Below are 55,439 nucleotides of genomic sequence, written 5' to 3'. Positions count from 1 at the left end.
GGAGCCCCCTGTCCCGCGGCTGCGCCGGACCCGCGCCTCACAGGTCCGCGTCCGCCGGCAGCGGTGGGTGTGGGCGCACCGCATCATCCTCGGCGGGCTCACCCTGCTGGCCGGCCGCGAGGGGCTCGGCAAGAGCACCATCGCCTGCTATCTCGTCGCGCAGGTCACCCGCGGCACCCTCGAGGGCGAGTTCTACGGCACCCCGCGCAGCGTCATCTACCTGCACAGCGAGGACGCCCGCGACGCGACGATCGTGCCCCGCCTGCGCGCGGCCGGCGCCGACCTCGACCGCGTCATCTTCCTCGACGCCATCATCCCCATGGACGACGGCACCGACCTCGAATCGCAGGTCGTGTTCCCGTCGAACGTCGCCGAGGTGGCCGAGGCGGTCACCGAGGAGGATGCCGCCCTCGTCGTGCTCGACGCCGCCACCTCGCTGATCGACTCGAAGCTCGACGGCGACAAGGACCGCCAGATGCGGCAGGGCCTCGAGAAGATCGCCCGCGGCATCGCCGAGAAGGCGCAGTGCGGTGTGCTCGGGCTCGTCCACTTCGGCAAGCGCGACTCGGGCGACACGGGGAAGCTCATCCTCGGTTCGATCGCCTGGTCGCAGGTGGCGCGGTCCGTCCTCGCGGTCGCCAAGGACGAGGACGACGGCACGATCGTCCTGTCCGCGACGAAGGCCAACCTCGCCCCGGGCGACACCGCCTCGCTCCGCGTCCGCCTGGTCGACACCGAGGTGTACATCGAGGAGGACGACGAGGTCACGCACGTCGGCAAGGCCGAGATCATCGGCGAGACCGACACCGACGCCCGCGACCTGCTGAACGCCGCCCCCGCCAGCCCGGACGAGCAGACGGAGATCGGCGAGGCGACCGCCTGGCTCGAGGACTACCTGATCCAGGAGGGCCGCACCCTCTCCACTGAGTGCAAGGCGGCCGCCCGCAAGGCGGGGCTCGCCGAGCGCACCCTGCAGCGCGCCCGCAAGGCGCTCGACGTCCGGATCAGCAGCGAGGGGTTCCCGCGCCGCTCGTACTGGTCTCTCCCCGAGCCCGCCAGTGATGCCAGTGGTGCCGACCAGTCACCACGTGCACGAGACGGTGGCACCACTGGCACGACTGGGCCCGACCTGCGGTTTTGCAATGGCGCCGATGGCACCACTGCACCAGTCGTGCCAGTGGTGCCAACCCCCGCGCACGGCACCACTGCGGGCACCACTGACCCCGCCACGGATTCGGAGGTCTCCGCGTGACCACCACCGACGCCCTCGTCGGCCGCACCGTCCTCGCCCTCGACGACCTGCTCGCCGATGACGAGCTGCTCGCCGACGCGCTGGCCGACCGGCCGGCCCTGCTCGGCACCGCGGCCGTCGACCAGGCCGACGCCGCCGCACGGGAGGCGCGGGAGCTGCTCGACCGGGCCGCCGACCTTCTCGGCGCGGCCGCCGGCCAGTGCCGCACCAGCGATGCCCCCGGGTGGGCCCGGCTCGCGATCCTCGACACGTTCGTGCGGTGGACGCTCGGCCGGGCGACGACGTGCCTGCACGCGCCCGACGCCCGCCGGCCCCGCCCGGTGCTCGCCGCCGCATGGAAGCCCGGACTCATCGCCTGCCCGTCGTGCGTGCACCTCGTCACGCTGCCCCACGGCTCGCGGGCTGACCGCACCTGCGACGCCTGCGGACACGTCACGACCGGGCCCGAGCACGGGGACGGCATCCGACCGGGCGCCGTCACGTACGGGCCGATGACGTGGCTGCACGGCGTGTGTGAGCGGTGCGCGCACGAGCTGCCGGGAGACGCGCAGTGAAGCCGGCGCCGGCCCGCCCGCGCCACCTCGCCGAGGTGGAGGAACGCCGCGCGCGCGTGCCTGTCGATCATGAAATGGGGCGTGAGATAGGCGTGAGAGACGTCGAGTCTGCGCACGTCAGCGCGTCGGCATCTGATCGAGGATCAGACGGAATCGACGTCGAGACGGCCGTCGGCGAGCTGGTCGAGCGGTGGGGGCTCGGCGGCGCGCTCGTCGAGCTGCAGCAGCTCGGCCCCCTGCCGGCCGAGGCGGCCGAGCTGGTCGCCCCGCTCGCGATGGTGTGCAGCGCCTACGCCCCGCCCGCCTCGGTCCGCGCGGGATGGGCCTGGCGCTCGGCGCCGTGCCCGCTCTGCGACGTCGACGAGGGAGGGCCGGCGCGTGGCTGAACTCGCACCCTGGCAGCGCCCGCCGTTCGAGGACGGCAACGAGGTCGCCCTGCGGCACGGCGCGTACAGCCCGCGCAAGGTGAACCCGCTGGCCGCCGAGCTGGTCGAGCACGTGCTGCACGACCCGGACCTCGGGTATCTGGCCGCGCCGAGCTACCGGCCGGCGGTGTGGGCGTGGGCCGCAGCCGAGGCGCAGTGCCAGCTCCTCGACGAGCACCTCGCGCAGTTCGGCCCCGATCCGGACTTCGGCGACCGGCGCGTGTCCGCGGCGTACACCGCCCACCACAAGGCCGCGACGCGCGCGGACAACGCGCGACGCCGGCTCGGGCTCGACCCGCTGTCCCGGGCTCGGCTCGGGCGCGACGTCACCGCAGGCCGGGCGAACGCGGACCTGGTGCAGCTCCTCACGGCCGAGCGGGAGCGCCGCGAGGCCGAGGAAGGGAAGGGGTGCTCGTGAGCGCAGAGACGACCTCAGGGCCGGACCTGCTGGACGTCGAGACGTTCAGCGCTCGTGTCCTCGGCCGCCCGCTGTGGCGGCATCAGCTCGACGTCGCCCGGAGCTCGGCCCGGTATCGGGTGATCTGCGCGGGCCGGCAGGTCGGCAAGTCGGTGTTGCTCGCAGCCTGCGCGCTACACACCGCGGCCACCCGGCGGAATGCCACGGTGCTCATCATCAGCGCGGGCGAGGACGCCGCGAAGCGCCTCCTGGCCGACGTCGCCGACCTGGCCACCTCGAGCGCGGCCCTGCGCGGATCAGTGCTCGACGAGACCCGCTCGTCGGTGACCTTGTCGAACGGCAGCGTGATCCGGTCGGTGCCGGCGTCGCAGCGGCAGGTGCGTGGGTGGGCGGTCGACTTGCTGATCGTCGACGAGGCCGGGTTCATCGACCAGGACCTGTGGCGCGCAGCCGAACCGGCGATCATCGCCCGCCCGGGCTCGCGGGTGATCCTGGCGTCGTCGCCGTGGGGCACGCCCGAGCACTTCTTCCGCGCTCTGTGGAACCGGGGCCGGTCCTCGCCGGACGAGCAGGTGCGGTCGTGGCACTGGCCCAGCTCGGTCAGCCCGCTGGTCGACGACGCGCTGCTCGCGCAGATCCGGGAGCGGGAGGCGCCGGACTACTTCGCCCGCGAGTTCCTCGCCGAGTGGCCGGATGCGAGCGGCAGCTACTTCAGCGAGCGCGAGCTCATGGCCGCGGTCGCCGATACCGACATGGTCGCTCCGGAGTCGATCCACCTGGACCGGCGATGCGACTGGCTGGCTGTCGGCGGACTCGACTGGGGTGTCGCGCGGGATGCGAACGCGCTCGTCCTCGCCACGGTGACCGATCCCGACCAGGCGCCGGACGCGCGGTGGCGGGTCGCGCTGCCGTGGATCGAGGCGCATCACCACATGCCGTGGGCGACGTGGATCGAGCGACTCGTCGAGGTGTGCGGCCGGTACCGCGTCGAGGTGCTCGCGAGCGAGACCAACGGCGTCGGCGCCTATCCGACCGAGGACCTGCAGGGGCGAGCGTGGCGCCAGCACCGGGCCCGGGTGCTGCCGGTCTGGACCGACGTGCGCCGCAAGATGAGCGGGTTCGGCAAGATCAAGGCGCTGTTGCAGGCCGACCGGCTGGTGCTGCCTCGGCATCCCGATCTGCTCCGGCAGCTCGCGGCGCTGCAGTTCGAGCAGCTCGCCGGCGGGAACCTGCGCATCGCGGTCCCGGAGGCGGCCGGGCACGACGACCTCGCGATGGCCGCGATGCAGGCGCTGTCGTGCGTCGAGGTGCGCCTGCTGCGCGACACCGCGGGCCACCAGCGGCGGCACCGGATCGATGCCGACCTTGTGACCACCGGCGCGGGGGTGCAGGTGCCGCGCCGGCCGACGCCGTGGCAGCGCCGCGGCTGGATCAACCGACCCAAGGGACAGGAGACCGGCGATGGCTGGTGAGACCGAGCCGTGCACCTGCCGCTGCGAGCGGCACGGCCCGTTCTGGTCGGAGCAGGGCGACCGGTCGATTGCGCGGGCGCACACCCGGCTGCAGCGGGCGGTGTACCAGCTGCGCCGGTGCCTCGACCCGGCCGTCGAGGCCAAGGCCAACGCGCTCGCCGACCAGGCGGCCGACCTGCTCGACCTGCTCGAGCTGCAGGTCCGCCGGGCTCGACCGCGACCCGCTCGCCGCCCGCGTGTCGTGCGGCGCCTGAACCCCGCCGACACCGTGCCGGCGGCCGAACGAACGGAGACCACATGAGCGACGACGAGCAGCTCGACGAGCAGCCCGGCCCCGACGAGGGGGTCGAGCATTTCCGCCGGGTCCGCCGGGCCCGACGCACGCACGAGCCGATCGGGACCGACCCGGTCGACGACTACCGCCGCCGGATGCGCGGCGAGGATGAGGAGACCCGATGACCAGCAATGTGGACGAGCAGCCCCCCGCCGTGGACGTCGACGAGCTGTCCGCCGACCCGGAGGTCGCCGCGCTCGAGCAGCGCATCCTCGACGGGGACGAGACGATCACCGCCGACCAGCTCGCCGACGCCCGGGTCGCCGCGGCCGGCCGGTCGATGTTCGGGCGGCTGCGCGCCCGGCTCGCCGAGCGCCAGGCCCGCGCCGCCGCCGACCAGCTCGCCGCCGAGCAGGCCGCCGCGGCCGAGGAGCACGCGCGGGCCGCTCTGGCGCCGTACGCGCCCGCCGAGCTGGTCGGGCTGTACGACCGGGCGGTCGAGGCCCTGCGCGCCTACAGCGCCGCCGTGGAGGGCTACAACGCCACGCTGCACGAGTTGGTGGGGCTGTCCGCCGAGCAGCGGCACGCCGGCGCCTCCCGCGACCGGCACGGGCCGTGGGGTGACCGGGTGGAGCTCGACGGGCGCACGTTCCGCCGCGAGCAGCACGAGCACCACCTGCGCCGGCTGCTCGGCGCCGCGGGCATCGGGCACGACCTGCGCGCCGTGGACCGTCAGCGGTTCGCCCTCGACGACCGCGACCCGGACGTCATCGCCGAGGGCCGCGCGCAGCTCGCCGCGAAGGGCAACCGCAAGCGCGGCGCCTGACTCTCTAACGAACGAACCGGCCCCGGTGAGGCGTGTCCCGCCGGGGCCGGCGTGCGTCTGTGTAGCGGGGAGTGAGCGCCCGATTCCCATCAGCCGGCGCGGCAGCTAGGCGCCAAGGCTGTGCCGGAGTCGCTCGGTGATCTCCGGGATGCGCTGAGTGGACGGGGTTCGGAGGAGCCCGACACGCCGGTCATGGGACGCGAATGGCGTTCCGGAAAGAAAGTTGTCCACACAGCCACTCCTGCCGCTGACCCGCGGAACCGGTCCATCAGCAGCGACTGTCACAGCCGTGTCCACAGCGCAGGGGCCAGTCCGCCTGCCTTGTCCCGGGTCCGTCCCCAGAGTTGTCCACACTCCGCTTTGGGTCCCGGCGCGGTTCGTGCTGAGGTGTGCTCGACCAGGGACGACGCATGAAATTCGCGGTCGCTGTTGGTCGGGGAGTTCGCTTCCCGGGACGACCCCCGTCGGAGCTTGCCGGCGTCGCGGGGGTCGTCCGCAGAACCGCCCATCGACAGATAGGAGGCAGACGTGAGCGTAGAACGTCGTCGCAGGGACGGCCGAGTGCGCACGAGTGATCAGTTCGGTAACCACCCGACCGAGAGCGCCGCGGCGTGGCTCGCGAAGATCGCCCTCGGGCTGCTGTTCCGCTACGTGCTCCCCGAGTGGCTCGGCGACCTGATCGACCAACCCTTCGGGGGCGACGGCCCGTCCTGGCTCATCGAGCTGCTGCACCGAGGTCGGTGACGCTCGGCGGCACCCCCACCGCCGCGGGTGCCGCCGTACGCTCCGCTCTCCCACCCAACACGGGCCGTCGCAAATGAATAGTTGATCATGGCTTGTTACCGCCGTCGGTTACGAGCGGGCGCACGGTTCGTCGCTACCCTGCAGTGGTGGCAGACCTTGGTGGCCTTCGGGGGACTGCGATCGCGCTTGTGCAGCACTACCACTCGACACCGCACCTCTTCGCGGCGGAACACTTCGCTCGGCTGGCCAAAGATTTCGAGGACACCCACGCCGATAAGGCGCAGCGCATCTATCTGCAGCATCGCGCATACGTGATGGGTTCAATCATGGAGGCAGTCGCCTTCCTTGAGTCATACATCAACGAGATTTATCAATGCGCTCAGGACGGCAAGGGCAGCGCGATCTCCGGACTCAGTGAATCGGTGGTTACCCGCCTTGGCTTGTTGTGGCCCCAACTTGAAAGGTCGCCGATACTCGACAAGTATGCTGCGGCCCGAGCGATCGGAGACCTCGCTCCTGTAGACCGGGGCCGCCGCCCGCATGACGATGTGACGTACCTCCTCAAGCTGCGCAACTGGCTCGTGCACAACAAGCCACGAGCCGTGGGCGAGGGCTCGCCGCACAAGATCATTGACCACGTGCGCGGCCGATTCGCAGAAAATCCACTACTGCCGGAAATGGGTAAGGATTCCTGGTTCCCGGATAAGGCATTGTCCGCCGGATGCGCCGAATGGGCTGTAGAATCGGCACGGTCGTTCGTCGAAAAATTCATAGACGATTTAGGGGGAACTCGCTCCCACCATCGTCTTATCCATGATGAGCAGGCATGAGGCACGCGCTGTAAGCCTCACGCCTCGATCGGTTCGAGGCGGAACGGGTTCCCGGCCGAGAAGCCCTTCGCCCACATGACTGCGAGCACCCGCTCGACTGCGGTCTCGGCGTCGCCGCGCCACGGGTTGCGCCGCGGCTCCCTCGCCTGCGCGGTCGCCTCGCCGTCGCGGTGAGCGGCCGACATGCGCGCGGGCAGGGCGGCGCCGTCGCGCAGCGCGTCGGTGCGGGCAGTGCTCATCGGGTCGAAGCCTTCCACTCGGGTCAAGGAACGGTGCCGCCCCGCCGAGGCGTATCTCGGCGGGGCGGCGCGGAGGGGGAACCCTGAGGAGTGAGTCCTATATAGACGGTCCTCCGAGCTGCTCGATTCGTTACCGGTCGGCGCGGAACAGCTCGAACATCCGGCGGCCGATCCGGACTCGCCGGCCGGCGCCCGAGCAGCGGGGGCAGGGGCGCCATGCCCGGCGGCTCGGTGAGCGCCGCCTTCCGGTGCCCGAGCACCTCGGGCACGCCGCGTAGGGCCACCAGGCGCACGCGGCGACGTAGACCAGCGCGGCGCCTAGCGCTAGCAGAACGAGGGTCGTCACGGCGTCCTCCCGGGGCGTCGAGGCGAGGCAGGGGTGAGGACCCGCTAGGCGCTAGCGCGCTGGTCAGCGGCCTGTGGGACCGCTAGCGCGGGTGCTAGACCTAGCGGGTCCTCCTGCTAGGCGGCGAGCTCGCGGCTGTGCGCGTCGAGCGCGGCCTGCACGTCGGCGCGGCTGATCCCGCGCCGGTTCGCGCCGGCCCCGTCGGGCAGCCGGCCCCACACCTGCCCCGTGGTGATCCCGAGCGGGCGCAGCGCCGCGGTCAGCCCGTCGGGGGTGAGGTCGCCGTACCGGTCGGGCCACCGCTCGGTGAGCGCGGCGACGACGTCCTCGCGCCACACCTTCTCGACGGTGATCGTCGCGAACACGACGGCCAGGTCGTCGAGCAGCGACGCCGCCGCGGTGCGCGGGCTCTCCTCGCCGAGCGCGTGCCCGGACAGCGTGCCGGCCGCCTCACGGGCCGTTCTGGCGCGCTCTGCGACCTTCTCGGCCTCGACCGTGTCGACGTAGAAGGTCCGCACGACAGCCGGCTCGTCCCCGACCCCGACGAGGTAGCCGATGCCCTTGTCGCGCGGCGTGAACGTCGTGGCCCTGATCCCGTTCTTGTAGCTCGAGGTGCCGAGCACCATGTCGTTCGCGGTCTGGTCCATGACCCGCAGGCAGAACCGCACGCCGACGTTCGTGCTCACCCCGGTCGGCAGGCTCTTGGAGTCCGGCCGCTGCGTGGCGAACACGGCGATGACCGCGAGGGCCCGGCCGCGCTTGATGATCGCCTCGGCGAGCTTGCCGGCCTCGTCGCCGTACTCGCCGTGGCTGAACGCCTCCTGTGCCTCGTCGACGATCAGCACGAGCGGGCGCAGCGCCTTGTTGGTGCGGGCCAGCTCGGGCGTGACCTTGTTGTCGGGCACGACCGCCTTGGGCAGCTTGCCGAGCACCTCGGCCCGCCGGGCGAGCTCGGCGTGCACCTCGCGCATCGACGCGAGGGTCTCGGCGATGTGCTGATCCGACACGCCCGAGACGTAGCGGTGTGCGACCCGCTCCAACGCGGCCAGGTCGCCCGAGCCCTTGTGCTCGTGAATCCGCAGCTCGGCGTGCGGGTCGAGCGCCGCGGCCAGCGCGAGCACCCGCACCGCGGCGGTCTTGCCGCCGCCGGGCAGGGACCCGACGAGCGCGTTCGTCTCGGCGAGACCGATGTGCACGAGCCGCTGCCGCTGGTCGGTGCCGAACGGGAACGTGCCGCCGAGCAGGTCGACCGCGCCGGCCTTCGCCAGCGGCCACGGCTTCGGCTTCACCGCGTTGAGCGGCTGGTCGCCCACCCACAGGATGAGCCGGCCGGCGTGCTGCTCGATCGACGGCTCGGGCCACACCGACGACAGGGGCCGGCGCAGCCCGGACGCGAGCCGGTCGCGCCGCTCGGCCACGTCGGCGACGGTGACCCCGAACGGCAGGTCGACGTCGGCGCGCCACCCGGGCCCGTCGCGGGTGATCGGGCTCGGGTAGGCGATCGTCGCCCCCTTCGCCGACATGGCCGCGATGCCGAGGCTCTGCAGCGCCCGGGTCACGACGTCGGCGGTCAGCCGCGGCGGGGCCGAGGCGCTCACCGTGGCGACGTCGGTCACCCGGCGGTCGGCCGGCGTGCCGAGCTTGCCGAGCACGACGACCAGGGCGGCGACGACGAGCGCCTGCGCCCAGCCCGGCGCCAGGGTGGCGAGCAGGACCGCGGCGACCGTGGCCGCGACGGTGCCGGCGGCCAGCGCGGCGCCGCGCCGCTTCACCCGCTGGTTGCGCTGGCGGGACAGTGACAGGTAGCCGGCGGCGTCGCCGCGCTGGACCGCACCGGCCCGCAGCGGGGCGGCCTCCCGGTCGAACAGCCACCAAACGATCGCCACCGCGACGGCGAGCACCCCGGCGGGCACCCGCAGGGCCAGCCTCGCCGCGTACTTCGGCAGCCGGGTGGTGTGGTAGCCGGTCGAGTGCAGCCCGTACCGGGCCAGCCACCCGGCGAGCTGCCGCGCCTCGTCCCGGTTGCGCAGGTACGCGGGCACGATCGGGCGCCGGTCCGCGTCGCGCGTAGACAACGCGGTGGCGTAGATGGTGCGCGGCTGCTCGGGCGGGTCCACCGGCACCAGCTCGGCCGCCTCGTGCTGCTCGGTGCTCACGCCGCCACCCCCGCCCGGTGCGCCTCGATCAGCCGGCGCGCCTCGTGCTCCCGGATGCCCAGCTCGGCGGCGAGCCGGCGCCGCCCGAGCCCGGACCGGATCAACTCGGCCGCCCGGTCCTCGCCCACCTCGACGCCCGGCTCGCCCGCCTGGTCGCCCGCGGGCGGGGCGTCCGCCCACCAGCGGGCGGGGTCGGGCTCGCCGAGGTCGTCGGCGGGCATGTCCTCACCCGAGGCGACGAGCGCCAGGGGCTCTACGGCGATCTCAGCGCCCGCTGTGTGGCCCTCTGCCGTCCCGCCCTCGCCCGGGCGGGCGGTGCGGTGGGCGACCAGGGCGACCAGCTCCAACGTGATCGCCAGGCACACCGGCGGCCACAGCGCGACCACGTACCCGGTCACGGTCGGCTCGGCCGCCGCCAGGTTGGCGGCGATCGTGGCGACCATGCCCGCCCAGAACGCCGCCCACGGGCCACGCCCGGCCGCCTCGCCGCGGTGCCGGCGGTGCCAGATCACGACGAGCGCGGCGACGAGCATCCCGTCGGTGGTCAGCGCGAGCCACGGCGCCATGACCGGGTCGCCGGCCCGGGCGATGACGTCGCGGGCGTGCCGGTAGGAGGCGACCGCGGCCGGGCCGCCCACGGCGGACACGGTGGACACGGCGAGCAGGACGGGCCAGGTGCGGGCCCAGCGCTCCCGGGCGCTCACTGCTCGCCCCCGCAGCGAACGACCTCGACGGTGCGGTCGGGCAGGACGCGCACGACGTCCTCGCCGCCGGCCGCCTCGCACGTCTGCGCCGCGGTCGGGAGGGCGGGCAGCTCGTCGGGCAGCAGGTCCGACGGGCTCGGCCAGGCGTCGGCGAGCCGGACGAACAGCAGGACGACGAGCACGGCGGCCGCGAGTCCGAGGATGAACTTCACTGCGACCGCCTCCTCAGCGCGAAGCCGCGGACCACATCGGCGATGGCCAGCCCGACCAGCACACCGGCGAGCAGGAACGCCACGCCGGCCAGCACGAGCACGAGCGGCGCGACAAGCCCGCACCCGGCGGGCAGGACGGAGACGACGAGCTGCTCGGCGCCGTCGCCCGGGTCGCCCCGATAGCCGAGGCGCAGCAGGGCGTCGAGCAGGGCAGCGGGCACGTCGTCGGTGGGCACCGGCACCTGCGCGGGGTTGCACGTCGTCATCGCGCACCCCCCGCCCAGCGGCCGGCGTCCAGCGCGGCGGCCATCTCGTCGAGGTCGATCCCGAGGTGCTCGCAGTGCTCGCCGACGCGGCGGGCCGCCTCGGGCCACGAGCCGAACACCGGCAGCCGGCCGGCGGCCGCGCACGCGGGGCACAGGGTCAGGCACGTGACGCCGATCGAGGCGAACGCGGTCACCGCGGCCAGGTCGTCGGCCGGCAGCCGGCAGGCCTCGCACTCGGGGCGGATGCGGCACCTCGACGTGTCGTCGAGGTCGATACGGATACGGTCTTGCACGGGTCGGATACCTCCATCCGATCAAGGCCCCGGCCGGTGTTCCTGCACCGCGATTCCGGGGCCGTCCCGTCTCACCGATCTCTCACGGACTGGTGTGACGGGCCGGTCTGTTGGAGGACCTGACCTGTACGTTTCCGGTGTTCCCGGACTGATCTAGACCGCCTGGACGCGTGCCAGGCAGCTACGGATCAGAAGGTTAGGGGTTCGAATCCCTTCGGGCGCACAGCACAGAGTCGGGCCCTGACCAGCGAGTGTGGTCAGGGCCCGACTCGTTCGAGGTCATCGAGGTGGATCATCATCCACGGTCTGATCCACGAGCGTCGCCGGCTTCCGGCCTGCGACCGCAGCCATCCGCCTGCACACGATCCCGGACTCGCCTGCTCGAACGGGCCGCGGCCCGCCCGAGCAGGCGTCCCGAGTGGCCGCCCTCGACTAGTCGCGACGGCGGTTGACCCGGCGAGCGGTGCGGCGGGCCGTGCGGCGAGCCACCCTGCGCGATCCGAACATCTCTACCTCCGTGTGATGAGCCTGCGATTCACGAGGCGCCGGTCGACGCCTTCTCGAGTTCGTGCATCTCCCTGGCCTCCGCCTCGGAGACCAGTCCGATCTTGATCAGGTCGAGCGGACTGATGAACCCGTCCGCGACGCGGAACCCGCCCGCTTTCGCGATGGCATCGCGGAGCGGCACCGCCCAGTGGTGTTCGATCAGGAGCAGCGCGGCCGCCGAGTTGTCGGGGATCTCCGCCAGCACGTCCCAGGCGTCCTCGTCGGAGAACATGTGGATCCCGTCGGCCATGGCCTCGGCGCCGGCTATCGCGCCCTCGTCGAACCCCTCCTCACCCTCGATGCCCAGCCCGATCAGTGCGCCGACCTTGCTGCCGAGCTCGACGGCCTCCTGTTGGGTCAGGTTGCTGAGGTGCTCGACCTCGACCTCTCCCTGGGCGTCCTTGTACACCGCCAGCGAGTCGATGACACGCACGGTGTCGCTTTCCCGCAGCCGCTCCAGCTCGCCGATGATCTCGCCGTGGAAGTCGGGGTTCTGGAAGCCCAGTACGATCAACTGAACCGGTCCGATTGCCATTTGTCTCCCTCTCGGACGTCGTGACCGCGGGCCGCGGCGGCCCCCGGACTGAGTGCTCACCGTCGTCGCCGGTCTTCCGCTCCGCCTCCTCCGCCCGGGGTGACACGGGACACCGGCAGGGGTCGACTCCTCGTGTCGGCGTGGTTCCTCGTGCCTGTGCCCGGCCCATCTCTTCGGCACGGCTACGCCCTGGCAGCCGATCCCCTGGTGGCGTGACCACGAACGTCCACGGTCCTCACGGGCCCGGGCGGCCCCTCGCCCTCCTCCTCGTGGATCACGTCGAGCGTGCCGAGGGCGTCCACGGCGTGCTCGTCGACACCGGCCGACCCCCACCCAGTTCTCCGACCGATCGGTGGAAACAGTCCGACGGGAAGGAACGTCCGTGCCCCTGCACCGGCCCCTGGGGCAGCGACGTCCGGGAGGGCCGGGCCCCCTGGCCGACCACCGGCACGGGTCCGTGCCGTCGGCGGGGGATACGCCGGCTCACCCGTACGGCGGCCGGCGGTCTTCGCTACCTGACCCGGTTCAGCGTCAGCGTCGTCGCGCAGGAACCCTCGACCACCGTCTCCGCGGCCCGCGCGCCGAGGCGGCGGGGTTCGACCTGCTCTACACCGGGGACATCCGGTCCACCCACCGTGAGGCCTGGTCCACGCTGACCGTGATGGCCACGGTGACCTCCCGGATCACGCTGGGACCCGGCGTCACGAACCCGGTCACCCGCCACCCGGCCGTCACCGCCGCCACCGCCTCGTCCCCGCGCCGCGCGCCTGCTCGGCGAGGGCCCGGGTGACCAGCACGGCGAGCACGCTGCCCGTCCGGCCGCCCTCCTCGGTCCGCCGCCGCAGGCGTTGCAGCAGCTCGACGGCACCGGTGAAGGCCTCGTCGTCGCCGTCGGCGGCGTGCCGGGCCACCAGGGCGCGAGCCGGCACGAGGTGCTCGACCTCACGCAGGTAGGACGGCTCGTCGGCGGTCGAGAGGTCCAGCCCGGCGGCCCAGTCCGGCGCGTCGGTCCAGCGGCCGCGGCGGGCCTGCACCCGCGCCCGCAGCGCCGGGATCGGCTGGACCTCGGGGAAGTAGTCGGCGACGTAGTGGCGCTCGGCCTCCTCGAGGAGGCCGAGCGCGCCCTCGGGGTCGCCCTCGATCTCGCGGAGCCGGGCCGCCAGCACGCGCCGCCGGTACGGGTTCTGCGGGAGCCCGAGGTGGTCCCCCAGGTCCTCGGCGGTGCCGAGGTGCCGCCGGGCACCGGCGAGGTCGCCGCGCTCGAGCAGGACCGTGGCCGTGCCGACGTGCAGGTCCACCGCTCCGCGCAGCGGTGTCCCGCCCTCGGGGCCCACCAGCCGCATCACCCGCTCGACGACCGTCGTCGCGTCGTCGAGACGGCCCTGCGCCAGCCGGATGTCGGCCAGGGCGAGGGCGCACCCGGCCACATCGGAGCGGTGCCCGGCCGTCTCCAGGGCCGTCGCGGCCTCGGCGTACCAGCGGTACCCCTCGTCCAGGTCCCCGCCGGTCCAGTGGGCCAGGCCGAGGATGCCGGCGGCGCTGCCGCGTCCGACGGTGTCGTCGGGAGCGGCGAGGTCGCGCGCGGTGCGGGCCTGGGCCTCGGCCCCGGCCAGGTCGCCGCGGAGCAGGGCCAGCCCGGCGCGGTAGAGGGCGATCGCGCCGGGCACCCTGCCGAACGCGTTCTCGTCGACGACCACCACCTCCTGCGCCGAGGGGCCGGACCCGACCTCGGCGAGGCAGCGTTCGGCGTCCCGCAGCCGCGCCTCGACCCCGCGGGTCTCGCCGCCGACCATGAGGGCCCCGGCGTAGCCGACCCCGAGGACCGGCCGTGCCCGGACCACCTCGTCCGGGAGCGCCTCCAGCACGCTCCGGCCGTCGCGCCGACCGGTGACCGCGTCGCACAGCTCGGCGGTCATCCGGTTCAGGACCGAGGTCTGCAGCAGGACGGTGCGGACCTCGTCCGGCTGGTGCCGCAGCACCTCCTCGACCAGGTAGTCGACGATGTGGCGACCTCGTCGGCGGACAACGCCAGCCCCATGACCTCGCCGAGGTACTCGGTCGACTCGTCATCCCCTCCTGCACCGCCGCGGAGCCGACCAGGTGGTGGTCGTCCAGCACCAGCACGATGTCGCCGGCCGGGCCGGTGAGGTCGGCGAGGTCGTTGACGAGCGTCGCGAGGATCGTGTCGACGGGCATCTGCGCCGACAGCAGCAGGGCCCAGGCGCCGCGTCAGCCGGGGCCGGGCCACCTGGCCGCGGCGCCGTCGGGGGACGTGCAGCTTGGTGGAGACGAGGGGCCCACCAGGACCACCTCCCTCGTGACCCGCGGACCGCCGCCGACGAATCGTGGCAGGAGGGCGGCGCGGTGTCGACGACTCGGAGTCCGGCGCCTCCCCCGGGGGTCTCACACGGGGTCGGTCAGGGCGCGGCAGAGGGCGACGAGCAGGTCGGTCTGGGTCACCATCCCGCACGGCCGCCCGGCCGCGTCCACGATCACGGCGGCGTGGGCCCGCCCGTCGGTCAGGGCGCGGCTCAGCGCCAGCGCGGGCAGGTCCGCGGTGGCCGTCAGGGGCGGCGAGGCCAGCTCCCCGACGCGGGCGGCGGGTCGCACGAGCTCGCGGAGCCCGACCGTACCGACGACGGTCCCGCCCGGGCCGAGCACCGGTAGCGTCCGGACGTCGTGCGCCAGCAGGAGGGCCCGGGCCGTCTCCGGGGTGTCGTGCACCTCCACCCGCACGACGTCGCGGGACATGACGTCGCCGGCCGTCGCCTCGCCGTGCTGCCGGACGAGTGCGTGGGTCTCGACCTCGCGCAGCAGCAGCCCGATGTCCTCGCGCCCGATGTCGAAGGTCTCGCCGATCTCGGCCAGCGCCCGGTCCACGTCCTCGGCGCGGAACCGGGACCGCCGCTCGGCGGGATCGCCCCGCCTCGTCCGGTGCGGGTAGGTATGGCCGGTGAGCCGGTGGAACAGCCACCCGAGCGCGACGAGGACGACCGAGTTCAGCCCCACCGGGACGAAGGCGAAGGCGGGGCCGGCATGCGCGATCACGCTGCCGCCGATCACCGTCATGAGCGCCGCGGCGCCGCCGGGCGGGTGCAGGCAGCGGAGCAGTGACATCACCGCGATCGCCCCGGCCACGGCGAGCCCGGACCCGACGAACGGATCGGCGACGAGGGCGAGCACGCCCAGCCCGACGAGCGTCGAGGCGACGTTGCCCCCGACCACCGGCCAGGGCTGTGCCAGCGGGCTCGCCGGTACCGCGAACACGAGCACGGCCGAGGCTCCGATCGGCGCGACGAGGAACGGCAGCGCCGCCGTCGGCCCGACGACGAGCGCCCCGAGGACGCCGGTGACACAGAGGGCGGCGAGCGCGCCGCCGCAGGCGAGCAGGCGGTCCCGCAGGGTGGCGCCGGCGAGGACCGGGGTGAAGCGGCGCCGACCTCGACCCATCGTGCACCGCCCGCCCCGTCCGTGCCGCCGCGACCGCTCCGCGACGGGACCTTGATGTTACGGACGCATGACGTCGCAGCTCACCGGCGGACAGGACCGGCCGGCCCCGTCCGGTCGGGCCCCTCCGGCCGGCCGGGGGAGCGGAGGAAGCGGCTCCCGACCTGGTGAGGGCGGTGCCGGCGACGGCCGCGGGGACGACGCCCGGCGGGATGCACCCCGGGCCGCACAGGCGGGTGGGTGCCGCTTCGTGGCGAAGGTGACACTGCTCGTGCGCGACCGGCGGTCACGCGCCGGCGACGGGCGGGTGATCGGCCGCCGCCCGGCCAGCGGTCGCGAAGGTCTCCGGGCTTCGTCATCCTCGGGGGCATGGCGGACGACTCGGGCTTCTACAGCATCCGGTTCGGCGCGGACCCGGTGCAGCTCGCCTTCTTCCGGGCGGGGCTGGACCGCTGGCTCCAGGCGCTGGAGTGGCCCGAGCCCGAGCGGGTGGACGCGATCCTGGCGGTGAGCGAGGCCTGCACGAACGCGGTGAAGCACGCCTACGCCGGGGGCGCGCCCGGGGACGTCGAGGTCGTCGGCCGGCTGGTGGCCGGACCGGCGCACCGCCAGGTCGTGGTGACGGTGCGGGACGAGGGCATGTGGCGCCCGGACCACGGGGACAAGGGCTACGGGATGAGCGTCATGCGCGGCTGCATGGAGCGGGTCTCCATCCGGCGCGACGACACGGGGACGACGGTCACGCTCGTCAGCGTCCCCGTGCCGCTGCTCGGGGCCCCGAACGGCTCCGGGCTGGCCGCCGCCGAATGAGCACCGCGGACGCCGCCGACGGGCGACGCGGATGCACGGGGCCGGTCAGCCCGCGCGGAGCGACCAGACGTCGCACCCGTCGCCGGCCGCCGTGCGGACCTGCACGGCGTGGTCCCGCAGCCAGCTCGCCAACGGCGCGGTGAGCTGGGCCGGGACCGGGTTCACGAACCAGCGCGCGCCCTGATCCTGCAGGCTCGCGAGCCGGTCCGGGTCGTACCGGTCGGCCGCGAGCACCCAGCCGTACCGGTCGGCGCGGTAGAGGATCACCGGCTCCTGGTAGTTGTTCGCGACGCCGTCCATCGTCGTCGTGCTGTCCGTGCCGACGACGACGAGGTCGCCGGGCAGGGACACGGCCGCGAGCTGCGTCGCGCACACGCCGAGGGAGCCGGCGTCGGGGTCGAAGGACTCGCGGAACACGTTGGCCGACTGGACGCCCAGCGCCAGCACGGCCGGCACGCCGAGCGCCGCCACGAGGCGGGTCCCGATCCGCCCGCGCAGCAACCGGCCCGCCGCGACCACGCCGATGCCGATCGCGACCGCGGCGTAGGGCAGCGAGTAGACGTGGTACTGGATGCCGAGGTCGGACCCGCTGTAGCGGCCGACCGCGAAGTAGTAGACGACGAGCGCGACCGCGCCGGCGAGCAGGAACGGTGCGGCGGGCGCACCGCGACGGTGCCGCCCCAGCCACACCGCGCCGAGCAGCGCGAACGGCACCCCGATCACGCCGTAGACGAACAGCACCTCGCTGCGGAGGTTGCCGAGGTAGAAGTCGGCGCCCGACCACATGGCGAGGTTGCCGAACTTGTCGTCGCCGCCGGAGATCACGCCGAAGGTGTTGCCGTAGGTCTCGTAGAGGCTCGAGGCGTGCCGCAGCCACAGCCCGGGCAGCACCAGCGCGGTGATCCCGGCCAGGTAGACCGAGGGCCGGCGCAGCCGGTCGCGCGCCGCGAGCAGCAGCCACAGCGCCATCACGAGCCCGACGTGCAGTGAGGTCGGCTTGGCCAGCCCGGCCAGGGAGACCGCCCCGGCCGCGGCCACCAGCCACACCCGGCGGTCCTCTCGCAGCCAGCGGCAGAAGGCCAGCAGCGCGAGCATCGTGAACGCGAGCACCGTGGCCTCGGGCATGAAGGCGGTGCCCCAGCGCATGAAGGCGGGCGAGACCGCCCACGCGATCAGTGCCCAGCGCGCAGCCGCCGGCGGCAGGATCCGCTTCGCCAGACCCCAGAACGCGGCCGTGGCGAGCAGCATGAAGGCCAGCGAGACCAGCCGGCCGAGGACCTCGTGCTCGCCGAAGAGCACGTACAGGATCCCGGTGAGCCACGGCATGATCGGCAGCTCGGACTCGACGAACCCCGGCCCGTTGCCGCCCCAGTTGATCTGGGGCATGAACAGGTCGAGGCCGTGCTCGGCGTAGTTGCGCGCCATCGACGCCGTGTCGGACTGGCGCCAGATGTCACCTGGGTAGGTCAGCGGGCCGAAGGCGCGCACCACCGACAGCACCGTGACGACCCCGAGCACGAGCAGCGCGGCCCTGCCGAGCAGGTCCCTGCGCGGCCGTCCGGTGGCCACGGCAGAGGGGGAGCGGTCGATGTCCAGCTGCACCCACCCGATCGTGCACATGTCACCTGTGGCGACCCTGAGACCCCCACGGAGCCGCGATTCAGGACGCGACGGATGCGTCCGGCGCAATAGGATCGGCGCCGACTCCCCACCGTCGACTCCACCACGTCGACGTCCCACCGTCGGGTCCCGCAGCGAGGAGGGTCCGCCGCATGCCCGCGCTCCGTTCCGAGATCGCCGAGTCGTGGCAGCGGCTCGAGTCCTGCGGGCTGGATCCTGCCGCGTGCCTCGACCCGGGCACGGTCGTCGAGCCGGACCCCGGCACCCGGTTGCGCCGCGCGGCGGGCCCGGTGCTCACCGCCCTCGAGGGTCACCTGCGCGGCTCCCGTTTCGCGCTCGTCCTCGCCGACCGGGAGACCCGGCTGGTCGACATCCGGTACGGCTCGGACGAGCTTGCGCCCGCGCTGGAGTCGGTGGGCGTGGTGTCCGGCATGCTGTTCACCGAGCGAGTCAGCGGCACCAACTCGGTCGCCACCGTGGCCGAGCTGCGCCGCGGCCTCGCCGTCGTCGGCGCCGAGCACTACCTGGAGTCGCTGAAGCGGTTCGCCTGCTACGGGGTGCCGATCCGGGACCCGCTGACCGGGCGGCACGCCGGCGTCCTCGACATCACCTGCCTGACGGCCGACGCGAGCCCGCTGCTGCGGCCCTTCCTGCTCGGCGCGGCCCAGCAGATCGCCGACGGAATGCTGGTCGAGGCGCGCGGGACGCACCGCCGGCTGCTCGCGGCGTTCGAGGCGGCCCGGCGCCGCGTGGCGGGTCCGCTGGTGGCGTTCGGGCCGGATCTCGTGCTGACCAACGACGCCGCGGCCGACCTGCTCCAGCCCGTCGATCACGCCGCGCTGCAGGCCCTGCGGCACGGCCGGTCGGGCCCGGTGCGCACCGAGGTCGAGCTGGCTGCGGGCGGGCGGGTGGTCGCGCGCGTCGAGCCGGCCGGAGGCGAGGGCTTCCTGGTGGAGCTGGAACGGTCGTCGCGGGCGTCGGTCGGCCGCCCGGCCGGGCCCCCGCCGGACCGGGACTGGCACGCCGACCTGCGACCGCGGATCCTGCGCTACCGCGCCGAGCGGGCGAACGTGCTGGTCCTGGGCGAGCCGGGCACTGGCCGCACGACGGTGGCGGCGGAGCTGACCCGCGCCGGCACCGTCACGGTGCTCGCCGGCGCCGAGCTCACCGTCGCGGACACGACGGCCCCGGCCGCCGAGCTCGCCGCCGGTGGCACGCTGCTGGTCGAGGACGCCCACCTGCTCGGGCCGGCCGTCGCGGCGCATCTGGGCCGCGAGGTGGACCGGCACGGGGTCCGGCTCGTGCTGACGGCCGGCGTCGACGGGCTGCCGGCCGGAGAGGGGGCCGCGTTCGGTGCCCGCTGCCCCGTCCGGCTGGAGCTGCCGACCCTCCGCGGTCGGCGCGACCGGATCCCGGCGCTGGCCGGTGCGCTGCTGCGCGAGCGCGCCGGCGGCGCGGTCCGGTTCACGACCGGCGCGCTGCGGACCCTCGCCGCCCACGACTGGCCGGGCAACCTGCGCGAGCTCGCCACGGTCGTCGGATACGTGGCCGGTCGCCGGTCGGCGGGCGACCTCACCGAGGCCGACCTGCCCCCGGGGTACCGGGAGGGACCGCGTGCCCCCGTTCCCGGCGCGCTCTGGCAGGCCGAGCGGGACGCGATCGTCCGGTGCCTGGAGAGCTGCGGCGGCAACAAGGTGCACGCCGCCCGTCGGCTCGGGATCAGCCGCACGACGCTCTACCGCCGGATCCGCGAGCTGCACATCGATCCGGAGGCGCTGCGCGAGCGACCGGCGTGAGCCGGTGACGCCGCGCGCGTGCGCGAGGGGTGAGCAGGCGGGGACGTGCGCGCGGGCTCGGCACGCGGTGATGGTCGGGGGCCGCGGGATCCCCCTCCGGCGGGACCGGGCGTCTCCGGTCCCGCCGGGGCGGGTGTCACCGCCGTCCGTCAGTGTTCGTGGACGAGCACGCCGCGGACGTTCTTGCCGTTCAGCAGGTCGTCGTAGCCCTGGTTGACCTGCTCGAGGGTGTAGGTCTGGGTGATCAGCTCGTCGAGCTTGAGGTCACCGGACTGGTACAGGCCCAGGATCTTCGGGATGTCGGTCGTCGGGTTGCAGTCGCCGAACAGCGAGCCCTTCACCGTCTTCTTGAACAGCGTCATGATCGAGCCGGGCAGGTTGACGTTCTGCGTCGACAGCTTGTTCAGCCCGGTCAGCACCACGGTGCCGCCCTTGCCGATCGCGTCGAACGCCCCGGTGACGATCTCCTCGGTGACGATGCCCGCGGTCACGACGGCCTTGTCGGCACCGTTGCCGTTGGTCATCTGCCGGGCGAGGTCGGCCGCCTCCTCGATGGAGCCCACGGCGTGGGTGGCGCCGAGCTCCATGGCCTTCTCCCGCTTGTTCTGCAGCGGGTCGACGGCGATGAGGTTCTTCGCCCCGGCGTAGCGGGCGCCCTGCACGGCGTTGATGCCGATGCCGCCCACACCGGAGACGATCACGGTCTCGCCCGGGCGGACGTCGGCGGCGTTGACCGCCGATCCCCATCCGGTGGGCACGCCGCAGCCGACGAGGACGGCCTTGTCCAGCGGCAGGTCGTCGTCGACCTTGACCACCGAGTTCTGGTGGATGGTGGAGTACTGGGAGAAGGTGCCCAGCATGCACATCGCGCCGTAGTTGCCCTGGGGGCCGGTGAACGGGAACCGCTCGCCGGGCAGGTAGCCCTCGAGGATGGTGGCGCCCATGTCGCAGATGGCCTGCTGGCCGGTGGCGCACCAGCGGCAGACGCCGCAGTTCGGGATGAACGAGCACACGACGTGGTCGCCCGGCTTCACGCGGGTCACGCCCGGGCCGACCTCCTCGATGATCCCGGCGCCCTCGTGGCCCAGCACCATCGGCAGGCGGGCCTCGAGGTCGCCGTGGGAGATGTGCACGTCGGAGTGGCACAGCCCGGCGTAGGTGTAGCGGATCAGGACCTCGCCGTCCTTGGGGCCGTCGAGCTCCAGCTCCTCGATCTCGATCGGCTTGCCGGTCTCGTAGACGACCGCGGCCTTGGTCTTCATGCGGGGATCGACTCCTTCGTCGTTCTCGGAGGGTGCTGTGGGCAGCCTGCCCCCGCACGAGGGCGTCAAACTGTTTCAGGTCTGGACACCTGCGTGCCTCCGGCATGCGTCGCGGGAGAGGTCGAGCCCCGCGTGTCGTCACCCGGATGTCACAGCCGGCGCTTGACGGAGCGGCGCCGCCGCGCAAGCGTTCGGACCCTCTCGGGAGGGAGGCCGGATGAGCCATGGACCAGAACCTGATGAACGAGATCTGCCTGGAGCAGGGGCCGGTCGTCGACGCCGGTGAGCCGACTCTCCCCGAGAGGCGACCGGTGGACCGGCGATGACCGAGAACCCCCGTGATCACCATGTGGGGATGATCGTCCCGAGCTCGAACCTCACGATGGAGACGGAGCTCCCGCGGATGCTGCGCGCCCGGGAGGAGGTCGACCCGGACGACCGGTTCGTCTTCCACGCCGCGCGGGCCCGGATGCAGCACGTCACCCCGGAGCAGCTGCGCGCGATGAACGCCCAGGCCGAGCGGGCGGCGACCGAGCTCGCCGACGCCCGCCCGGCGGTCGTCGTCACGGCCTGCCTGGTCGCGATCATGGCCCAGGGCCCCGGCTACCACTGCACCGCGGAGGAGTCGATCACCGCCGCACTACGGGCCGAGGGCGCGCAGGCTCCGGTGGTCTCCTCGGCCGGGGCGCTGCTCGACGGCATCGCCGCACTGGGCGTGTCCCGGGTCGCGATGATCACCCCGTACCTGGAACCGCTGACCCGGACCGTGATCGAGTACCTCGAAGCGGCCGGGGTCGAGGTCGTCGACTCGCTGTCGCTGGAGGTGCCGGACAACCTCGCCGTCGCCCGGCTCGATCCGGCCGACCTGCGCGAGCACCGCCGGCAGCTGGATCTGTCCCGGGCCGAGGCGCTGGTGCTGTCCGCCTGCGTGCAGATGCCGTCGCTGCCCTCGATCCAGCCGGTCGAGGACGAGGTCGGCATCCCGGTCCTGTCCGCCGCGACCGCCACGACCTACCGGATCCTGCAGGAGCTCGGCCTCCGGCCACGGGTTCCGGACGCCGGGCGGCTCCTGGCCCTGTGAGGTGCCGATGGTCGTTCCGCGACTCTCGGCACTCACGACGGTCCGACACTCACGACGGTCCGGCACTCACGACGGTCCGGGCTCATGACCAGGTGACGGGCAGGGCGTCGAGACCCCCGGTGAGCAGGTCGGCGCGCAACGGCAGGTCCGCCACCGGACGGTCGAGGCGCAGGCCGGGGAACCGGGCCGGCAGCGCGGTGAACACGGCCTGCAGCTCGACACGCGCGAGGCTCGCACCGATGCAGTAGCGCGGCCCGTACCCGAAGGTGAGGTGGTTGCGGGCGTCGCGGTCCGGGTCGAAGCGCTCGGGGTCGGCGAAGGCGTCGGGGTCGCGGTTGGCGGCGGCGGGGGCGAGGACCACGCAGTCGCCGGCCCGGACCGTCACGCCGTCGATCTCGAGGTCGGTGTGGGCGTAGCGGGGCAGCCCGCTGCCGCCGGGCGCGGCGAGCCGCAGGATCTCCTCGACGGTGTCCGGCGCGAGGGCGGGATCGGCGGCGAGCGCGGCCCAGTGCCCGGGATGCTGCAGCAGGAGCACGGTGCCGACGTCGATGCGGGTCACCGTGGTCTCGTGCCCGGCGAAGAGCAGTGCCGCGGCCAGCGCCGCGCTCTGCCAGTCGTGCTCGGGCCCGGACGCGGCGAGGTCGCTGAGCACGTCCTCGCCCGGGTCCTCGCGCTTGCGCGCCACCAGGCCGTGCACGTACCCGACCAGCGCCCGCAGGGACTGCTGGGCGGCCTCGCGGTCGTCGAGCCGGCCGGCGCCCTCCGACCAGGCGCGGAACCGGGTCCGATCCTCGTACGGCACGCCGAGCAGCTCGCAGATCACCAGGATCGGCACCGGCAGGGCGAGGTGTTCGTGCAGGTCGGCAGGCGGTCCGGCGGCATCCAGTGCGTCGAGCGCGCGAGCGACCAGCTCGTCGACGTGGTCGCGCAGCCGGAGCATGCGGCGGGCGGAGAAGGCCGGGGCGAGGAGCTTCCGCATGAGTGCGTGTTGCTCGCGCTCGGTGTCGGGATCGCCCATCATCGGCCCGCCCAGGATCGCCGAGCCGGAGACCCGCGCGGCGCGCTCGGGCTCGGGATGCGAGCGGCCCAGGCGCGGGTCGGCGAACAGCGCCCGGCACTCGGCGTGCCCCGTGACCAGCCACGCCGGGTCGCCGGTCGCCGTGCGCACCGCACAGATCGGGGTGCGCTCGCGCAGCTCGGCGTACAGCGGCGCGACGTCCAGCACACCGCGTCGGTCGAAGGGCAACTGCGGGACGGTGGTGGTCATACCCCGATCGTCATCGCTCGAGCCGTGCAGCGGAACCCGACACCGGGTGGACGAGCCGCGAGTCCCGCCTGCCCTTCCGCGAGTCGGGGTTCCGGCAGCGGGAGTCGGGGGTTCTGGTCGACCGGGACGCGGTGCCGGGCCCCGCGTGTGCGGGATCGCCGGCACCCGACACTTCCCGCCGGAGCGGAACCACCTCGCACGACGACCGCCCCCCACAGCGGTCGTCGGTGAGGCACGACTGCTGGGGCGCGGGGTCGCCCTCCGGATCGACGCTCCCGACCTGCTCGCCCTGCGCGCCGACCTCGCCGGGAGGTTCGACCCGTGGCTGACCAGCCAGGACCGCGGCAAGCGTGAGCCGCACGTGACCGTGCAGAACAAGGTCGCCCCCGAGCAGGCCCGGGGCCTCCACGCCGTCCTGTCGGGCCACCCACCCGAGCCCACCGCAGTCGTCGCCCTCGGGCTGTGGCGCTACCGCGGCGGTCCGTGGGACCCGGTGGCGACCTACCCGTTCACACCGTGATCACCAGGAGGGCTCCGATCTCCTGATCAGCCGATCGTGAGCTCCTGCTCGGTGATCGGAGCGCTCAGCGCACGACCTCCCCCACGAACGCGGCGGCGCGCTCGCGCAGGCCGGCGCGGCGCTCGTCGACGGTCAGGCCCGGCGCGGGACGCAGCGCCGCCGTCGCCTTCTCGACCCGGACGTGGTGGCGGCAGTCGAGGTCGGCGCAGACGTAGGTCCCGACCGTGTTGCCCTCCCGGCCCTTGGCGCCGCGGCGGGCCGCGGTGAACAGGGTGGTGCCGCCTGCGCCATGGGTGGTGCGGCAGAGCGCGCACATCGCGGCGGCGCCCACGGCGTTCGACGCGGCGCGGAGCAGCACCGCGGTCGGCTCGCCGGTGCCCGGCACCAGCAGCACGGCGCGGTCCGGGGCCTGGGAATCCCGGAATCCGACGACGTCGTCGAGCGCGTCGAGGTCGAGCTCGCGAATCTCGGTAGGCAGGGTCAGCCGACCGGCCTCGCCCTTCGAACAGTTGGTCAGGGCGCGGCGGATACGGGCGTCGGTGGTCATCGTGCGGTCCGGGGGTCTCGGCGAGCAGGGCGTGATCACGCTAGGCGCCCGGCCCGGCGAGGCGCATCCCCATTCCCGGGCGGACTCCTCCCGACTCGTGCTGCCGGACCTCGCGACCGCGGTGCCGGAGCTCCCGATGGTCGAACCCTCGTCCGGGAGGCGTGTCCGCCGAGCGGCCCCGGCGGGCTGTGGGTCGGCACGAGGTGCGTCCACGGCGCGGAGTCGGTCAACGTTCCACAAATTGTTGACGCTCGGTCTCAGTGTTGTAGAGTGTCGGGTGCCATCCCACGAGGTAGTCCCTCCCGACCTGGCAGCGACGACAGGAGGCCCGGAATGAGCGACCCGTCCGGCGAGGAACAGGCGCCCGAGGTCTCCTTCGCCACGTCACCCGAGGCGTACCGCCACTGGCGGCTCGAGGTCGACGGTGAGGTGGCTACGCTGATTCTCGACGTCGACGAGACGGCGGGTCTGGTGCCGGGGTACGAGCTGAAGATGAACTCGTACGACCTGGGCGTGGACATCGAGCTCTACGACGCCACCCAGCGGCTGCGGTTCGAGCACCCCGGCGTGCGCGCCGTCGTCGTGACCAGCGCGAAGGACAAGAACTTCTGCGCGGGCGCGAACATCCGGATGCTGGCGCAGAGCCCGCACCCGTGGAAGGTGAACTTCTGCAAGTTCACCAACGAGACCCGCAACGGGATCGAGGACGCGACCGAGAACTCCGGCCAGACCTGGATCGCGGCGGTCAACGGGACGGCGGCCGGCGGCGGCTACGAGCTGGCGCTGGCCTGCGAGAAGATCCTCCTGATCGACGACAACTCCTCGGCCGTCTCGCTGCCCGAGGTTCCGCTGCTGGGCGTGCTGCCCGGGACGGGCGGGCTCACCCGGGTCACGGACAAGCGCAGGGTGCGCAAGGACCGGGCGGACGTGTTCGCCACCCGCGCCGAGGGGATCCGCGGCAAGCAGGCCGTGGAGTGGAAGCTCGTCGACGAGACGATCCCCAAGCGGGTCTGGGCCGAGACGGTGGCCGAACGGGCCAGGCAGGCCGCCGCGCGGTCCTCCCGCCCGACCGACGCGCAAGGTGTCCCGCTGCCCCCGCTCGAGCCGACGGTCTCCGCGGACGTCATCACGTACCGGCACGTCAAGGCCGAGTTCGACCGGGATCGGGGCCTGGTGGAGATCACCGTCCTCGGACCCGACCGCGGGGTGCCGGAGTCCCTGCAGCGGGTGCACGAGCTGGGTGAGGCGTTCTGGCCACTGGCCATGACCCGCGAGCTCGACGACCTGATCCTGCGGTTGCGGGCCAACGAGCTCGAGCTGGGCACCTGGGTGATCCGGACGAAGGGCGACGTCGAGGACGCCGTGGCCTTCGAGCGGCTCATCGCCGAGCACAGCCGGGACGACTGGCTGGTCAACGAGATCCGGCACTACTTCAAGCGGGTGCTCAAGCGGCTCGACGTGACCTCCCGCTCGCTCATCGCGTTGATCGAGCCCGGCTCGTGCTTCGCCGGCGCGCTGCTGGAGCTGGCGCTGGCGTGCGACCGGCAGTACATGCTCGACGGCACCCTGGACGAGGACGACCCGAACGGCCCGGGGCAGGGCGACGAGGCCCAGATCATGCTGTCGGCGAGCAACTTCGGGGCCTTCCCGATGGGCAACGGACTCTCCCGGCTCGCCAGCAGGTTCTGGGGCGACGCCGACCACGTCGCGAAGCTGAGGCAGGAGACGGATCGGCGGATCGAGGCCCGCGAGGCGCTCGAGCTGGGGCTGGTCACCGACGCCCCGGACGACATCGACTGGGACGACGAGATCCGGATCATGCTGGAGGAGCGGGCGTCGCTGTCCCCGGACGCCCTGACCGGCATGGAGGCCAACCACCGGTTCGTCGGCCCCGAGACGATGGAGACGCGCATCTTCGGGCGGCTCACCGCGTGGCAGAACTGGATCTTCGTGCGGCCCAACGCCTCCGGTCCGGAGGGGGCGCTGCGCCGCTACGGCACGGGACGCAAGGCGGAGTTCGACCGGAAGCGGGTCTGAGAGATGTCGATCGACTACAGCGAGAAGATCCCCAACAACGTCGACCTCGCGGGCGACCGCAAGCTGCAGCGCGCGTTGGAATCGTGGCAGCCCAACTTCCTCAACTGGTGGAAGACGATGGGTCCGGCCGTCCCGACGCAGGACGTGTACCTGCGCACGGCGGTCAGCGTGGGCAAGGAGGGCTGGGCGCAGTTCGGCCACGTCGCCATGGAGGAGTACCGGTGGGGCGTGTTCCTCGCCGAGCGCGGCGACGACCGGCGGATCGCCTTCGGCGAGCAGAAGGGCGAACCGGTCTGGCAGCAGGTGCCCGGTGAGTACCGCGCCGACCTGCAGCGGCTGATCGTGATCCAGGGCGACACCGAGCCGGCCTCGGTGGAGCAGCAGCGCCGCCTCGGCGAGACCGCCCCGTCGCTCTACGACCTGCGCAACCTGTTCCAGGTCAACGTGGAGGAGGGCCGCCACCTCTGGGCGATGGTCTACCTGCTGCACGCCTACTTCGGCCGCAACGGCCGCGAGGAGGCCGAGGCGCTGCTGCAGCGCAACTCCGGCGACCTGGACAGCCCGCGCATCCTCGGGGCGTTCAACGAGGAGACGCCGGACTGGCTGTCCTTCTACATGTTCACCTACTTCACCGACCGGGACGGCAAGTACCAGCTCGGCACGCTGAAGGAGTCCGCCTTCGACCCGCTCTCGCGCACCTGTGAGTTCATGTTGAAGGAGGAGGCGCACCACATGTTCGTGGGCACCACCGGGATCGACCGGGTGGTCACGCGGACCTGCGAGCTCATGCGCGAGCACGACACCACCGACGTCGCCCCGCACGGCGGCATCCCGCTGGACGTGATCCAGAAGTACATCAACTTCCACTACTCGGTGTCGCTGGACCTGTTCGGCTCCGAGCAGTCCACGAACGCGGCGAACTACTTCACCGCGGGGCTGAAGGGCCGCTGGCAGGAGGAGCGTCGCCGCGACGACCACCGGCTCACCGAGGACGCCTTCACGATCGACACGGTGAAGGACGGCCGGATGGCGAGCGACGAGGTGTCGGCGCTGCTGGCGCTCAACCTCGACCTGCGCAACGAGTACGTGAAGGACTGCCAGTCCGGGCTCAAGCGCTGGAACCGCATCCTGGCCAAGAACGGCTTCGACGAGTCGCTGTACCTGCCGCACGTGGGCTTCAACCGGCAGGTCGGGCTGTTCTCCGAGCACCACGTCACGCCCTCGGGGGAGGTGGTCGGCGAGGACGCGTGGAAGGCCAAGGAGGACTGCTGGCTGCCCAGCGCCGGGGACAAGGCCCACGTGCAGAACCTGATGCGCCCGGTCTACGAGCCCGGCAAGATCGCCGGCTGGATCGCCCCGCCGAGCACCGGCATCAACGGCCAGCCCTTCGAGTACGAGTACGTCCACTTCGCCTGAGCGGTGAGTGGCGACCATCGCCACTCACCGGTCCGGGTCAGTCGCGGAAGACGGCGGGGCGGCGCTCCGCGGCCGCAGCCAGCGCCTCGTCGAGGTCGGCCGAGAGCAACATTCCCGCATTCCAGGTGGCGACCTGCTCCAGGGCGTCGGGCACGCTGTGGTCACGGGCGTAGGTGATCGCGTGCTTGGTGCCGCGCAGGGCGAGCGGGGGCTTGGCGGCGAGCGACGCGGCCACCTCGGCGACCCCGGCGGCGAGCGCCTCGGCGTCGGGGAACACGCCGTTGACCAGGCGCAGGCCGAGCGCCTCGCCACCGCCGACGGTCCGCCCGGTGTAGGCGAGCTCGCGGGTCACGCCCTCGCCGACGATCCGCGGCAGCCGCTGTAGCACCCCGACGTCGGCGACCACCGCCATGTCGATCTCCTTGATCACGAACCGCGCGTCCTCCGTGGCGTAGCGCAGGTCGCAGGCGGTCGCGAGGTCCATCCCGGCGCCGATGCACGCCCCGTGCACGGCCGCGATCACCGGCACCCGGCAGCGCTCGACACTGGTGATCACGTCCTGCAGGTCGAGGATCGTCCGGCGCAGGGCCTCCGCCGCACGGCCTGCACAGTCCGCCCCGCCGCCGGCCCGCAGGCCTCCCAGCATCTCCAGGTCGATCCCGGCGCAGAAGTGCTTGCCGTTGCCCGAGAGCACCACTGCCCGGACGGTCGGGTCGGCGTCGAGCCGGTCGACGGCCGCGCGCAGCTCCGACCACAGCGCCCGGTTCAGCGCGTTGGCCTGGGCTGGCCGGTCGAGCCGCAACTGCGCGACCCCGTCCTTCGCCTCGACCGCGAGGGTCTCGAACTCCATGGGCTTCCTCTCTCGGGGACCGGTCAGGACCGACCGTCGGTGAGCATCTGCCGCGCGATCCGCTTCCACAGGTCCAGGTGCGGGTCCGTGGTGGGGTCGCGCGGGTCGATCGCGTAGGTCAGGGCCACGCCCCGCATGCTGGTGAGCAGCAGTTCCCGGACGTCGTCGAAGGCCGGGTGGGTCGAGTGGACCGGCCCGAACAGCGCGGCCACGACGTGCTGGATCGCCAGGCCCAGCCGCCGCTCCTCCGGCAGCAGCTCGGCACGCAGCGCCTCGTCGGTGCGCGCGGCCGTCCACAGCTCCATCGCGGCCCAGAAGTACGGCTGGCGAAAGGTCTCCCAGAGCAGCTCCACCGCCCGGTCGACGCGCTCGGTGCCGCTGGTCGTGGCGTGCGGCCGGCGCTCCATGGCGGTGATCCGCTCGACGGCGAGGTGCTGCGCGGCGGCCACGAGCAGGGCCGAGCGGGAGGGGAAGTGGTGCAGCAGCCGGCCGCGGGAGACTCCCGCGCGCTCCTGGATGGTCACCGTGGTGGCGCCGGAGTAGCCGTCCTCCACCAGGCTGCGCACCGCGGCGTCGAGGATCAGCGCGTGGCTGCTGGCCCGGCGCTCGCCCTGGGTGCGACGCGGCGTCGGTACGGCCATGCGACGAGGGTAGCCCGGCGGGCCCTCCTTCCCGGCAGCGCCGACTGTATCCGGGCCCCACCTGCGCGGGGGTCGGACCGGGAGGTCGCGGCGGTCTGCGGAGCTGGAGCCGTGGGCCGGTCAGCTCGCCGGGCTGGGCAGCGGCGTGCCCATTTCGAGCACGCCCGGGGCATCGCCCGCCGGCTCGCGGCCCCGCACTGGGAGGAGCGGGCGTCGGCGTCGCTCGCCGCCCTCGAGCCGTGAGCACGGCCGGCGGCCGCGCGGTACGCGTGGTGCCGCCGCCGGTGCCGTTCAGGAGGTCCCGAAGACCGGGCGGACGCGGCGGGCGTGACGGGGGCGGAGCAGCCCGAGCAGGAGCACCAGCACCGGGCCGGCCTCGGCCTTGAGAGCCGCCAGCTCCCCCGGGGCGGCGACCTCCGCCATGCGGGGCAGCACGAACCCCGCCGGCGGCCCGCCCCTGCGGATCGCCTTCTCCATCTCCTGCCACTCCGCAGCCGGGACGTACCGCTCGATCACCGGGAACAGTTCGGCCTCCTCGTTCTCGATGTGCTCGTCGAGCTCGTCGCGCACCCGGCCGAGGGCATCGGCGAGGACCGCGGCGCGCTCGGGGTGGATCGGGGCGTCGAGGAAGCCGGCGGCGGCGCGGCGCAGGTCGTCGAGCAGCGGATCCAGGGCGCGGTGGTCGTCGGACAGGACGGTGAGGTCGACGGCGGTGCCGGCGTGGCGCTCGATCAGCGGCCAGGTCAGCTCGTCCTCGACGGTGTGGTGGTGGTGGATCTCGTCGGCCAGGGTGGTGACCCAGCGGACGAGGGCCTTCGCGCGGCGGGTGTCGCAGGACCTGCCCCCGGCGAGGCGTCCCGCGGTGGCGGCGAGCCGGTGCAGGTCGCGCCGCATGATGCGGTGAGTCAGGCGCATGCCCAGCAGGTCGGGGGTGGTGGCGGGGGCGGTCATCGCTGCTCCTTCTCGGGGGAGGCCGCCAGGGTGGGCCGACCCGCTTAAGCGCGACCTGTCGGCGACTTGTCGCCGCACTTGTCGCCGGTCCCGACTCGCGGAAGCCCCGGGCGCGACTCGCGGAAGCCCAGGGCGCGACTCGCGGAAGCTGAGGGCGCGACTCGCGGAAGCTGAGGGCGCGACTCGCGGAAGCTGAGGGCGCGACTCGCGGAAGCCGAGGGCGCGACTCGCGGGGGCTCGGGGCGCGACTCGCGGAAGCCCAGGGCGCGACTCGCGGGAGCTCGGGGCGCGACTCGCGGGGGCTCGGGGCGCGACTCGCGGGGGGAGTATTCGCTGAGTGGGAGGATCGGGGCGTGGCGGGGAACCTGTCGACTCCGGGGGCCAGCGTGGCGTCGCGGGTGTTCGCGCTGCTCGGGGCGTTCGACGCGGAGCACCGGGTGCTGTCGCTGACCGCGCTGGCGGAGCGGGCCGGGTTGCCCCTCGCCACGGCGCACCGGCTGGCGGGGGAACTCGTCGGGCTGGGCGGGATGGAGCGGCGGGGCGACCGGTACGTCGTCGGACGCCGGGTGTGGGACCTGGGCCTGCTGGCGCCGGTACAGGCCGAGCTGCGCCAGGTCGCCGCGCCCTTCCTGCACGATCTCTACGCGGCCACGCACGCCACCGTGCACCTCGCCGAGCGTGCGGGCGCCGAGGTGCTCTACCTCGACCGGCTCTCCGGGCGGGCGACGGTGCCCGTGGTCAGCCGGGTCGGCGGCCGGCTCCCGCTGCACACCACCGGCGTCGGGAAGGTGCTGCTGGCCTTCGCCCCGGACGACGTGCGGCGGGCCGTGCTCGCCGACCTCCGGCGTGTCACGCCGTACACGATCACGCAACCCGGCCGGCTGCGGGAACAGCTGCGGCGGGTGCACCGCGAGGGCTTCGCACAGACGGTCGAGGAGATGAGTCCGGGCGCGTGCTCCGTCGCGGTCCCGGTCCGACGCGGCGCCGACGGGGAGGTGGCGGCCGCGCTGGGGCTCGTCGTCCCGGACCTGCGTCGCGGTCGGGCCCGGCTGGTCACGGCCCTGCAGGTCGCCGCGGCCGGCATCGGGCGCTCGCTCTCCCCCGGGTGAACCTCCGCCGACGGGGCTTCCCTGGGCGATCTTCCACTGGGCGATCTTCCACTGGGCGATCTTCCACTGGGCGATCTTCCACTGGGCGATCTTCCACTGGGCGAAAGCCGGCGCTAGGCGACCGGCGGGCGGGCGGACACACTCCTCCCATGCGTACCCAGGTCGCCATCGTCGGCGCCGGCCCGGCCGGGCTCCTGCTGTCCCACCTGCTCGACCGCACGGGCGTCGAGTCCGTGATCGTCGAGACCCGCTCCCGCGAGTACGTCGAGGCCCGGATCCGCGCGGGGATCCTCGAGCACTCGACCGTGCAGCTGCTGCACGAGGTGGGGCTGGGGGAGCGGCTCGCCCGGGAGGGCGACGAGCACCGCGGCATCTACCTGCAGTGGCCGGGCGAGCGTCACCACGTCGACTTCGTGGACCTCGTCGGCCGCAGCGTCACCGTCTACGGGCAGACCGAGGTGACCAAGGACCTCGGGAAGGCGCGCGAGGCCGCCGGCCAGGAGATCCGCTACGAGGTCACCGACACCGCGGTGCACGAGCTGGAGACCGAGCAGCCGTACGTCACCTTCACCGGCCCCGACGGCACGGCCGAGCGCCTCGACGCCGACGTGGTCGTGGGCTGCGACGGCTCCTTCGGCCCCTGCCGCGCGGCCGTGCCCGACGCCGTCCGGCAGACCTGGGAGCGCGTCTACCCGTACTCCTGGCTGGGGATCCTCGCCGACGTCGCGCCGTCGACCGATGAGCTGATCTACGCCTGGCACCCGGACGGCTTCGCGCTGCACTCCATGCGCTCGGAGCACGTCTCCCGGCTCTACCTGCAGGTCCCGAACGGCACCGACATCGCGGAGTGGTCCGACGACCGGATCTGGGACGCGTTGGCCACCCGACTCGGCCACGGTCAGGACGGCTGGACGCTGAACCCCGGGCCCGTCACCGAGAAGTCCGTGCTGCCGATGCGCAGCTTCGTGCAGCAGCCGATGCGGCACGGCCGGCTCTTCCTCGCCGGCGACGCCGCCCACATCGTGCCGCCCACCGGCGCGAAGGGGCTGAACCTCGCCGTGGCCGACGTCGCCCTGCTCGCCCCGGCCCTGACCGCGCTGCTGCGCGACAAGGACCCGGCCCTCGCTGACGCGTACTCCGACGCCGCCCTGCGCCGGGTCTGGCGCTGCACCCACTTTTCCTGGTGGATGACGACCATGCTGCACCAGTCCGGCGACCCCTTCGACGCCCAGCTGCAGCTCTCGCAGCTGCGTTGGGTGGCGAGCAGTGAGGCCGGCCGGACGGGTCTCGCCGAGAACTACGCGGGCCTGCCGATCGGCTTCTGACACGCTGCGCCCGGTGCGGGGCCGGTGGTGCGCTAGTGGGTGATCTCGACCACCACGAGCACGTTCCCGTCCGGATCGCGCAGCGTGAACATGGGCGGGGCGTACTCGCCCATGCGCAGCACCTCGGGATCGACGTCGACGCCGCGCTCCCGCAGCTCGGCGTGGGCCGCGTCGGCGTCCGGGCTGGCGAGCCGGACCGCGGTACCGAGGCCACCCGGCGCGGGATCGCCGGCCACCAGCGCGATCGAGGTCGCCGAGTCGGCCGGGGCGACCTCGATCCAGCGGCCCTCGCCGAACGGAGCGTCCCTCCGCTTCTCGAGGCCGAGCGCACCGACGTAGAACTCCAGTGCCTTCTCCTGGTCGCGGACGGTGAGCGCCACGGTGTGGATGCCGCTGATCATGATCTGCCTCCCGGGTTGACGAGCGGTGGACCGCCCGCGCGGTCCGAACTCATCGCCGTTCTCCTCGGCCTCGGGATGTCGGTCCCGGAGTTCGGGAGCACGATGGCACCATGACCGCTCCCGTCCGCATCGGGCTGCAGCTGCAGCCCCAGCACGCCGACTACGGCCGCATCCGCGACACGCTGCTCGCCGCCGAGGAGGCCGGTGCCGACGTCGTCTTCAACTGGGACCACTTCTTCCCGCTCTACGGCGACCCCGACGGCAAGCACTTCGAGTGCTGGACCATGCTCGGTGCCTGGGCCGAGACCACGAGCCGCGTCGAGATCGGCGCGCTGGTCACGTGCAACTCGTACCGCAACCCCGAGCTCCTGGCCGACATGGCCCGCACCGTCGACCACATCTCGCACGGCCGGCTCATCCTCGGCATCGGCTCCGGCTGGTTCGAGAAGGACTACACCGAGTACGGCTACGACTTCCGGACCGCCGGGCGCCGGCTCGACGACCTCGGCGCGGCCCTGCCCCGCATCCGCGACCGCTGGTCGAAGCTCAACCCGGCCCCGACCCGCGACATCCCGATCCTCGTCGGGGGCGGCGGGGAGAAGAAGACCCTGCGCTACACCGCCGAGCACGCCACGATCTGGCACGGCTTCGGCGACGTCGAGACGGTGCGGCGCAAGTGCTCGGTGCTCGACGGGCACTGCCGTGACATCGGCCGGGACCCCGCCGAGATCACCCGCTCCTGCGGGGTGCAGGCGGCGCCCACGGAGGCCGGCCAGGAGCTCCGCGACGCCGGGGTCTCACTGTTCACCGTGGGCGTCGGCGGCCCGGACCACGATCTCTCGCTGCTCAAGGACTGGATCGCCTGGCGGGACTCCCTCGGCTGATCGACCCGGGCGATCACCCCGGAATGATCACACTCGGCCGATCACGCCGGGCCGGTCCGCCCGGCCGAGGACCGAGCTGACGGCCGGGCGCTCACCGGAGTTCGTCGCGGAGCACGGCCGCGGCGCCCGCCATCGCCCGCATCTTCCCGGCCGCCGAGGCACGCGGTAGGTACTTCATGCCGCAGTCCGTGACGATCACGATCTGCTCGGGCGGGAGTCGGTCGAAGGCGCGCCGCGTCCGGGCCGCGACGGTCTCGACGCTCTCCACGGCGTGGTCGGACAGGTCGATCACGCCGAGGAGGATCGTCTTGTCCTTCAGGTCCGACAGCACGCCGAGGTCGAGCCCGGACTGCGCGGTCTCGATGGAGATCTGGTCGGCGGTGCAGCCGGCCAGCTCGGGCAGGAACGAGTACCCCTCGGGCCGCTCGTGGATGATCGCGGCGTAGCCGAAGCAGAGGTGCACGGCGGTGGTGCCGGTGACGCCCTCGAGTGCCGCGTCGAGCGCGGCGAGCCCGTAGGCACGGGCCGCGTCGGGGCGGGCCTGCAGGTAGGGCTCGTCGATCTGGACGACGTCGGCGCCGGCCGCGAACAGGTCCTTGATCTCGGCGTTGACCGCGGCGGCGTAGCCCATGGCGGCGGACTCCGGGTCGGGGTAGTGGTCGTTCTGGGCCTGCTGGGACATGGTGAAGGGGCCGGGGACGGTCATCTTCACCGTGCGGTCGGTGTGCGAGCGCAGGAAGCGCAGGTCGTCGACCTGGACGGGCCGCGGCCGGGAGATCGGCCCGACGATCCGCGGCACCGGGTTGGGGTGTCCGCTGCGGTCCAGCGCCGTGCCGGGGTTGTCGATGTCGACGCCCTCGAGCGCGGTCGCGAAGTGGTTCGAGTAGCTCTCCCGCCGGATCTCCCCGTCCGTGACGATGTCCAGCCCGGCCTCCTCCTGTTCCCGGATCGCGACCCGGGTCGCGTCGTCCTGGGCCTCGGCGAGGTGCTCCGGCGGGATCCGCCACAGCTCGCGGGCGCGGACCCGGGGTGGGAAGCGGCCGGCGAGCTTCGCGCGGTCGATCAGCCACTCGGGCTGGGCGTAGCTGCCGACCAGGGACGTGGGCAGCAGCGGCAGTGTCGTCGGCACGTGCTCCTCCGGGTGTGGATCGAACGGCTGTGGATCGAACGGCTGTGGATCGAACGGCTGTGGATCGAACGGCTCGGATGTGTGGATCGGGCGGCCGCCGGGCGGTTTCAGACGACGAGGACGATCCGGCCCTCGGCGGCGCCGGCGGCCTGGCGCTCCCAGGCCGCTGCGGCGTGTGCGAGCGGAACGGCCTCGTGGGCGACGGTCAGCTCCTGCCCGGCGAGGTAGGTCACCGACTCGGCGCGCTCCTCCCTGGTCAGGGCGTTGTTGGTGTAGCCGAGCACCCGCAGTGAGCGGCTGCGCAGCGTCGACGAGTCGAGCGGGCTGGTCTCGCCGGCCGAGCTGCCGAGGTTGACCAGCCGCCCACCGGGTCCCAGCGCGCGGGCCGCCGCGGCGGCCGGCACGCCGAAGAGCGGATCGAGCACCAGGTCGGCGGCGCCTCCCGCGGCCTCGGCGAACCGGGCGCCCAGCTCCGCGACGTCGTCCGTGTCCAGGGCGACGACGGTGTCGGCCCCGGCCGAGCGTGCCCGCTCCCGCGCCGCCGCCGACCGGGCCCCGGCCACGACCCGGGCGGCCCCGGCGAGGCGGGCGAGCTGCACGGCGACCTGGCCGACCACCCCGCCGGCGCCCAGCACGATCACGGTCTCACCGGTCGTCAGCCCGCCCGTGCTCGTCAGGGCGCGGTGCGCGGCGACGGCGGACAGGCCGAGCGCGGCCAGCCGGACAGGGTCGACGTCCGGGGGCAGGGGCACCAGATCGGCCTCGGGCACGCACGCGAGCGCGGCCATGCTGCCGTCGCCCGGTGCCATCCCGGCCGAGGTCGGGAACCACACCGCCCGGCCGTCGACCGTCCCGACGCCCTGCACCCCGGGCACGTACGGGGTGCGGGGCACGCCGAAGTACGAGGTCCCGGAGGCGCAGAGCAGGTCGAGCGGGGTGATCGGCGCGGCCCGGACCTCGACGAGGACCTCGCCCGGCCCGGGCTCCGGCGGCTCCCGGTCCGCGACCGCGGGCGGCCGGCCGGGCCCGGGGATCAGCGCGGCGCGCACGGGTCGGTGCCCATGTTCGCTCCGCAAGCTGCGCTCATGCGGGCTGGAGGCGGAAGTCGTAGCGGGCCTCGAGCCAGGGCACGTCGCACTTGCCGCCGTCCGGCGTCGGTCCGGGCTCGCGCTCGGCGAACTCCACCACCAGCTCCTGTTTCGTGCCGAACACGACGTCGCTGTCCAGGAACTCCGCGCCCTCCTGGAACAGGTGCGTGATCAGCGGGGCGTACCCGTCCACGGCGAGCAGGAAGTGCACGTGGGCGGGTCGGAAGTGACTGATTCCCGTCCGTCCGACGAGATCGCCGACCGGCCCGTCCATCGGGATCGAATAGCCCTTCGGCGCGATGGTGCGCAGGCAGTACGAGCCGTCGGCGCGGGTCGTGTACCTGGCGCGCAGCCGCGCCTCGTCGATGTCCGGTAGCTGGGCCTCGTACACGCCGTCGGCGTCGGACTGCCAGACGTCGAGCACCGCGCCGCCGACCGGGATCCCGTCGATCGCCGTGACGCTCCCGCTGATGTAGAGCGGTGTGCCGGGCAGGCCGTCGGACATGTCCCCGCCGAAGTCGAGCTCCGGTGAGCCGTCGATGTGGAACGGGCCGAGCACGGTCGCCGGGGTCGCGGCCGGGTCGAGCCGGTTGTTCATCTGCACCACGAGCATGGACAGGCCCAGCACGTCCGAGGCGAGGATGAACTCCTCGCGCTTCTCGTCGCTGATCTGCCCGGTCGCCGTCAGCCACTGCATCGCGGCCATCCACTCGGCCTCGGTCAGCCGGACCTCGCGGGCGAAGTCGTGCAGGTGGCGGACCAGCGCGGTCAGCACCTCCCGGGTGCGGGGGTCGTGCGCCGTGGCCCAGCGCTCCACCGCGAGGTCGGTGATGTTCTCCTCGGTGACCAGCTTCATCGCTGCCTCCTGGCTGTGCCGGACGGTCGTGCCGCACAGTGGTCGCCCGGGCGGTGGTGGTGCGGACCGTCAGGGCCGGTACGGGTCCGGGTCGACCGGCCTGTTGTTCAGGTCGACGGACAGGAAGATGTCGTTTCCGACGGGGTGGCGGAGCTCCTCGGCGAGCTGGCCGATGAGCCCTGCCGTGCGGGCGAGCAGCGCGAACCCGCGCAACAGCTCGAGGGGGAGCCCGAGGTCGGCCAGCGCGGCGCCGCAGACCCCGGCGCCGTTGAGCGGCAGGGTCCGCCCGAGCACCTGGGGGTGGACGCGGCCGATCGCGGCGAACAGCTCCAGGTGCGGCCCGACCAGGTCCTCCTCGCGGGCGATCGCGTAGAGCCGGCGGGTGCGCGGGTCCCCGTCCTTGTGCACGTGGTGGCCGAGCCCCGGCACGAACCTCTTCGCCGCGCGCTGCTCCCGCACGGTCCGCAGGGCGATCTCGTCCCAGCCGGCGTCGTCCGTCGGGAGCTGGTCCGGCAGCCGCTCGTGCAGGAACCGCCCGCAGTCCTCGGTCACCCCGAGGAACCGCGACCCGCCGCCGAGCAGGCCCGCGGCGAGCGCGCCCTGGACCGAGTCCGGCGCGGACAGATAGGTCAGTCGGGTGACGATCGCGGTCGGGGTGAAACCGTGGTCGGCCAGCGCGGCCAGCACGGCCTCGAACACCCGGGTCTCGCCCTTGCTCGGGCGGCGCTGGGTGGCCAGCCAGAAGGCGAGCTCGCCGAACCCGACCTGGCCCATGACGTCGTCGGCCAGGTCCTGGCCGAGCAGGGTGATCGTCTCCCGTGACGCTGCGCCCAATGCCGTCGGATACCGCGCGGCGGCATGCTCCCGGACCGGTTCCTGCTGGTCAGGCATCCTCGCTCAGCCACTTCCTCAGTTCGGCGCCGTGCTCGTCGAGCTCCGGCGGGGGGAGCCGGTAGACCGCGGGCGTGGCGGAGAACCGGATCGGGTGCCGGGTGGTCGGCACCGCACGCCCACCCTCCCCGACGGGGACGACGGGATCGAGGCCGAACCGCTCGGCCATGGCGAACCCGCCGTCGATGGTCTGGATCGGGCCGGACGGCACCCCGGCCGCGGTGAGCAGCTCGAACCACTCCACGGCGGTCTTCTCCCGCAGCCGCTCCACCAGCAGCGGCCGCAGCTCCTCGCGGTTCGCGGTGCGGTCGGCGTTGCGGGCGAAGCGCGGGTCGTCGGCGACCCGGGGGATCCCGAGCACGCCGCAGAGCTTGCGGAACTGCGGGTCGTTGGCCGCGGCGACGATCAGGTCGTCGTCGGCGGTGGGGAGCGGCTCGTAGGGGAACACGCTGGGGTGTGCGTTGCCCATCCGGTAGGGCACCGTGCCGCTCGCGACCCACGCCGAGCTGTGGTTGACCAGTCCGGTCAGCGCCGAGGACAGCAGGTTGACCTCGACGTACTGCCCCTCGCCGGTGCGGTCGCGATGGCGCAGCGCGGCAAGGATGCCGATCGCGGCGTGGTTGCCGGCCATGACGTCGAAGACCGAGATCCCGGCCCGGTAGGGCGGTCCGTCCGGGTCGCCCGTCAGCGACATCAGCCCGGACATGGCCTGCACCATGAGGTCGTAGCCGGGCACGTCCCGGCCCGGGCCGGAGCCGAACCCGCTGATCGACGCGTAGATCACGGCCGGGTTGGTCTCCCGGACGGCGTCGTAGTCCAGGCCGAACCGGGTCATCCCGCCCGGCTTGAGGTTCTCGATCACGACGTCGGCACGGCGGGCGAGTTCGCGGGCGGCGGCCAGGTCCGGCTCGTCGCGCAGGTCGAGCGCGATCGAGCGCTTGCCCCGGTTGATGCCCAGGAAGTAGGTGGACACGCCCTCGCGCACCGGTGGCATCCAGGTGCGGGTGTCGTCGCCGGCCGGGCCCTCGACCTTCACCACCTCGGCACCCATGTCGGCCAGCAGCATCGTGGCGTACGGCCCGGCGAGGATCCGGGAGAAGTCCGCGACCAGCAGCCCGGCCAGGGGGCCCCCGGTCGTCGGGTCGGGCGTGCTCATCCGATGCCCTCCTGTCCGCAGGACGGACAACCGTCCGCATGCGGGATTGTTCGTCGCGTGACGGGTGCCGTCAAGCCGGGCGCGACGAGCCCGGGACCGTCACGTGCGGGACGGTCTCCAGGCGGGCGAAGTCCGCGCTGATCTCGCCGGCCGTGTGCAGCAGCAGCGGCAGGTGGTGCTCGAGCAGGTGGTCCACCGAGGTCTCGGCGGCGTGGCAGTTCACGTTGACCCCGGCGATCACCCGGCCCGACCCGTCGCGCAGCGGCGCGGCCACCGAGCGGATGCCGGGCGCCAGCTGCTCGTCGGTGAGCGCCCAGCCGCGGGCGCGCACCTCGCGCAGCACCGCGTCCCGCTCCGCGCGGTCCGGCTGCCAGCGCGGGACCAGGCCGGAGCGGGTGGGCTCGGCGAGCACGCGCTCCAGCTCGTCCGGCGGCAGGGCCGCGAGCTGGACCTTGCCCAGTGAGGTCTGCAGCGCCGGGAACCGGGTGCCGATCTGCACCGCGAGCGAGACGATCTTCGGTACGGACACCCGGGCGACGTAGACGATGTCCGAGCCGTCGAGCCGGGCGACCGAGCAGGACTCGTTCGTCCGCTCGACCAGCCGCTCGAGGTGCGGGCGGGCGATCTCCCACAGCCCGGTCGACCGCACGTAGGCCACGCCCAGGTCCAGTACCCGCGGGGTCAGTGCGAAGCCGCGCTCCTCGGCCCGGACGTAGCCGAGCTCGGCCAGGGTGAGCAGGATCCGCCGGGCCGTCGGGCGGGCCAGGTCCGCGGCGGCGGCCACCTCGGCCAGCGACATCACCGGGCGGCCCGGCCGGAACGCCGTGATGACGTCCAGCCCCCGGGCGAGGGCCTCGATGAAGTCCGGGCCCGTTCCCTCGCGTGGCATGGCCTACCCCCGTCCCGCCGCGTGCGGCGCCCACCGTAGCCCGGCCGCGTCCGCGGGCCGGACAGGCGGTACCGCGCCGGGCCCGCGCCTCGGACCCGGAGTGATTGACACCGCCGACGGGCTCGACCACAGTAGCCGCACACGGTGCTGACCGACAGGCGGACGTTGGTCCGAAGATCGCGAGGGAGCGAGCCGATGAGCGAGTCGACCGAGGGGCGCCCGATCGTCCTCCGCGGCGGGACCGTGCTGACCATGGACCCGGGCAGGCGCGTCCTCGCGGGCCACGACGTGCTCGTGACCGGCGACCGCATCGCCGCCCTCGGCGCGGACCTGGAGGTGCCCGAGGGCACCGTCGAGATCGACGCGCGCGGCGGCATCGTCATGCCGGGGATGATCGACACCCACCGGCACATGTGGCAGACGGCCATGCGCGGCTACGGCGCCGACTGGACCCTGACCCAGTACTTCGTCTGGTACTACCTGGAGTGGGGCAAGGCCTTCCGGCCCGAGGACGTGCACGCGGGCAACCTGCTCTCCGCGCTCGAGGCGCTCGACGCCGGCGTCACCACCACGGTCGACTGGTCGCACGGCCTGCAGACGGTCGACCATGCCGACGCCGCGGTCGACGCGCTGCGGTCCGTCCCCGGCCGGTTCGTGCTGGCCTACGGGAACATCCAGCAGGCCCCGGCCGAGTGGACCGCGGCGCCGGAGTTCCGCGACTTCGTCACCCGCCGGCGCGACGACCTGTTCGGCTTCCAGATGGCCTTCGACGTGACCGGCGACCCGGCCTTCCCGGAGAAGCCTGCCTTCGAGGTGGCCCGCGAGCTGGGCGCGCCGGTCACCACCCATGCGGGGGTCTGGGGGGCGACCAACGACGACGGCATCAAGCTCATGCACGAGCACGGGTTCATGACCCCGGAGACGGTGTACGTCCACGCCGCGACCCTGTCCGCGGACTCGTACCACCGGATCGCGGCCACCGGCGGATCCGTGTCGGTGTCCACCGAGAGCGAGCAGAGCGCCGGCCAGGGCTACCCGCCCACCTGGGCGCTGCGGCTGCACGGCATCCCGGTGTCGCTCTCCATGGACACCTCGGTGTGGTGGAGCGGCGACCTGTTCTCCGCGATGCGCTCCACCCTCGGCGCGGACCGCTCGCGCGAGCACCTGGAGGCGCACGCCAAGGGCGACACCGTCACCCACGCCGCGCTGCGCGCCGAGCAGGTCGTGGAGTGGGCGACGCGCGGCGGGGCCCGCGCCCTGGGCCGCGAGGCCGAGCTGGGCAGCCTCGAGGTGGGCAAGTCCGCCGACGTGGTGCTGATCCGCAACGAGCACTCGCCGGTGATGTTCCCGCTGCTCCACCCCTACGGGCACGTGGCCTTCCAGGCCCAGCGGGGCGACGTCGACACGGTCCTCGTGGGCGGGCGGATCGTGAAGCGGGCCGGCCGGCTGGTCGACGTCGACCTGGCGGCGGCCCGGGCGATGGTCGAGCGGACCGTCGAGCACCTCCGGTCCACCCTCGGCGACGAGGCCTGGACGCAGGGCATGAACCCCGACGTCCCCGAGACGAAGATCCTCGACAACCCGTACACCTACACGGACTACCAGAGCGCCGCCACGCACGGGGGGTGAGCTCGGGCGGGGACGGGCAGCGCGACGCCGGTGAGCCGCTCGGACTCGGCCCACGGCGTCCTGATGTCGGGCATCGCCGCCCACGCCACACCTACCCGCTGTCGCCCTTCGCGGTCACGGCGCGGGAGGCCGGGCACGAGGTGGCAGGACATGTGGGACACCGCCCGGGCGCTGCTCGCCCGACGGCCCGGAGATTCCACCCCACGAGCCCTCATCGGGAGGAGACCAAGGGCTCTGTGCCACCGCGCGCCGCGGGAGGACCGTCGTGGACCGTGACGACGCAATCCACGCCCGCGACCGCGCCCGTCGCGGCGACCGAGATGCTCATCGACCGCTACCTGCCCCGGTTCGACAGGACGATCGTCGAACACACCGTGGCCGAGGCGGACGTCGCCGCGACCTGGCAGGCGCTGTGCGCGCTCGACCTCGGGCGGGTGCACTCGCCCGTGACGGACGCGGCGATGTCCGCCCGGGGCCTGCCCGACCGGCTCGCCCGCGTCCGCGGCCGCCCGGCCGCCGCCCCGCCGCCGGTCCGGCTCCCCCTGCGCGGCGGACCCCCGCTGCCGGGGTGGCTGTCCCTCGGCGAGGTCGCCGGGCACGAGATCGCGCTGGGTGCGATCGGCCGGTTCTGGCGGCCCGTGATCGAGTGGTACGACGTCTCGGCGATGACACCGGAGGAGTTCGGGGCCTTCGCGGACCCGGACTGGGGCAGGATCGCCGCGAACTTCTCGCTCCGCCCCTACGGCACGTCGCGCACGCTGATCTCGTACGAGGCCCGCACCCTGGTCCCCGAGCCGGACGCCGCCCGCCGGTTCACCCGGTACTGGACCCTCGTGCGTCCCTTCGTCGGCCACATCATGCGCGCCGCGCTCGCCACCGTCGCCGCGGACGCGGTGCGCGGGTCGTCGGCCTGACGGAGCCGCCCTCGCCCGGTCCCGGTGCGCAGGCCGAGCGCGTGAACTCGCAGGTGCCTCGGCCCTGGACGGTAGGGAGGCCACGGCCGTCCACCCAGCACCGCAGGACGTCGTGGGTGCCCTCGGTGTCCCGGCCCGGCTGTCGCGCGTGAACGGCGCTCGAACCCGCGGCCGGTGGTGGCGCCCGTCGAGCCTGCGACGGTCGGCGCCCCTGCGAACGCGGGCTCCGTCTGCGCCCCGGCCCTCGAGGGCACCCGCCTCGGCGCCGTCCGCACCCCACACCGGCGCCGTCGCCGACCTCGTCATGGTGAGCGCGATGGCCGTCATGCTGCTGACGATGATCTGACCCGGCGCAATGGCCGGGTCACCGGATGCGCGACGAGGCGCAACGACGACGGACCACGGTCACCCCTGAGGCTCCCGCGGCGTGCGGGCGCCCCGGCGGGAACGAGGGACAGTGGTCGATGCGAGCGCGACACGCCAGGCCGGAGGAACCGGCGACGTCCCGGAAGGCCGGATCGGCTTCCGCCGCGCAGTGCTGGTGCTGGGCGTCCTCAGCTGGCTCGGCCCCTTCTCCCTCGACGCCTACACTCCCGCCTTCCCCGCCATCGCCGACGACTACCGGACCGACGCCGCGGCCGTCCAATTGACGCTGACCGCGCTGGTCGTGGGCCTCGCGGTTGGGCAGCTGGTGTGCGGTGCGCTGACCGACGCCTACGGCCGCCGCCGTCCGCTGCTGTGGAGCCTGGTCGCCTACGCACTCGCGACGGCCGGGTGCGCGATCGCCCCGGACGTCTGGACCTTGACCGCGGCCCGGTTCGCGCAGGGCGCCACGGTCGCGATGGCGATGGTGGTCGGACGCGCGGCGGCGCGGGACCTCTTCGAGGGCCGCACCCTTGCCCGCTGCTACTCCGCCATCTCCGCGGTGACCGCGATCGCGCCCGCCGTCGGCCCGCTCGTCGGGTCCCAGCTGCTGCTCGCGGGATCCTGGCGGTGGATCTTCGTGGCGGTGACCGGGATGGCAGTCGGGGCGCTGGTGCTCTCGGCGCTCCTGCTGCCCGAGACCGCGCCTCCGCGTGAGCGGGTCCGGGCGGGAGCCCAGCTGCGTGAGTCCCTGGCCGCGTTCGGCGGATTGCTGCGCAGCGCGGGGTTCCGACGGACGGCGCTGACCCTCGGCCTGTCCAGCGCGGTCGGGCTCACCTACGTGGCCGGGGCGCCGTTCCTGCTGCAGGAGGGGTTCGGCCTGACCCCGAGCCAGTTCGGCCTGGTCTTCGTGGGCAACGCGCTCACCCTGGTGGTGGCCGCGACGATCAGCTCGCGCCTGTCCGGCCGGGTCGGCCCGCGGGCGGTGGCCCGCGCAGGGCTCGCCCTGCAGCTGCCCGCGACGGTGCTGTCGCCGGTCCTCGTGCTCGCCCACGTGCCCGTCGGGTTCGTGCTCGGGGCACTCGCGGCGATGGTCCTGGCCCACGGCCTCGTCCAGCCGAACCTGCTCACGCTGGGGATGCAGTCCGAGCCCGACCGGGCCGGGAGCGCCTCCGCCCTGCTCGGGATCGCTCAGTTCGTGTTGGGTGGGATCGCTGCGCCGCTGATCGCGACGCTGGGGATCGACATCGGCGTGGCCATGACCGGCGGCATGGTCGCGCTCTGCGCCGCGGCCTGTCTGGCGGCCGTCCGGCTGCCGGGTGCGCGCGGCCGGCGCAATGGACGCGTTGCCGTACCGATCCTCCCGGGTCACGGGCCGACGGTGCACTGATCCTCATGTTCCACATGGGTTGGTTCCTCAGCTACGCCGTGCAGGCCTGGCGGGCCCCGTTCTCCGGGCGGGCCGAGACGGACTGGATGGACCCTGGGCTCTACGTCGACACCGCGCGGTCGCTGGAGCGCGCCGGCTTCGACTACCTGATGTTCGAGGACGGCTCGTTCATCCCCGACGCCTTCGGCGGCTCCGCGAAGTGGTCTCTGGCCAACGCGATGACCGCGCCGAAGCACGATCCGCTCGCGCTGGTCGCCACCGTCGGCGCGGCGACGAGCCGCATCGGCGTGATCGCCACGATCACGACCACGTTCTACCCGCCGTTCCTCGCCGCCCGCCTGCTCACCACGCTGGACCACATCACCGACGGTCGCGTCGGTCTGAACCTGGTGACCTCGCACAACGTGCGGACCGCCCAGAACCACGGGCTCGTCGAGCAGATCGAGCACGACCAGCGTTACGCCATGGCGAGCGAGTGGATGGACGCCGTGTCCGCGCTCTGGGACTGCTGGGACGACGACGCCTTGGTCATGGACTCCGAGACCGGGGTGTTCGCCGACCACACAAAGGTCCGGCGCGCGGACTTCGCGGGCGAGCACTACCGCACCCGCGGCCCGCTCAACGTCCCGCCCGGACCGCAGCGCCGCCCCGTCGTCTGCCAGGCGGGCGGCTCGCCGGCGGGCCGGGACTTCGGCGCCCGGCACGCGGACACGATCATCGCCCAGGCCTACTCGGTCGAGGACATGAAGGCCTACCGCGCGGACATCGACGCCCGCGCCAGGGCCGCCGGCCGCGACCCCAGGGAGATCAAGGTCCTCTTCCTCGCCACCTTCACCTTCGGGGACACCGCCGGGCGGGCGGAGGAGAAGCGGCGGGCGAAGGAGGCGGTCGCCGCTGCGTCGATCGAGCCCAAGCTCGCTTCGCTGTCCTTCGCCAGCGGCATCGACTTCGGGGCATTCCCGCTCGATGAGCCCCTGCCGCAGATCCACACCGACGCCGCGCAGAGCGTCACTGCGCTGCACCTGCGCGGTACCGACGGCATGACGCTGCGCGAGATCGCGTCCCGCCGGATGACCGGAGCAGTGGAGTTCACCGGCACCCCGGACGGCGTCGCCGCGCAGATGGGCGAGGCCATGGCCGAGGCGGGCGGGGACGGCTTCCTGGTGCAGGCCCCGATCACCCGGCGGATCGTGGCGGAGATCGCCGATGGCCTGGGGCCTGCCCTGCGCAGGCGTGGCCTGATCCGGGACGGCTATGCCCACCCCACCCTCCGCGAGAACCTCCTGGCCTTCTGATGAGTCCCTCGACCTGGAAGAACGCGTTCGTGTCGGAGTGGCGCAATGGGGTTGGAACCACGAACGGCGTCACCGGTAACCGACAGCGACTGGAATCGGTGACGTACCGGACGGAGGGGATCTGACGTGTTTCACATGGGGTGGTTCCTCGGCCTCGGCTTCGGGGTCTACGGCTGGAACCAGACCTGGTCGGGCAACGTGCCGGCCGACGTCGGCAGGCCCGGTCTGTTCGCGGACATGGCGGCCTCGCTCGAGCGAGCCGGGTTCGACTACATGATGCTCGAGGACTCCTCGGTCGTGCCGGACGTCTACGGCGGCTCGATGGAGCACTCGCTGCGCACCGGGATCGTCCGCTTCGACCCGGTGCCCCTGGTTCCGCTGCTGGCGTCCCGGACGTCGAGGATCGGGATCATCGCCACCGTTGCGACGACCTTCTACCCGCCCTTCCTCGCGGCCCGGCTCTTCAGCACGCTCGACCACGTCACGAAGGGTCGGGTCGGCATCAACCTGGTCACCGCGAGCCCGCACGCCGCGGCGCAGAACTACGGGCTCGACAAGCACGTCGAGCACGACCTCCGCTACACGATGGCAGCGGAGTGGATGCAGCTCGTCGGCGAGCTGTGGGACTCCTGGGAGGACGGCGCGCTGCGGATGGACGAGGCCGCCGGCGTCTTCGTCGACCACGAGAAGGTTCATCCGGTCCACTTCGAGGGCCGGTTCCACAGGTCTCGCGGGCCGCTCAACACGCTGCCGGGTCCGCAGCGGCGTCCGGTCGTCTGCCAGGCGGGCGGGTCCCCCGCGGGCCGCGAGCTCGCTGCCGCGCACGCGGACACGGTGGTGTCGGCGGTCGTCGGGGTGGAGGCGATGAAGGAGTACCGCGAGGACATGTCGCGCAGAGCGATCGCGCACGGCCGCGGGCCGGAGGACATCAAGATCCTCTTCCTGGTCGACCCGGTGCTCGGGGACACCGACCGCGCGGCCCGGGAGCGCAAGCAGCGCCGCGAAGAGGCCCACGCCGCGAACCTCGAGGGTGCGCTCGCCGGGATGTCCTACGTGAGCGGCATGGACTTCTCGAAGTTCGACCCCGATGCCCCGCTGCCGGACATGTCCGGCAGCAACGGTCACCAGAGCACCGTGGCGGACTACGCGAAGGCAGGCGGCGGCGGGCGCACCCTGCGCGAGGTCGCCGCCACCCGCCGTGTCGTCGAGTCCATCGAGCTGGTCGGCTCGGCCGAGACCGTGGCCGCGCAGATGCAGGAAGCCATGGAGTACGCGGGCGGGGACGGCTTCCTGATCGGCTCTGCGCCCACGCGACGGACCATCGCCGAGATCGCCGACGGGCTCGCGCCCGTCCTGCGTCGCCGCGGTCTGATCCGCGACGGCTACCCCCACGACTCCTTCCGCGAGAACCTGCTCGCCTACTGAGAGAGGCCTCACCTGATGTTCCACATGGGATGGTTCCTGACCACCGGGTTCGGTGTCTACGGCTGGGACACGCCGTGGTCGGGCAACGTGCGCGACGACGTCGGTCGGCCGGACCTGTTCATCGACGCGGCGACCTCGCTGGAGCGAGCCGGGTTCGACTACATGATGTTCGAGGACTCCTCGGTCCTCCCGAACATCTTCGAGGGGTCGTTCGAGAGCTCCGTCGGCCGTGGCCAGACGATCCGCTTCGACCCGATGCCGCTGATGCCGCTCGTCGCGCAGGCCACGACACACATCGGGCTCATCGCCACGGCCGCGACGACCTTCTACCCGCCGTTCCTCGCGGCGCGGCTCTACCAGACGCTGGATCACCTGACGAAGGGGAGGATCGGGGTCAATCTGGTCACCGCGAGCCCGCACGCCGCGGCGCAGAACTACGGGCTCGACAAGCACGTCGAGCACGACAAGCGCTACGAGATGGCGGACGAGTGGATGCGCGCGGTCACCGCGCTCTGGGACACCTGGGAGCCCGACGCCCTGCGGCTCGACGAGCGCTCCGGCGTCTTCGCCGACCACGAGAAGGTCCACACCGCGGACTTCGTGGGCGAGTTCTACTCGACCCGCGGGCCGCTGAATCTCCCGCCCGGCCCGCAGCGCCGTCCGGTGGTGTGCCAGGCGGGCGGGTCCGGTGCGGGCCGCGACCTCGGGGCAGCGCACGCCGACACCATCGTCTCCGCGGTGGTCGGGGCGGACGCGATGAAGGAGTATCGCGACGACATCTCGCGGCGCATGATCGAGCACGACCGCAAGCCGCAGGACGTCAAGGTCATGTTCCTGGTCTCGCCCATCCTCGGGGAGACCGAGGAGGAGGCCCAGGAGAAGAAGGCCGCGATGCGGGCCGCCCAGAAGGCGAACGTCCGGGCTGCGCTCGCCGGGATGTCCTACTTCACGAGCATGGACTTCTCGAGGTTCGACCTCGACGCCCCCATGCCGGACCTGTCGAAGAACAACGGCCACCAGAGCACGATGGCCGACATGGCCAGATCGGGCCGGACGTTGCGTGAGATCGCGGAGAACCACCGGACGATCGAGTCCGTCGAGCTGGTCGGCACACCGGACTCCGTGGCCGTTCAGATGAAGGAGGTCATGGACCACGCCGGCGGGGACGGCTTCCTGATCGCGAGCCCCGTCACGCGCAAGAACGTGAGTGAGATCGCTGACGGTCTGGCCCCGGCGCTGCGGAAGCGCGGTCTCATTCGGAGTGACTACCCGCACGCCACCTTCCGGGAGAACCTCCTCGAGTTCTAGGCGGGCACAGGGCGCCGAAGGGAGCACGATGACCAGCGCGAGCGCGGACGCGATCGAGCAGGGTCGGATCGAACACGCGCGGCACTGGCGCCGCCGCAGGCCCCACCGGCGGGTCGCACCCCGCCGCGCCTACGAACAGCTCCGGTCGAGCATCCGCGTGGGCAGCGTGAGACCGGACGAGCAGCTCGCGGAGACGCTGCTCGGGGAGCAGCTGGGGGTGAGCCGCAACTCGATCCGGGCCGCCCTCCAGATGCTCGCGGTGGAGGGCCTGGTCGAGCGTCGGACGAAGACCGGGACCCGGCTCTCCCAACGCATCGTCGAGATCCCCGTCGGCGAGGTGCTGCCACGGGACGCGGGCGAGTACCCGGCGATCACCGTGCAGGAGCTGGGGCACGCCGTGGTGCGGCCGCCGGAGACGGTCCGGGTCCGGCTCGGGATCCCGGACCAGCCGGTCCTGGAGGTCGAGCAGCTCGCGGTGTGGCAGGGCGAGCCCCTCTACGTCCGCACCGGGTACTTGCCGCTGCGTGAGGACGCCGAGGTCATCCTCGCCAGGATGGCCGAGCTGCACGCGGACCTGCGGTCGTTCACGGACAGCTTCCGGTATCTGTTCGGCCGACCACCCGGACGCTGGGAGTGTGCGGTCGAGGCGATACCGGCGGTCACTCGGCTCGCCGGTCTCCTCGAGTTGGCGGCGGGCCGCCCGGTGCTGCTGCGCGAGCTCGTGATGTACGACGACCTCGGCGCCGTGCGGGAGTTCAGCTACACGCACCTGCGCGGCGACCGGGCCGCGCTCTCGACCACGGCGCGTCACTGACCAGTGACGATCCGGACCTTCCGGTGGCGCAATGGACCGGTTACCTGGCGCTCCGATCACGGGCAACATCGCGCTCGGAGGATTTCGGCACGCGGACGACACCCACTGAGGGCGCCTACGGCAGCCTCCCTCGTCACCTCCCCGGCGCACTCCGGGGTTCACACGAGAGGCGGATGCGATGATCACGTCCACTCTACCGGCCGGGTCCCGAGCGGGCGTGGCGGAGGTGGCCGGAACGGAGGACCCGAGATCCTCCGCACTGCTCGAGGTCACAGAGCTCACCGTCCGCTACGGCGGCGCCGCGGCCCCGGCCGTCCGGTCGGCGAGCTTCACGATCGGCCGCGGCGAGCGCGTCGCGCTGGTGGGGGAGTCCGGGTCCGGCAAGAGCACCCTGGGCATGGCGGTTGCGGGCTTCCTGACCGCGCCGGGTGCGGAGGTCTGCGCGGAGCGGATCGCGTTCGAGGGCGATCCCGTCGTCCGGCCCGCGGGCTCCCGGATCCCGGTCCGCACCGCCGGGATCTCGATGGTCTTCCAGGACGCGATGACCTCGTTGGACCCGGTGGCCACGATCGGCAGCCAACTGCGGACGGTGCTCGGCGCCGTCGAGCGACTGCCGCGACGGGCCGCCGTCGCGCAGGCCGAGGAGTGGCTGCACCGGGTCGGGCTCACCGACACCCGGCGCGTCATGCGGGCGCGGCCCTATGAGCTCTCCGGCGGCATGCGGCAGCGGGTGATGATCGCGCTCGCGCTGTGTGGCAGGCCCCGGCTCGTCATCGCCGACGAGCCGACGAGCGCGCTCGACGCGTCGTTGGCCAAGGCCACCATGGAGCTGTTGCTGGAGCTGTCCCGGGACCTCGGGACCTCGCTGCTGATCGTCAGCCACGACATCCACCTGTGCGCCGCGTACTCGGACCGGATGTTCGTGATGTACCACGGCGAGATCGTCGAGCAACTGCGGTCGGTGAGCGCCCTCGCGGACGCCCGCCACCCGTACAGCACCGGGCTGCTGCAGTGCGTCCCCACCCTCGACGACGCGCGCCGGGACACCCTTCCCACCCTCGACGAGGTCATGGCCCGGGCCGCCCTGCCCGAGGTGCGCGCGGGATGAACGACGACGCGTACCTGGAGGTGTCCGGGGTCACCAAGTGGTACGGCTCCACCCGGCACCGGCACACCGCCGTCGACGGTCTGGAGCTGGTCGTGGACCGCACGAGCCGCACCGGCGTGGTCGGGGAGTCCGGTTCGGGGAAGTCGACCCTGTCCCGGCTGCTCATCGGCCTGGAGCGCCCCTCGTCCGGAACCGTGGCCTTCAACGGCGTGCCGCTGCACCACATGCTGCGCAGCCGCACGGGCCGCACGACGTTCCGCCGGGCCGTGCAGTTCGTGGGACAGGACACGACGTCCTCGTTCGATCCCCGACGCCGGCTGCTGGACTCGCTCACCCGCCCCCTGCGAGACCTGCACCAGCTGAGTCCGGCCGAAGCGACGACCGCCGTGCTCGAGACGATCGTGTCCCTCGGTCTCCCCGAGGAGCTGGCCCACCGGTACCCCGCGCAGGTCTCCGGCGGTCAGCGACAACGGTTCGCGCTGGCCCGCTGCCTCGCGGTCCGACCGCAGATCCTGATCTGCGACGAGGTCGTGTCCGCACTGGACGTGTCGGTCCAGGGGGCGATCCTCAACCTGCTCAAACGGTACTGCGCCGAGCAGGAGGCGGGGCTGTTCTTCGTCTCGCACGGGTTGCCGGCGACGGCGTTCGTGGCCGACCGGATCATCGTCATGCACCGCGGCACGATCGTTGAGCAGGGCACGGTCGACGAGGTGCTCGACCACGCGCAGCACCCCTACACACGCAGCCTGCTCGAGGCCCACGAGGTGGGCTCGGCCCTGCGGGTAGCGTCATGAGTGCCGTGCTGGACGGGCTGCGCCACCAGCGCTGGTGGATCGCCCGGGTCGCGGCACTGCCGCTGCACCTACTGGTGTTCGTGATCGCGACGTTCTTCCTGGTCCGCGCGGTGCCCGGCGATCCCGTGCTGATCTTGCTGGGGCAGAACTACACCCCGGAGACCTACGCCGCGATGCAGTCGCAGCTCGGGTTGGACGGCTCGCTGCTCGCTCAGCTCGGGAACTACCTCGCGAACGTGGTGCGCCTCGACCTGGGCGAGTCGCTGATGACGGGCAGGCCCGTGCTCACCGAGATCCGAGACCGGCTCCCCGCCACCCTGGAGCTGGCCTTCCTCGCGCTGGTCTGCGCGATCGTGGTCAGCATCGCGGCGGCCTACTTCGTGGTCATGAAGCCGGCGAACCCGGTGTCCCGGGTGCTGCGCGGCTACGCCCGCGCGGCGGGGGCGATCCCCGAGTACGTGCTCGCGATCATCGCCATCTTCGTGTTCTACGCAACGCTGCAGTGGGCGCCGGCCCCGGTGGGGCGGCTGGCGATCGAGGTGATCTCCCCACCCTCGGTCACCGGCTTCCCGCTGGTCGACGCCCTGATCGACGGCAATCCGGAGGCATTCACCTCCATCCTGGGGCACCTGGTTCTTCCGGTGGGCGTGATGGTGCTCGCCCAGTCCGCGCTCCTGGTGAAGCTGCTGGTCCATGGTCTGGAGGAGCAGCTCGACGCCCCACCGACGCTGTTCCGGATCGCCTCCGGCGCTCCGCGTCGCGCGGCGGTCGCCAGTGCCTTCCGCCGGGCAGCCCCGCCGGTCGTGACGATGGCGGGGACGCTGTTCGGCTACATGCTCGGCGGCGCCGTCGTGCTGGAGAGCCTCTTCGGGTTCACCGGTATGGGCCAGTACGCGGTGGATGCGATGAACACCGGCGACGTGATCGCCACCCAGGGCTTCCTGCTGGTCATCGCCGCGCTCGCGCTCGTCGTGTTCCTGGTGGTGGACCTGCTCAACATGATCGTGGATCCGCGGCGCAGGCCCGGCGTCGGGGCGGAAGGGAACTAGAGATGGCGACCCTCGCTGTATCCGAGCCGGCCACCACCCCGCAGACCACCGTCCTGCTGCGCACCTGGTGGCCGCTGCTGCCCATGCTCCTCATCATGGCGATCGGCCTGGTCGGTCCGCTGTTCGTGCCCCACGACCCGGAGCGCGTCGTCGGGGACAGCTCCGTCGCGCCGAACGGCGAATTCTGGTTCGGCACCGACGCTTCAGGGCTCGACGTCTTCTCCCGCACGATCGTCGCCACTCGGGTCAACCTGCTCATCGCGCTGGCCGTGGCGGTGCTCGCCACCCTGATCGGCAGCGCAGTGGGCCTGGTCATCGGGATGAACGAGGCCCGTCGTGGCCCGCTGGGCTGGCTCGCCCGGGGCGGCGCCCGCGTCGTCGACCTCGCCGAGGCGGTACCCGCCGTGCTGCTCGGCCTGGTGGTGATCGCGCTGTTCGGGGCCACACCTTGGACGCTGACCGTCGCGCTCGCCTTCATCCTCTCGCCGATCCAGATCCGGCTCGTTCGCACCGAGGTGCTGCGGGTGCGCAAGGAGGCCTACCTCGACGCCGCCCGGATCGGCGGGGCCACCGAGTGGGCGCTGACCCTGCGGCACGTGCTGCCGAACTCGGTGCGGCCCGCCTGGGAGAACGCCTCGGTGGTCTTCGCGGTCAGCATCATCGTGACAGCCGCGCTCGGTTTCGTCGGCGTCGGGCTGCCGCCGCCCACGCCCGAGTGGGGGTCGATGTTGTCCGCCGGCGCCCAGGACGCCGTCGTCGGCCGGTGGTGGGCCGCCACCTTCCCCGCGCTCGCCCTCGCGAGCACCGTCGCCGCCTTCGCCGGTGGCACGGCCGCCCTGCTCAAGCGGCTGCGTTAGTCCCCGCCCCCGCAGTATCCCCGCGCTCGTCCCCGCTGTTGCCCCCCTCCAGGAGACACCCATGTCCCGACCATCCACCCGACTGCGCGTGCTGGCGGCCGTCGCGGCCGTCGCCGCCCTGGTGACCGCCTGCGGCGGCAGCTCCGGATCCGGCGGAGGCGACGGCTCGACGATCGTCGAGGCCGTCGCGGCCGTGCCCGGCGGCCTCGCGTTCGACGCGAAGCCAGGCGGGTACGAGGCCTTCGAGTACACCCTGCTCACCGGCGCGACCCTGATCCGCAACCCGTACGTCCAGGCGTCGGACGACCCCAACGCCAAGACCCAGGATCTCTACGCCTTCGAGGGCGTGCTGGCCGAGCGCTACGAGCTGAGCCCCGACCAGAAGACCTTCACCTTCCACCTGCGCCAGGGCGTCCTCAGCCAAGCGGGCAACCCGTTCAACGCCGACGACGTCATCTACTCCTACCAGCGCAAGTGGAAGACCGCGAGCATCGCGAAGGCGATCTCGTTCCCCGCGATCGCGGACCCGGACACCCAGCTCAAGAAGATCGACGACTACACCGTGTCGTGGACCGTGGCCGAGGTCGGGCACGGCTTCCCGCTACTCGCGGTGATCTCGAAGATCAGCGGCGAGATCTACGACAAGGAGTTGCTCGAGCAGCACGCCACGGCGGACGACCCCTACGCCGTGAACTGGTCGAACACGAACGGCAACTTCGGGTTCGGGCCGTACATCATGGAGTCCTACCAGGACGGACAGCAGATCACCTACCGGGCCAACCCGAACTACCCGCTGGGTAGGCCCGCCACGGAGCGGATCATCCAGCGCGTGGTGCCGGACGCTGCCAACCGGGCCTCGCTGGTCCGCAACGGTGACGTCGACGTAGCGGTGCAGCTGCGCCCGTCGGACGTCCAGGACCTGAGCACGACCCAGGGCGTCACCACGTTCACGGCCGACACCAACAACTTCCTCTGGGCCTTCATGCAGACCCAGACCGCGCCGTTCGACGACGTCCGGGTGCGGCAGGCCATGTTCAAGGCGATCCCGTACCAGCAGATCATCGACCAGGTCTACAAGGGACGGGCCAATCCCGTCGTCGGGTTGCTCAATCCGCAGGCGCCCAACTACGTCTCCACCGGGCTCGTCGACCAGGACTACGACCCGGAGGGCGCCAGGGCGCTGCTCGCCGAGGCCGGGCACACCGCCCCGGTGCCGATCACGATCCTGATGAGCAACGCCGTGCCTGACCTGCAGGAGGCGGCGGTCCAGATCCAGTCCTTCGCCACCGATGCCGGCTTCGCCGTCACCCTCGATGTGGTGCCGCCCGCGGTGTTCCAGGAGCGGCAGAACAGCAAGCAGTTCCAGATGATGATGATGCGCGACATGTCGGTGTCCTACGAGTCGCCGCCGTACAGCCTGCTCCTGGCCTACAACGAGACCGTCGACGCCCGGAACTCCACGATGTGGCGCGACCCGGCGTACTACGAGGCGGTGAAGAAGGGCGTCTCGGCGGGCGATGCGCTCTCCCCGGAAGCCATGGCCTATTGGAACCAGGCCGAACAGGTCTGGCAGGCGGGACGCCCGCAGGTGCAGATCGCGAAGGCCCAGCCGCTGATGGCCTTCGCCAACGGCGTCACCGGTTTCGTGCACCGCACGGACAACGTGCTCGACTTCAGCGTGATGTCCAAGCCCGCGAGCGACTGACGGTCCCGGGGTCGCCGGGTCGGGAGTGCACCCGGCCCGGCGACTCTCCGTCGGAAAGGAGGGGCCGTGGAGCCCCGGTGCGTCAGTGACCTGCGGGTGCCGCTGGGGGAGCTGATCCCGCCGGAGCTCAGCGCCCGCACCGGCGACCAGCGGATCGAGGTGCGGGAGATCGAGCACGCGATCGTTGACGCCACGCCGTACGTGCGGGAGCGACTCGAACGCGTCGAGAGCCAGATGTTCATGCTGGAACAGCTGGTGAGCTACGGGGACGAGCCGCTCTACGTGCGGGTCGGCTACCTGCCGGTCGACGTCCCCCGGCTGTCCGCGAGGGTGATCGAGATCGATCGGGGGGCGCGGATCCCGCCGCTCGGCAAGGTCTTCGAGTCCCTCTACGGTGTGCCGTTCGGCGGGCACGAGACCGTGGTCGAGGCGGTTCCGTGCGAGCCGCGCACCGCAAGGTTGCTCGGGGTGCCCGAGGGCGACCCGATCCTGCTCAGGGAGATGCTCACCCGCGACGCGGACGGGGTGCCGTGGGAGCTCAGCTACACGCACTACCGTGGCGACATCCACACCCTCGTCTCCGAGGGGGCCCCATAGAACGTTCCTGCTCCGGCCGGACGCCGAGAACTGGCCTGAGGGCGGCGAGACCGACCTCATGGAGATCTCCGATTCCAGCCAGCCGCCAGTACGAGACACCGATGCCGGCGCTCACGCCCGGCCGGG

At 72.9% G+C, this 55,439-nt stretch carries 57 protein-coding genes (1 of these 57 running past the window's edge); 34 read left to right on the top strand and 23 right to left on the bottom strand.

Annotation, left to right across the window (positions count from 1 at the left end):
• The 10 genes from ACL02T_RS12690 to ACL02T_RS12645 all read left to right on the top strand — a co-directional run.
• Window positions 1-1,252, top strand: the 3' portion of a protein-coding gene (locus ACL02T_RS12690; protein WP_412830880.1) for an AAA family ATPase. It extends 38 nt beyond the left edge of the window; the window shows 1,252 of its 1,290 coding nt (coding positions 39-1,290); the start codon falls outside the window, past its left edge; its stop codon occupies window positions 1,250-1,252.
• Window positions 1,249-1,806 carry a hypothetical protein gene (locus ACL02T_RS12685; RefSeq protein ID WP_412830879.1) on the top strand — a complete coding sequence of 186 codons (558 nt, stop codon included), beginning with the start codon at window positions 1,249-1,251 and terminating at the stop codon, window positions 1,804-1,806. Before ACL02T_RS12690 ends, ACL02T_RS12685 begins: the two co-directional genes overlap by 4 nt.
• Window positions 1,807-1,898: 92 nt before the next feature.
• Entirely contained in the window at window positions 1,899-2,192 is a 294-nt protein-coding gene (locus tag ACL02T_RS12680; protein WP_412830878.1) for a hypothetical protein, read from the top strand.
• Complete coding sequence (locus tag ACL02T_RS12675; RefSeq protein WP_412830877.1) at window positions 2,185-2,649, top strand: hypothetical protein; 465 nt, start codon at window positions 2,185-2,187, stop codon at window positions 2,647-2,649. The genes ACL02T_RS12680 and ACL02T_RS12675 overlap by 8 nt, the downstream gene beginning before the upstream one ends.
• A complete protein-coding gene (locus ACL02T_RS12670; protein ID WP_412830876.1) occupies window positions 2,646-4,121 on the top strand; it encodes a terminase large subunit domain-containing protein in 1,476 nt (491 codons plus the stop codon). The genes ACL02T_RS12675 and ACL02T_RS12670 overlap by 4 nt, the downstream gene beginning before the upstream one ends.
• The gene (locus tag ACL02T_RS12665) at window positions 4,111-4,422 is read left to right on the top strand and encodes a hypothetical protein (protein WP_412830875.1); all 312 of its coding nucleotides are present in this window, start codon (window positions 4,111-4,113) and stop codon (window positions 4,420-4,422) included. The genes ACL02T_RS12670 and ACL02T_RS12665 overlap by 11 nt, the downstream gene beginning before the upstream one ends.
• The gene (locus tag ACL02T_RS12660; protein ID WP_412830874.1) at window positions 4,419-4,580 is read left to right on the top strand and encodes a hypothetical protein; all 162 of its coding nucleotides are present in this window, start codon (window positions 4,419-4,421) and stop codon (window positions 4,578-4,580) included. Before ACL02T_RS12665 ends, ACL02T_RS12660 begins: the two co-directional genes overlap by 4 nt.
• Window positions 4,577-5,221 carry a hypothetical protein gene (locus ACL02T_RS12655; protein ID WP_412830873.1) on the top strand — a complete coding sequence of 215 codons (645 nt, stop codon included), beginning with the start codon at window positions 4,577-4,579 and terminating at the stop codon, window positions 5,219-5,221. The genes ACL02T_RS12660 and ACL02T_RS12655 overlap by 4 nt, the downstream gene beginning before the upstream one ends.
• Window positions 5,222-5,782: 561 nt before the next feature.
• Window positions 5,783-5,965 carry a hypothetical protein gene (locus ACL02T_RS12650; RefSeq protein ID WP_412830872.1) on the top strand — a complete coding sequence of 61 codons (183 nt, stop codon included), beginning with the start codon at window positions 5,783-5,785 and terminating at the stop codon, window positions 5,963-5,965.
• A 146-nt stretch (window positions 5,966-6,111) separates the two neighbouring features.
• Complete coding sequence (locus ACL02T_RS12645) at window positions 6,112-6,795, top strand: hypothetical protein (RefSeq protein ID WP_412830871.1); 684 nt, start codon at window positions 6,112-6,114, stop codon at window positions 6,793-6,795.
• 17 nt (window positions 6,796-6,812) lie between these two features.
• Here the strand turns inward: ACL02T_RS12645 and ACL02T_RS12640 are convergent, their stop codons facing one another.
• From ACL02T_RS12640 to ACL02T_RS12610, 7 genes are all read right to left on the bottom strand, one after another.
• Window positions 6,813-7,034, bottom strand: a complete 222-nt coding sequence (locus ACL02T_RS12640) for a hypothetical protein (protein WP_412830870.1) — start codon at window positions 7,032-7,034, stop codon at window positions 6,813-6,815.
• Between the two features lie 462 nt (window positions 7,035-7,496).
• Window positions 7,497-9,536 (bottom strand): cell division protein FtsK, encoded by a 2,040-nt coding sequence (locus ACL02T_RS12635; RefSeq protein WP_412830869.1) that lies wholly within the window; start codon window positions 9,534-9,536, stop codon window positions 7,497-7,499.
• Window positions 9,533-10,240: a DUF2637 domain-containing protein gene (locus tag ACL02T_RS12630; RefSeq protein ID WP_412830868.1), complete on the bottom strand. Its 708-nt coding sequence runs from the start codon at window positions 10,238-10,240 to the stop codon at window positions 9,533-9,535. Before ACL02T_RS12630 ends, ACL02T_RS12635 begins: the two co-directional genes overlap by 4 nt.
• Window positions 10,237-10,452: a hypothetical protein gene (locus ACL02T_RS12625; protein ID WP_412830867.1), complete on the bottom strand. Its 216-nt coding sequence runs from the start codon at window positions 10,450-10,452 to the stop codon at window positions 10,237-10,239. Before ACL02T_RS12625 ends, ACL02T_RS12630 begins: the two co-directional genes overlap by 4 nt.
• Complete coding sequence (locus tag ACL02T_RS12620) at window positions 10,449-10,718, bottom strand: hypothetical protein (protein WP_412830866.1); 270 nt, start codon at window positions 10,716-10,718, stop codon at window positions 10,449-10,451. Before ACL02T_RS12620 ends, ACL02T_RS12625 begins: the two co-directional genes overlap by 4 nt.
• Window positions 10,715-11,011 (bottom strand): hypothetical protein, encoded by a 297-nt coding sequence (locus tag ACL02T_RS12615; protein ID WP_412830865.1) that lies wholly within the window; start codon window positions 11,009-11,011, stop codon window positions 10,715-10,717. The genes ACL02T_RS12620 and ACL02T_RS12615 overlap by 4 nt, the downstream gene beginning before the upstream one ends.
• Window positions 11,012-11,546: 535 nt before the next feature.
• On the bottom strand, window positions 11,547-12,092 hold the full coding sequence (locus ACL02T_RS12610) for a hypothetical protein (protein ID WP_412830864.1): 546 nt from the start codon (window positions 12,090-12,092) through the stop codon (window positions 11,547-11,549).
• Between the two features lie 352 nt (window positions 12,093-12,444).
• On the opposite strand from ACL02T_RS12610, the gene ACL02T_RS12605 reads away from it, so the two are divergent.
• Window positions 12,445-12,882: an LLM class flavin-dependent oxidoreductase gene (locus ACL02T_RS12605; RefSeq protein WP_412830863.1), complete on the top strand. Its 438-nt coding sequence runs from the start codon at window positions 12,445-12,447 to the stop codon at window positions 12,880-12,882.
• Here ACL02T_RS12605 and ACL02T_RS12600 read toward each other — a convergent pair.
• Window positions 12,824-14,071, bottom strand: coding sequence for a winged helix-turn-helix domain-containing protein (locus ACL02T_RS12600; protein ID WP_412830862.1), 1,248 nt, complete (start codon window positions 14,069-14,071; stop codon window positions 12,824-12,826). The genes ACL02T_RS12605 and ACL02T_RS12600 overlap by 59 nt on opposite strands.
• Window positions 14,072-14,495: 424 nt before the next feature.
• Window positions 14,496-15,542: an HPP family protein gene (locus ACL02T_RS12595; RefSeq protein ID WP_412830861.1), complete on the bottom strand. Its 1,047-nt coding sequence runs from the start codon at window positions 15,540-15,542 to the stop codon at window positions 14,496-14,498.
• Window positions 15,543-15,908: 366 nt separating this feature from the next.
• Between ACL02T_RS12595 and ACL02T_RS12590 the strand changes: the two genes are divergently transcribed.
• A complete protein-coding gene (locus tag ACL02T_RS12590) occupies window positions 15,909-16,349 on the top strand; it encodes an ATP-binding protein (RefSeq protein WP_412830860.1) in 441 nt (146 codons plus the stop codon).
• A gap of 45 nt (window positions 16,350-16,394) precedes the next feature.
• Here ACL02T_RS12590 and ACL02T_RS12585 read toward each other — a convergent pair whose 3' ends face one another.
• The gene (locus tag ACL02T_RS12585; RefSeq protein WP_412830859.1) at window positions 16,395-17,951 is read right to left on the bottom strand and encodes an ArnT family glycosyltransferase; all 1,557 of its coding nucleotides are present in this window, start codon (window positions 17,949-17,951) and stop codon (window positions 16,395-16,397) included.
• A gap of 170 nt (window positions 17,952-18,121) precedes the next feature.
• Between ACL02T_RS12585 and ACL02T_RS12580 the strand changes: the two genes are divergently transcribed.
• Window positions 18,122-19,765, top strand: a complete 1,644-nt coding sequence (locus tag ACL02T_RS12580) for a sigma-54-dependent Fis family transcriptional regulator (RefSeq protein WP_412830858.1) — start codon at window positions 18,122-18,124, stop codon at window positions 19,763-19,765.
• A 149-nt stretch (window positions 19,766-19,914) separates the two neighbouring features.
• Here the strand turns inward: ACL02T_RS12580 and ACL02T_RS12575 are convergent, their stop codons facing one another.
• Window positions 19,915-21,027 (bottom strand): NDMA-dependent alcohol dehydrogenase, encoded by a 1,113-nt coding sequence (locus tag ACL02T_RS12575; protein WP_412830857.1) that lies wholly within the window; start codon window positions 21,025-21,027, stop codon window positions 19,915-19,917.
• A gap of 322 nt (window positions 21,028-21,349) precedes the next feature.
• Here ACL02T_RS12575 and ACL02T_RS12570 point away from each other — a divergent pair, with 322 nt between their 5' ends.
• The gene (locus ACL02T_RS12570; protein WP_412830856.1) at window positions 21,350-22,108 is read left to right on the top strand and encodes a maleate cis-trans isomerase family protein; all 759 of its coding nucleotides are present in this window, start codon (window positions 21,350-21,352) and stop codon (window positions 22,106-22,108) included.
• A gap of 82 nt (window positions 22,109-22,190) precedes the next feature.
• On the opposite strand, the gene ACL02T_RS12565 is transcribed toward ACL02T_RS12570, so the two are convergent.
• Entirely contained in the window at window positions 22,191-23,375 is a 1,185-nt protein-coding gene (locus ACL02T_RS12565; RefSeq protein WP_412830855.1) for a cytochrome P450, read from the bottom strand.
• A gap of 145 nt (window positions 23,376-23,520) precedes the next feature.
• Here ACL02T_RS12565 and ACL02T_RS12560 point away from each other — a divergent pair, with 145 nt between their 5' ends.
• On the top strand, window positions 23,521-23,895 hold the full coding sequence (locus tag ACL02T_RS12560; RefSeq protein WP_412830854.1) for a 2'-5' RNA ligase family protein: 375 nt from the start codon (window positions 23,521-23,523) through the stop codon (window positions 23,893-23,895).
• Between the two features lie 64 nt (window positions 23,896-23,959).
• Here the strand turns inward: ACL02T_RS12560 and ACL02T_RS12555 are convergent, their stop codons facing one another.
• Window positions 23,960-24,442, bottom strand: a complete 483-nt coding sequence (locus ACL02T_RS12555) for an FBP domain-containing protein (RefSeq protein WP_412830853.1) — start codon at window positions 24,440-24,442, stop codon at window positions 23,960-23,962.
• Window positions 24,443-24,775: 333 nt separating this feature from the next.
• On the opposite strand from ACL02T_RS12555, the gene boxC reads away from it, so the two are divergent.
• Window positions 24,776-26,479: a 2,3-epoxybenzoyl-CoA dihydrolase gene (boxC, locus tag ACL02T_RS12550; protein ID WP_412830852.1), complete on the top strand. Its 1,704-nt coding sequence runs from the start codon at window positions 24,776-24,778 to the stop codon at window positions 26,477-26,479.
• A gap of 3 nt (window positions 26,480-26,482) precedes the next feature.
• Window positions 26,483-27,895 (top strand): benzoyl-CoA 2,3-epoxidase subunit BoxB, encoded by a 1,413-nt coding sequence (gene boxB / locus ACL02T_RS12545; protein WP_412830851.1) that lies wholly within the window; start codon window positions 26,483-26,485, stop codon window positions 27,893-27,895.
• Window positions 27,896-27,932: 37 nt separating this feature from the next.
• Here boxB and ACL02T_RS12540 read toward each other — a convergent pair whose 3' ends face one another.
• Both ACL02T_RS12540 and ACL02T_RS12535 read right to left on the bottom strand, forming a co-directional pair.
• Window positions 27,933-28,745 (bottom strand): crotonase/enoyl-CoA hydratase family protein, encoded by an 813-nt coding sequence (locus ACL02T_RS12540; protein WP_412830850.1) that lies wholly within the window; start codon window positions 28,743-28,745, stop codon window positions 27,933-27,935.
• Between the two features lie 23 nt (window positions 28,746-28,768).
• Window positions 28,769-29,386 (bottom strand): TetR/AcrR family transcriptional regulator, encoded by a 618-nt coding sequence (locus ACL02T_RS12535; protein WP_412830849.1) that lies wholly within the window; start codon window positions 29,384-29,386, stop codon window positions 28,769-28,771.
• 111 nt (window positions 29,387-29,497) lie between these two features.
• Between ACL02T_RS12535 and ACL02T_RS12530 the strand changes: the two genes are divergently transcribed.
• Window positions 29,498-29,629 carry a hypothetical protein gene (locus ACL02T_RS12530; RefSeq protein ID WP_412830848.1) on the top strand — a complete coding sequence of 44 codons (132 nt, stop codon included), beginning with the start codon at window positions 29,498-29,500 and terminating at the stop codon, window positions 29,627-29,629.
• A gap of 48 nt (window positions 29,630-29,677) precedes the next feature.
• Here the strand turns inward: ACL02T_RS12530 and ACL02T_RS12525 are convergent, their stop codons facing one another.
• Window positions 29,678-30,337 (bottom strand): hemerythrin domain-containing protein, encoded by a 660-nt coding sequence (locus ACL02T_RS12525; RefSeq protein ID WP_412830847.1) that lies wholly within the window; start codon window positions 30,335-30,337, stop codon window positions 29,678-29,680.
• 353 nt (window positions 30,338-30,690) lie between these two features.
• On the opposite strand from ACL02T_RS12525, the gene ACL02T_RS12520 reads away from it, so the two are divergent.
• Both ACL02T_RS12520 and ACL02T_RS12515 read left to right on the top strand, forming a co-directional pair.
• Entirely contained in the window at window positions 30,691-31,446 is a 756-nt protein-coding gene (locus ACL02T_RS12520) for an IclR family transcriptional regulator (RefSeq protein WP_412830846.1), read from the top strand.
• 149 nt (window positions 31,447-31,595) lie between these two features.
• Window positions 31,596-32,771: a 4-hydroxybenzoate 3-monooxygenase gene (locus tag ACL02T_RS12515; RefSeq protein ID WP_412830845.1), complete on the top strand. Its 1,176-nt coding sequence runs from the start codon at window positions 31,596-31,598 to the stop codon at window positions 32,769-32,771.
• 32 nt (window positions 32,772-32,803) lie between these two features.
• Here the strand turns inward: ACL02T_RS12515 and ACL02T_RS12510 are convergent, their stop codons facing one another.
• Window positions 32,804-33,172 carry a VOC family protein gene (locus tag ACL02T_RS12510; protein ID WP_412830844.1) on the bottom strand — a complete coding sequence of 123 codons (369 nt, stop codon included), beginning with the start codon at window positions 33,170-33,172 and terminating at the stop codon, window positions 32,804-32,806.
• 110 nt (window positions 33,173-33,282) lie between these two features.
• On the opposite strand from ACL02T_RS12510, the gene ACL02T_RS12505 reads away from it, so the two are divergent.
• The gene (locus ACL02T_RS12505) at window positions 33,283-34,056 is read left to right on the top strand and encodes an LLM class F420-dependent oxidoreductase (RefSeq protein WP_412830843.1); all 774 of its coding nucleotides are present in this window, start codon (window positions 33,283-33,285) and stop codon (window positions 34,054-34,056) included.
• A 91-nt stretch (window positions 34,057-34,147) separates the two neighbouring features.
• Here the strand turns inward: ACL02T_RS12505 and ACL02T_RS12500 are convergent, their stop codons facing one another.
• The 6 genes from ACL02T_RS12500 to ACL02T_RS12475 form a co-directional block, all read right to left on the bottom strand.
• On the bottom strand, window positions 34,148-35,185 hold the full coding sequence (locus ACL02T_RS12500; RefSeq protein WP_412830842.1) for a 5-methyltetrahydropteroyltriglutamate--homocysteine methyltransferase: 1,038 nt from the start codon (window positions 35,183-35,185) through the stop codon (window positions 34,148-34,150).
• Window positions 35,186-35,292: 107 nt separating this feature from the next.
• Window positions 35,293-36,234: a quinone oxidoreductase family protein gene (locus ACL02T_RS12495; protein ID WP_412830841.1), complete on the bottom strand. Its 942-nt coding sequence runs from the start codon at window positions 36,232-36,234 to the stop codon at window positions 35,293-35,295.
• Window positions 36,235-36,268: 34 nt separating this feature from the next.
• Entirely contained in the window at window positions 36,269-37,129 is an 861-nt protein-coding gene (locus ACL02T_RS12490) for a dioxygenase family protein (protein WP_412830840.1), read from the bottom strand.
• Window positions 37,130-37,198: 69 nt separating this feature from the next.
• Window positions 37,199-38,020, bottom strand: coding sequence for a citryl-CoA lyase (locus ACL02T_RS12485; RefSeq protein WP_412830839.1), 822 nt, complete (start codon window positions 38,018-38,020; stop codon window positions 37,199-37,201).
• Window positions 38,013-39,176 carry a CaiB/BaiF CoA transferase family protein gene (locus ACL02T_RS12480; RefSeq protein WP_412830838.1) on the bottom strand — a complete coding sequence of 388 codons (1,164 nt, stop codon included), beginning with the start codon at window positions 39,174-39,176 and terminating at the stop codon, window positions 38,013-38,015. The genes ACL02T_RS12485 and ACL02T_RS12480 overlap by 8 nt, the downstream gene beginning before the upstream one ends.
• 70 nt (window positions 39,177-39,246) lie before the next feature.
• Window positions 39,247-40,065 carry an IclR family transcriptional regulator domain-containing protein gene (locus ACL02T_RS12475; RefSeq protein ID WP_412830837.1) on the bottom strand — a complete coding sequence of 273 codons (819 nt, stop codon included), beginning with the start codon at window positions 40,063-40,065 and terminating at the stop codon, window positions 39,247-39,249.
• Between the two features lie 195 nt (window positions 40,066-40,260).
• Between ACL02T_RS12475 and ACL02T_RS12470 the strand changes: the two genes are divergently transcribed.
• From ACL02T_RS12470 to ACL02T_RS12410, 13 genes are all read left to right on the top strand, one after another.
• Window positions 40,261-41,694: an amidohydrolase family protein gene (locus ACL02T_RS12470; protein ID WP_412830836.1), complete on the top strand. Its 1,434-nt coding sequence runs from the start codon at window positions 40,261-40,263 to the stop codon at window positions 41,692-41,694.
• A gap of 272 nt (window positions 41,695-41,966) precedes the next feature.
• Window positions 41,967-42,608, top strand: coding sequence for a hypothetical protein (locus tag ACL02T_RS12465; RefSeq protein ID WP_412830835.1), 642 nt, complete (start codon window positions 41,967-41,969; stop codon window positions 42,606-42,608).
• A 457-nt stretch (window positions 42,609-43,065) separates the two neighbouring features.
• Complete coding sequence (locus tag ACL02T_RS12460) at window positions 43,066-44,361, top strand: multidrug effflux MFS transporter (RefSeq protein WP_412830834.1); 1,296 nt, start codon at window positions 43,066-43,068, stop codon at window positions 44,359-44,361.
• A gap of 14 nt (window positions 44,362-44,375) precedes the next feature.
• Window positions 44,376-45,656: an NtaA/DmoA family FMN-dependent monooxygenase gene (locus ACL02T_RS12455; RefSeq protein ID WP_412830833.1), complete on the top strand. Its 1,281-nt coding sequence runs from the start codon at window positions 44,376-44,378 to the stop codon at window positions 45,654-45,656.
• Window positions 45,657-45,791: 135 nt separating this feature from the next.
• A complete protein-coding gene (locus tag ACL02T_RS12450; protein WP_412830832.1) occupies window positions 45,792-47,081 on the top strand; it encodes an NtaA/DmoA family FMN-dependent monooxygenase in 1,290 nt (429 codons plus the stop codon).
• A 24-nt stretch (window positions 47,082-47,105) separates the two neighbouring features.
• On the top strand, window positions 47,106-48,389 hold the full coding sequence (locus tag ACL02T_RS12445; RefSeq protein WP_412830831.1) for an NtaA/DmoA family FMN-dependent monooxygenase: 1,284 nt from the start codon (window positions 47,106-47,108) through the stop codon (window positions 48,387-48,389).
• A 28-nt stretch (window positions 48,390-48,417) separates the two neighbouring features.
• Window positions 48,418-49,203 (top strand): GntR family transcriptional regulator, encoded by a 786-nt coding sequence (locus tag ACL02T_RS12440; RefSeq protein ID WP_412830830.1) that lies wholly within the window; start codon window positions 48,418-48,420, stop codon window positions 49,201-49,203.
• Window positions 49,204-49,381: 178 nt separating this feature from the next.
• On the top strand, window positions 49,382-50,311 hold the full coding sequence (locus ACL02T_RS12435) for an ABC transporter ATP-binding protein (protein WP_412830829.1): 930 nt from the start codon (window positions 49,382-49,384) through the stop codon (window positions 50,309-50,311).
• Window positions 50,308-51,105, top strand: coding sequence for an ABC transporter ATP-binding protein (locus ACL02T_RS12430; RefSeq protein ID WP_412830828.1), 798 nt, complete (start codon window positions 50,308-50,310; stop codon window positions 51,103-51,105). Before ACL02T_RS12435 ends, ACL02T_RS12430 begins: the two co-directional genes overlap by 4 nt.
• Window positions 51,102-52,154, top strand: coding sequence for an ABC transporter permease (locus ACL02T_RS12425; RefSeq protein WP_412830827.1), 1,053 nt, complete (start codon window positions 51,102-51,104; stop codon window positions 52,152-52,154). Before ACL02T_RS12430 ends, ACL02T_RS12425 begins: the two co-directional genes overlap by 4 nt.
• A 2-nt stretch (window positions 52,155-52,156) precedes the next feature.
• On the top strand, window positions 52,157-53,011 hold the full coding sequence (locus ACL02T_RS12420) for an ABC transporter permease (RefSeq protein ID WP_412830826.1): 855 nt from the start codon (window positions 52,157-52,159) through the stop codon (window positions 53,009-53,011).
• Between the two features lie 61 nt (window positions 53,012-53,072).
• Window positions 53,073-54,716 (top strand): ABC transporter substrate-binding protein, encoded by a 1,644-nt coding sequence (locus tag ACL02T_RS12415; protein WP_412830825.1) that lies wholly within the window; start codon window positions 53,073-53,075, stop codon window positions 54,714-54,716.
• Window positions 54,717-54,782: 66 nt separating this feature from the next.
• Window positions 54,783-55,313: a UTRA domain-containing protein gene (locus ACL02T_RS12410; RefSeq protein ID WP_412830824.1), complete on the top strand. Its 531-nt coding sequence runs from the start codon at window positions 54,783-54,785 to the stop codon at window positions 55,311-55,313.
• Window positions 55,314-55,439 lie beyond the last annotated feature (126 nt).

Origin of the sequence: Pseudonocardia oceanicola (genome assembly GCF_047200735.1) — a bacterium.
In the GTDB taxonomy this organism is placed as follows: domain Bacteria; phylum Actinomycetota; class Actinomycetes; order Mycobacteriales; family Pseudonocardiaceae; genus Pseudonocardia.
The sequence above is the reverse complement of the archived record's forward strand: the minus strand, read 5'-3'. Positions and strand labels throughout refer to the sequence as shown.

Bases quoted from the DNA above. Each gene is read 5' to 3' on its own strand.
- ACL02T_RS12665 (WP_412830875.1), top strand. From the start codon at position 4,111: ATGGCTGGTGAGACCGAGCCGTGCACCTGCCGCTGCGAGCGGCACGGC.
- ACL02T_RS12660 (WP_412830874.1), top strand. From the start codon at position 4,419: ATGAGCGACGACGAGCAGCTCGACGAGCAGCCCGGCCCCGACGAGGGG.
- ACL02T_RS12655 (WP_412830873.1), top strand. From the start codon at position 4,577: ATGACCAGCAATGTGGACGAGCAGCCCCCCGCCGTGGACGTCGACGAG.
- ACL02T_RS12640 (WP_412830870.1), bottom strand. From the start codon at position 7,034: ATGAGCACTGCCCGCACCGACGCGCTGCGCGACGGCGCCGCCCTGCCC.
- ACL02T_RS12620 (WP_412830866.1), bottom strand. From the start codon at position 10,718: ATGACGACGTGCAACCCCGCGCAGGTGCCGGTGCCCACCGACGACGTG.
- ACL02T_RS12610 (WP_412830864.1), bottom strand. From the start codon at position 12,092: ATGGCAATCGGACCGGTTCAGTTGATCGTACTGGGCTTCCAGAACCCC.
- ACL02T_RS12595 (WP_412830861.1), bottom strand. From the start codon at position 15,542: ATGGGTCGAGGTCGGCGCCGCTTCACCCCGGTCCTCGCCGGCGCCACC.
- ACL02T_RS12590 (WP_412830860.1), top strand. From the start codon at position 15,909: ATGGCGGACGACTCGGGCTTCTACAGCATCCGGTTCGGCGCGGACCCG.
- ACL02T_RS12580 (WP_412830858.1), top strand. From the start codon at position 18,122: ATGCCCGCGCTCCGTTCCGAGATCGCCGAGTCGTGGCAGCGGCTCGAG.
- ACL02T_RS12575 (WP_412830857.1), bottom strand. From the start codon at position 21,027: ATGAAGACCAAGGCCGCGGTCGTCTACGAGACCGGCAAGCCGATCGAG.
- ACL02T_RS12570 (WP_412830856.1), top strand. From the start codon at position 21,350: ATGACCGAGAACCCCCGTGATCACCATGTGGGGATGATCGTCCCGAGC.
- ACL02T_RS12565 (WP_412830855.1), bottom strand. From the start codon at position 23,375: ATGACCACCACCGTCCCGCAGTTGCCCTTCGACCGACGCGGTGTGCTG.
- ACL02T_RS12555 (WP_412830853.1), bottom strand. From the start codon at position 24,442: ATGACCACCGACGCCCGTATCCGCCGCGCCCTGACCAACTGTTCGAAG.
- boxC (WP_412830852.1), top strand. From the start codon at position 24,776: ATGAGCGACCCGTCCGGCGAGGAACAGGCGCCCGAGGTCTCCTTCGCC.
- boxB (WP_412830851.1), top strand. From the start codon at position 26,483: ATGTCGATCGACTACAGCGAGAAGATCCCCAACAACGTCGACCTCGCG.
- ACL02T_RS12540 (WP_412830850.1), bottom strand. From the start codon at position 28,745: ATGGAGTTCGAGACCCTCGCGGTCGAGGCGAAGGACGGGGTCGCGCAG.
- ACL02T_RS12535 (WP_412830849.1), bottom strand. From the start codon at position 29,386: ATGGCCGTACCGACGCCGCGTCGCACCCAGGGCGAGCGCCGGGCCAGC.
- ACL02T_RS12525 (WP_412830847.1), bottom strand. From the start codon at position 30,337: ATGACCGCCCCCGCCACCACCCCCGACCTGCTGGGCATGCGCCTGACT.
- ACL02T_RS12515 (WP_412830845.1), top strand. From the start codon at position 31,596: ATGCGTACCCAGGTCGCCATCGTCGGCGCCGGCCCGGCCGGGCTCCTG.
- ACL02T_RS12510 (WP_412830844.1), bottom strand. From the start codon at position 33,172: ATGATCAGCGGCATCCACACCGTGGCGCTCACCGTCCGCGACCAGGAG.
- ACL02T_RS12505 (WP_412830843.1), top strand. From the start codon at position 33,283: ATGACCGCTCCCGTCCGCATCGGGCTGCAGCTGCAGCCCCAGCACGCC.
- ACL02T_RS12490 (WP_412830840.1), bottom strand. From the start codon at position 37,129: ATGAAGCTGGTCACCGAGGAGAACATCACCGACCTCGCGGTGGAGCGC.
- ACL02T_RS12485 (WP_412830839.1), bottom strand. From the start codon at position 38,020: ATGCCTGACCAGCAGGAACCGGTCCGGGAGCATGCCGCCGCGCGGTAT.
- ACL02T_RS12480 (WP_412830838.1), bottom strand. From the start codon at position 39,176: ATGAGCACGCCCGACCCGACGACCGGGGGCCCCCTGGCCGGGCTGCTG.
- ACL02T_RS12475 (WP_412830837.1), bottom strand. From the start codon at position 40,065: ATGCCACGCGAGGGAACGGGCCCGGACTTCATCGAGGCCCTCGCCCGG.
- ACL02T_RS12470 (WP_412830836.1), top strand. From the start codon at position 40,261: ATGAGCGAGTCGACCGAGGGGCGCCCGATCGTCCTCCGCGGCGGGACC.
- ACL02T_RS12455 (WP_412830833.1), top strand. From the start codon at position 44,376: ATGGGTTGGTTCCTCAGCTACGCCGTGCAGGCCTGGCGGGCCCCGTTC.
- ACL02T_RS12450 (WP_412830832.1), top strand. From the start codon at position 45,792: ATGGGGTGGTTCCTCGGCCTCGGCTTCGGGGTCTACGGCTGGAACCAG.
- ACL02T_RS12445 (WP_412830831.1), top strand. From the start codon at position 47,106: ATGGGATGGTTCCTGACCACCGGGTTCGGTGTCTACGGCTGGGACACG.
- ACL02T_RS12440 (WP_412830830.1), top strand. From the start codon at position 48,418: ATGACCAGCGCGAGCGCGGACGCGATCGAGCAGGGTCGGATCGAACAC.
- ACL02T_RS12435 (WP_412830829.1), top strand. From the start codon at position 49,382: ATGATCACGTCCACTCTACCGGCCGGGTCCCGAGCGGGCGTGGCGGAG.
- ACL02T_RS12430 (WP_412830828.1), top strand. From the start codon at position 50,308: ATGAACGACGACGCGTACCTGGAGGTGTCCGGGGTCACCAAGTGGTAC.
- ACL02T_RS12425 (WP_412830827.1), top strand. From the start codon at position 51,102: ATGAGTGCCGTGCTGGACGGGCTGCGCCACCAGCGCTGGTGGATCGCC.
- ACL02T_RS12420 (WP_412830826.1), top strand. From the start codon at position 52,157: ATGGCGACCCTCGCTGTATCCGAGCCGGCCACCACCCCGCAGACCACC.
- ACL02T_RS12415 (WP_412830825.1), top strand. From the start codon at position 53,073: ATGTCCCGACCATCCACCCGACTGCGCGTGCTGGCGGCCGTCGCGGCC.